This is a genomic window from Pontibacter saemangeumensis (assembly GCF_039541895.1).
Classification (GTDB): Bacteria; Bacteroidota; Bacteroidia; order Cytophagales; family Hymenobacteraceae; genus Pontibacter; species Pontibacter saemangeumensis.
Genome location: NZ_BAABHC010000004.1, coordinates 173015 through 230286 on the forward strand (window position 1 = coordinate 173015; position 57272 = coordinate 230286).

At 53.0% G+C, this 57272-nt stretch carries 53 protein-coding genes, 1 pseudogene and 1 riboswitch (2 of these 55 running past the window's edge); of the genes and pseudogenes, 19 read left to right on the top strand and 35 right to left on the bottom strand.

Annotation, left to right across the window (positions count from 1 at the left end):
• A protein-coding gene (locus tag ABD920_RS05355) for a RimK family protein (RefSeq protein WP_345157335.1) crosses the window boundary here: on the bottom strand, positions 1-535 show its beginning. The gene continues 938 nt to the left of window position 1, outside the view; only the first 535 of its 1473 coding nucleotides appear in the window; the start codon lies at positions 533-535; its stop codon lies off the left edge, out of view.
• Positions 536-538: 3 nt separating this feature from the next.
• On the bottom strand, positions 539-1264 hold the full coding sequence (locus tag ABD920_RS05360) for a C39 family peptidase (RefSeq protein WP_345157336.1): 726 nt from the start codon (positions 1262-1264) through the stop codon (positions 539-541).
• A 189-nt stretch (positions 1265-1453) separates the two neighbouring features.
• Here ABD920_RS05360 and ABD920_RS05365 point away from each other — a divergent pair, with 189 nt between their 5' ends.
• Positions 1454-2140, top strand: a complete 687-nt coding sequence (locus ABD920_RS05365) for an MCP four helix bundle domain-containing protein (protein ID WP_345157338.1) — start codon at positions 1454-1456, stop codon at positions 2138-2140.
• Here the strand turns inward: ABD920_RS05365 and argH are convergent.
• The 9 genes from argH to ABD920_RS05410 all read right to left on the bottom strand — a co-directional run bounded on the left by argH (position 2137) and on the right by ABD920_RS05410 (position 11580).
• A complete protein-coding gene (argH, locus tag ABD920_RS05370; protein ID WP_345157339.1) occupies positions 2137-3468 on the bottom strand; it encodes an argininosuccinate lyase in 1332 nt (443 codons plus the stop codon). The genes ABD920_RS05365 and argH overlap by 4 nt on opposite strands.
• A 161-nt stretch (positions 3469-3629) precedes the next feature.
• Positions 3630-4691, bottom strand: coding sequence for a M20 family metallo-hydrolase (locus ABD920_RS05375; protein ID WP_345157341.1), 1062 nt, complete (start codon positions 4689-4691; stop codon positions 3630-3632).
• Positions 4692-4700: 9 nt separating this feature from the next.
• Positions 4701-5522 (bottom strand): pyrroline-5-carboxylate reductase, encoded by an 822-nt coding sequence (gene proC / locus ABD920_RS05380; RefSeq protein ID WP_345157342.1) that lies wholly within the window; start codon positions 5520-5522, stop codon positions 4701-4703.
• 76 nt (positions 5523-5598) lie between these two features.
• Positions 5599-6393: an acetylglutamate kinase gene (gene argB, locus ABD920_RS05385; RefSeq protein ID WP_345157344.1), complete on the bottom strand. Its 795-nt coding sequence runs from the start codon at positions 6391-6393 to the stop codon at positions 5599-5601.
• 61 nt (positions 6394-6454) lie between these two features.
• Positions 6455-7408, bottom strand: coding sequence for a Rossmann-fold NAD(P)-binding domain-containing protein (locus ABD920_RS05390; protein WP_345157345.1), 954 nt, complete (start codon positions 7406-7408; stop codon positions 6455-6457).
• Complete coding sequence (locus tag ABD920_RS05395) at positions 7408-8562, bottom strand: aspartate aminotransferase family protein (RefSeq protein ID WP_345157346.1); 1155 nt, start codon at positions 8560-8562, stop codon at positions 7408-7410. The genes ABD920_RS05390 and ABD920_RS05395 overlap by 1 nt, the downstream gene beginning before the upstream one ends.
• 110 nt (positions 8563-8672) lie before the next feature.
• Positions 8673-9680 (bottom strand): N-acetyl-gamma-glutamyl-phosphate reductase, encoded by a 1008-nt coding sequence (gene argC / locus ABD920_RS05400; RefSeq protein ID WP_345157348.1) that lies wholly within the window; start codon positions 9678-9680, stop codon positions 8673-8675.
• Positions 9665-10870, bottom strand: a complete 1206-nt coding sequence (locus tag ABD920_RS05405) for an argininosuccinate synthase (protein ID WP_345157349.1) — start codon at positions 10868-10870, stop codon at positions 9665-9667. Before ABD920_RS05405 ends, argC begins: the two co-directional genes overlap by 16 nt.
• A 29-nt stretch (positions 10871-10899) precedes the next feature.
• A complete protein-coding gene (locus ABD920_RS05410; RefSeq protein ID WP_345157350.1) occupies positions 10900-11580 on the bottom strand; it encodes a GNAT family N-acetyltransferase in 681 nt (226 codons plus the stop codon).
• A 585-nt stretch (positions 11581-12165) separates the two neighbouring features.
• Between ABD920_RS05410 and ABD920_RS05415 the strand changes: the two genes are divergently transcribed.
• Complete coding sequence (locus ABD920_RS05415; protein WP_345157351.1) at positions 12166-12456, top strand: hypothetical protein; 291 nt, start codon at positions 12166-12168, stop codon at positions 12454-12456.
• A gap of 79 nt (positions 12457-12535) precedes the next feature.
• Here ABD920_RS05415 and ABD920_RS05420 read toward each other — a convergent pair whose 3' ends face one another.
• Complete coding sequence (locus ABD920_RS05420; RefSeq protein ID WP_345157353.1) at positions 12536-13792, bottom strand: aspartyl protease family protein; 1257 nt, start codon at positions 13790-13792, stop codon at positions 12536-12538.
• Between the two features lie 156 nt (positions 13793-13948).
• Positions 13949-15286 (bottom strand): voltage-gated chloride channel family protein, encoded by a 1338-nt coding sequence (locus ABD920_RS05425; protein ID WP_345157354.1) that lies wholly within the window; start codon positions 15284-15286, stop codon positions 13949-13951.
• A gap of 45 nt (positions 15287-15331) precedes the next feature.
• Positions 15332-15404: riboswitch (Fluoride riboswitch) on the bottom strand.
• A gap of 348 nt (positions 15405-15752) precedes the next feature.
• Between ABD920_RS05425 and ABD920_RS05430 the strand changes: the two genes are divergently transcribed.
• The 4 genes from ABD920_RS05430 (at position 15753) to nhaA (ending at position 20556) form a co-directional block, all read left to right on the top strand.
• A complete protein-coding gene (locus ABD920_RS05430) occupies positions 15753-17495 on the top strand; it encodes a sodium:solute symporter family protein (protein ID WP_345157355.1) in 1743 nt (580 codons plus the stop codon).
• Positions 17435-17887 (top strand): GNAT family N-acetyltransferase, encoded by a 453-nt coding sequence (locus tag ABD920_RS05435; protein ID WP_345157357.1) that lies wholly within the window; start codon positions 17435-17437, stop codon positions 17885-17887. The genes ABD920_RS05430 and ABD920_RS05435 overlap by 61 nt, the downstream gene beginning before the upstream one ends.
• Positions 17888-17890: 3 nt before the next feature.
• Entirely contained in the window at positions 17891-18964 is a 1074-nt protein-coding gene (locus ABD920_RS05440) for an alanine racemase (protein WP_345157358.1), read from the top strand.
• Positions 18965-19212: 248 nt separating this feature from the next.
• Entirely contained in the window at positions 19213-20556 is a 1344-nt protein-coding gene (gene nhaA, locus ABD920_RS05445; protein WP_345157360.1) for a Na+/H+ antiporter NhaA, read from the top strand.
• A gap of 88 nt (positions 20557-20644) precedes the next feature.
• Here the strand turns inward: nhaA and ABD920_RS05450 are convergent, their stop codons facing one another.
• Positions 20645-21568: a universal stress protein gene (locus ABD920_RS05450; protein WP_345157361.1), complete on the bottom strand. Its 924-nt coding sequence runs from the start codon at positions 21566-21568 to the stop codon at positions 20645-20647.
• Positions 21569-21704: 136 nt separating this feature from the next.
• Between ABD920_RS05450 and mbhE the strand changes: the two genes are divergently transcribed.
• Genes mbhE through mnhG form a run of 7 tightly spaced genes read left to right on the top strand, consistent with a single transcriptional unit; the run spans position 21705 to position 27741 of the window.
• A complete protein-coding gene (gene mbhE, locus ABD920_RS05455) occupies positions 21705-24023 on the top strand; it encodes a hydrogen gas-evolving membrane-bound hydrogenase subunit E (RefSeq protein WP_345157362.1) in 2319 nt (772 codons plus the stop codon).
• Positions 24020-24562: an MnhB domain-containing protein gene (locus tag ABD920_RS05460; RefSeq protein ID WP_345157363.1), complete on the top strand. Its 543-nt coding sequence runs from the start codon at positions 24020-24022 to the stop codon at positions 24560-24562. The genes mbhE and ABD920_RS05460 overlap by 4 nt, the downstream gene beginning before the upstream one ends.
• A 3-nt stretch (positions 24563-24565) precedes the next feature.
• Positions 24566-24916 (top strand): NADH-quinone oxidoreductase subunit K, encoded by a 351-nt coding sequence (locus ABD920_RS05465; protein ID WP_345157365.1) that lies wholly within the window; start codon positions 24566-24568, stop codon positions 24914-24916.
• A 59-nt stretch (positions 24917-24975) separates the two neighbouring features.
• Positions 24976-26493 (top strand): proton-conducting transporter transmembrane domain-containing protein, encoded by a 1518-nt coding sequence (locus ABD920_RS05470; RefSeq protein ID WP_345157366.1) that lies wholly within the window; start codon positions 24976-24978, stop codon positions 26491-26493.
• 38 nt (positions 26494-26531) lie between these two features.
• Positions 26532-27029 carry a Na+/H+ antiporter subunit E gene (locus tag ABD920_RS05475; RefSeq protein WP_345157367.1) on the top strand — a complete coding sequence of 166 codons (498 nt, stop codon included), beginning with the start codon at positions 26532-26534 and terminating at the stop codon, positions 27027-27029.
• The gene (locus ABD920_RS05480; protein ID WP_345157369.1) at positions 27026-27295 is read left to right on the top strand and encodes an MrpF/PhaF family protein; all 270 of its coding nucleotides are present in this window, start codon (positions 27026-27028) and stop codon (positions 27293-27295) included. The genes ABD920_RS05475 and ABD920_RS05480 overlap by 4 nt, the downstream gene beginning before the upstream one ends.
• Positions 27296-27309: 14 nt before the next feature.
• Positions 27310-27741 (top strand): monovalent cation/H(+) antiporter subunit G, encoded by a 432-nt coding sequence (gene mnhG, locus ABD920_RS05485; RefSeq protein WP_345157371.1) that lies wholly within the window; start codon positions 27310-27312, stop codon positions 27739-27741.
• Here the strand turns inward: mnhG and prpE are convergent.
• The gene (prpE, locus tag ABD920_RS05490) at positions 27701-28525 is read right to left on the bottom strand and encodes a bis(5'-nucleosyl)-tetraphosphatase PrpE (RefSeq protein ID WP_345157373.1); all 825 of its coding nucleotides are present in this window, start codon (positions 28523-28525) and stop codon (positions 27701-27703) included. The two genes, mnhG and prpE, sit on opposite strands and share 41 nt — an antisense overlap.
• Before the next feature lie 204 nt (positions 28526-28729).
• Here prpE and ABD920_RS05495 point away from each other — a divergent pair, with 204 nt between their 5' ends.
• Positions 28730-30508, top strand: a complete 1779-nt coding sequence (locus ABD920_RS05495; protein ID WP_345157374.1) for a chloride channel protein — start codon at positions 28730-28732, stop codon at positions 30506-30508.
• Positions 30509-30582: 74 nt separating this feature from the next.
• On the opposite strand, the gene ABD920_RS05500 is transcribed toward ABD920_RS05495, so the two are convergent.
• A complete protein-coding gene (locus ABD920_RS05500) occupies positions 30583-32187 on the bottom strand; it encodes a hypothetical protein (protein WP_345157376.1) in 1605 nt (534 codons plus the stop codon).
• Positions 32188-32407: 220 nt separating this feature from the next.
• On the opposite strand from ABD920_RS05500, the pseudogene ABD920_RS05505 reads away from it, so the two are divergent.
• From ABD920_RS05505 to ABD920_RS05520, 4 genes and pseudogenes are all read left to right on the top strand, one after another.
• A pseudogene (locus tag ABD920_RS05505) lies at positions 32408-32485 on the top strand (hypothetical protein); the annotation flags it as partial.
• Between the two features lie 41 nt (positions 32486-32526).
• The gene (locus ABD920_RS05510; RefSeq protein ID WP_345157615.1) at positions 32527-32682 is read left to right on the top strand and encodes a hypothetical protein; all 156 of its coding nucleotides are present in this window, start codon (positions 32527-32529) and stop codon (positions 32680-32682) included.
• A gap of 3 nt (positions 32683-32685) precedes the next feature.
• On the top strand, positions 32686-33069 hold the full coding sequence (locus ABD920_RS05515; RefSeq protein ID WP_345157377.1) for a hypothetical protein: 384 nt from the start codon (positions 32686-32688) through the stop codon (positions 33067-33069).
• Positions 32982-33860 carry an alpha/beta fold hydrolase gene (locus tag ABD920_RS05520; protein ID WP_345157379.1) on the top strand — a complete coding sequence of 293 codons (879 nt, stop codon included), beginning with the start codon at positions 32982-32984 and terminating at the stop codon, positions 33858-33860. Before ABD920_RS05515 ends, ABD920_RS05520 begins: the two co-directional genes overlap by 88 nt.
• 238 nt (positions 33861-34098) lie before the next feature.
• On the opposite strand, the gene hisIE is transcribed toward ABD920_RS05520, so the two are convergent.
• From hisIE to ABD920_RS05590, 14 genes are all read right to left on the bottom strand, one after another.
• Complete coding sequence (hisIE, locus tag ABD920_RS05525; protein WP_345157380.1) at positions 34099-34707, bottom strand: bifunctional phosphoribosyl-AMP cyclohydrolase/phosphoribosyl-ATP diphosphatase HisIE; 609 nt, start codon at positions 34705-34707, stop codon at positions 34099-34101.
• Positions 34708-34792: 85 nt separating this feature from the next.
• Entirely contained in the window at positions 34793-35551 is a 759-nt protein-coding gene (gene hisF / locus ABD920_RS05530; protein WP_345157381.1) for an imidazole glycerol phosphate synthase subunit HisF, read from the bottom strand.
• On the bottom strand, positions 35541-36269 hold the full coding sequence (hisA, locus tag ABD920_RS05535; protein ID WP_345157382.1) for a 1-(5-phosphoribosyl)-5-[(5-phosphoribosylamino)methylideneamino]imidazole-4-carboxamide isomerase: 729 nt from the start codon (positions 36267-36269) through the stop codon (positions 35541-35543). The genes hisF and hisA overlap by 11 nt, the downstream gene beginning before the upstream one ends.
• On the bottom strand, positions 36266-36847 hold the full coding sequence (gene hisH, locus ABD920_RS05540) for an imidazole glycerol phosphate synthase subunit HisH (RefSeq protein WP_345157385.1): 582 nt from the start codon (positions 36845-36847) through the stop codon (positions 36266-36268). Before hisH ends, hisA begins: the two co-directional genes overlap by 4 nt.
• A gap of 253 nt (positions 36848-37100) precedes the next feature.
• Positions 37101-38456, bottom strand: a complete 1356-nt coding sequence (mgtE, locus tag ABD920_RS05545; protein WP_345157387.1) for a magnesium transporter — start codon at positions 38454-38456, stop codon at positions 37101-37103.
• 175 nt (positions 38457-38631) lie between these two features.
• On the bottom strand, positions 38632-39642 hold the full coding sequence (aroF, locus tag ABD920_RS05550) for a 3-deoxy-7-phosphoheptulonate synthase (protein ID WP_345157389.1): 1011 nt from the start codon (positions 39640-39642) through the stop codon (positions 38632-38634).
• A gap of 1 nt (position 39643) precedes the next feature.
• Positions 39644-40420 (bottom strand): tryptophan synthase subunit alpha, encoded by a 777-nt coding sequence (gene trpA / locus ABD920_RS05555; RefSeq protein WP_345157392.1) that lies wholly within the window; start codon positions 40418-40420, stop codon positions 39644-39646.
• Positions 40413-41600 (bottom strand): tryptophan synthase subunit beta, encoded by a 1188-nt coding sequence (trpB, locus tag ABD920_RS05560; protein ID WP_345157393.1) that lies wholly within the window; start codon positions 41598-41600, stop codon positions 40413-40415. Before trpB ends, trpA begins: the two co-directional genes overlap by 8 nt.
• Before the next feature lie 279 nt (positions 41601-41879).
• Complete coding sequence (locus tag ABD920_RS05565; RefSeq protein ID WP_345157394.1) at positions 41880-42512, bottom strand: phosphoribosylanthranilate isomerase; 633 nt, start codon at positions 42510-42512, stop codon at positions 41880-41882.
• Positions 42509-43324, bottom strand: coding sequence for an indole-3-glycerol phosphate synthase TrpC (gene trpC / locus ABD920_RS05570; protein ID WP_345157397.1), 816 nt, complete (start codon positions 43322-43324; stop codon positions 42509-42511). Before trpC ends, ABD920_RS05565 begins: the two co-directional genes overlap by 4 nt.
• A 40-nt stretch (positions 43325-43364) precedes the next feature.
• Positions 43365-44375, bottom strand: coding sequence for an anthranilate phosphoribosyltransferase (gene trpD, locus ABD920_RS05575; RefSeq protein ID WP_345157398.1), 1011 nt, complete (start codon positions 44373-44375; stop codon positions 43365-43367).
• A gap of 89 nt (positions 44376-44464) precedes the next feature.
• Positions 44465-45028 (bottom strand): anthranilate synthase component II, encoded by a 564-nt coding sequence (locus tag ABD920_RS05580; protein WP_345157400.1) that lies wholly within the window; start codon positions 45026-45028, stop codon positions 44465-44467.
• A 1-nt stretch (position 45029) separates the two neighbouring features.
• Positions 45030-46442 (bottom strand): anthranilate synthase component I family protein, encoded by a 1413-nt coding sequence (locus tag ABD920_RS05585; protein ID WP_345157401.1) that lies wholly within the window; start codon positions 46440-46442, stop codon positions 45030-45032.
• Positions 46443-46716: 274 nt separating this feature from the next.
• The gene (locus ABD920_RS05590; protein WP_345157403.1) at positions 46717-48096 is read right to left on the bottom strand and encodes a M20/M25/M40 family metallo-hydrolase; all 1380 of its coding nucleotides are present in this window, start codon (positions 48094-48096) and stop codon (positions 46717-46719) included.
• A gap of 399 nt (positions 48097-48495) precedes the next feature.
• On the opposite strand from ABD920_RS05590, the gene ABD920_RS05595 reads away from it, so the two are divergent.
• On the top strand, positions 48496-48903 hold the full coding sequence (locus ABD920_RS05595; protein WP_345157404.1) for a hypothetical protein: 408 nt from the start codon (positions 48496-48498) through the stop codon (positions 48901-48903).
• A gap of 101 nt (positions 48904-49004) precedes the next feature.
• Here the strand turns inward: ABD920_RS05595 and hisB are convergent, their stop codons facing one another.
• The 5 genes from hisB to ABD920_RS05620 form a co-directional block, all read right to left on the bottom strand.
• The gene (hisB, locus tag ABD920_RS05600) at positions 49005-50105 is read right to left on the bottom strand and encodes a bifunctional histidinol-phosphatase/imidazoleglycerol-phosphate dehydratase HisB (RefSeq protein WP_345157405.1); all 1101 of its coding nucleotides are present in this window, start codon (positions 50103-50105) and stop codon (positions 49005-49007) included.
• 91 nt (positions 50106-50196) lie between these two features.
• The gene (gene hisC, locus ABD920_RS05605) at positions 50197-51240 is read right to left on the bottom strand and encodes a histidinol-phosphate transaminase (RefSeq protein ID WP_345157407.1); all 1044 of its coding nucleotides are present in this window, start codon (positions 51238-51240) and stop codon (positions 50197-50199) included.
• A complete protein-coding gene (gene hisD, locus ABD920_RS05610) occupies positions 51233-52522 on the bottom strand; it encodes a histidinol dehydrogenase (protein WP_345157408.1) in 1290 nt (429 codons plus the stop codon). Before hisD ends, hisC begins: the two co-directional genes overlap by 8 nt.
• Before the next feature lie 3 nt (positions 52523-52525).
• Positions 52526-53377: an ATP phosphoribosyltransferase gene (gene hisG, locus ABD920_RS05615; protein ID WP_345157409.1), complete on the bottom strand. Its 852-nt coding sequence runs from the start codon at positions 53375-53377 to the stop codon at positions 52526-52528.
• A 773-nt stretch (positions 53378-54150) separates the two neighbouring features.
• Positions 54151-57272 carry the 3' portion of an MBG domain-containing protein gene (locus ABD920_RS05620; protein ID WP_345157411.1) on the bottom strand. 2338 nt of this gene lie beyond the right edge of the window, so only the last 3122 of its 5460 coding nucleotides appear in the window; its start codon lies off the right edge, out of view; it ends in the stop codon at positions 54151-54153.

A 57272-nucleotide genomic window follows, 5' to 3' on the forward strand; every position in this document is an offset into this window, starting at 1 on the left:
GCGCAAAATAGGTCTTGGCAAAGCGCTTCAGGTCCGGCCGGTGGCTTTCCGGCACCTCATTAACCGGAATTGGCGAGATGCTCTGTAGCACCCACTCCTCCTTCAGCACAAATTGCGCACGCAGCAGAGGAGCCTGAAAAAGGTCGTGCAGCTGCTTGCACAGCTTTTCGTACTTCAGGGCCACATTGTGCCCGAAATAGATGCTGAGGGTGAAAGAGTTGGAGCGAAGCCCGGCCAGGCTTTTCTGGATCAGGTCATTGATCTCCACCGTTATCGCCCGCACGATGGTGGGGCTTTTAAGGTCCTGCATGGTCGTGACGCTCGGGATGGCTTTATGGCCACGCGCCTCCGCCAGCAGCGACACATAATAGCCGGCGCTCTGGTAACGGTACGACCGGCTGAGGTTAAACACCCTCGCGTTCTTTATATCGGTGTAAGCTGCGTCTGTGAGGTAGGATTGCGTGTCTACCACTTCCGTGCCTTCCGTTGCCTCATCCCAATCTTTGGGATGATCGACAACAACAATTTTTCGCATGTTCTATTTTTGCTCAGTTTCTTTTTGAATGGCAGGTTGTATGGCCAGCAGGTTAGCATCGAAGGTGGCCATGCCCAGCATGATGGAGTTGATCAAGTGGGAGGCTTTCACCTCGTAGTAATTGTCCCCGAAATAGGGATTCTCCCGGTAAGGGTCCGCGACCACAACGCTTCGCTGGTCTTCGGCGAAACCGCAGAGCACCACGAAGTGCCCCATCGGGAAACCGTGCACATCATCGTATATGGATTTGTCCAGTTCATCTACCATTTCGCGGGCACTCTGGTAGAGGTAGGTGGCGCTGAGTCCGGTAAGCAGCGGGATATCGCGGTCAAAATACTCGCGCAGCATCGTCTTGGTCAGGTCGCGGCAGCGAAGCTCGCCGCCGAGCTGCAGAAAATCGATGTACGCGTTGGAGGCCCGGTGAAGCTTGCTGCCTTTCTTGACATCCATCTGCTGCTCCAGTTTTTCGATGATTTCCTCGTTACTGAGGATGAACCAGGTCGGGTCAAAGATATGGAGATTGTAGGTGTAGATCCGGGCACGGTAGCCCCGTCGAAGCGCATGGCAGGCCAGCAGCACTTCCAGTGTCCCCCCTTCGTCCAGGTAAGGAACCTCCTTAATCACCTCGCTGAGTGAGATCGGATCTTTGAAATATCGGTATACGGCATGCAGGCTGGTGGGCCCGCAGGTGGAGTCGTCTGGCTGCGTGTGGATCTTGATTGGTATCACGTCTGTTAGCGCTCGTTATGCAAGGTGCTGCAATGTGCCCTTTATACGCGCACGATGCTAATTGTTATTTTGTTATTCCAAGATAAATGTTGCGCAGGTTCCGGGTGTATGTGGCATATCTCTTGCACATTCACTGGCTATTGAGAATTAAATTGATTAAATTCATTAAGAAAAAGCAGGAGCACTTATATGAAGAGGATCATAAAAGATAAGGAAAGGCAAAAAATAGCCCTTGCCCTGTGCGCCGTGTTTGTGATCATTATTGTGGCAAACTGGTGGGTAAGTTGCAGCATGACGCAGGTGAGCAGCCAGTTTGCATCGGTGTACCACGACAGGCTGGTGCCTGCCCTGGATATTGCCGCCATGCAGGAGCGCTACTATCAGAACAGGATGCTGCTGGAAGAGCACCTGCAGGAAGAGGATCCTGTGCAGGAGCAGCGTATCGAGGAAAGCCTGCAGCAGCATATCCGGGAGATAGACTCCTTATCCGCGAAATACGAGGCGACTTACCTGACAAACCAGGAAACAAAGGATTTGGAGCAATACAAGCATGCGGTGAAGCGGCTTACTGCGGCGCAGGCGCGGTTTATAGAACTCAGCAGCGGGGACAATAAATCAGCTGCCGCCGATTTATATGAAGCGGAGGTAGTGCCTGCTTTTAACCAACTGCTGATGCCCATGCACGCGCTCAGCAAACTGCAGCAGGATGTGGGGCACGAATTATATGCTTCCGCAGAAAGACAGCTTCATTCCCTGAAAATGCTTGCCTCCCTGGTGGTCGCTTGTGCGGTGATACTGGCTTTGCTGGTAGGGGTTCTGTTGCAGACTAACCGCCACAAAATCAGGATAAAGCCCCAGCAGTTTCATCTGAATTAAGCCAGGAGCTCCTGGTAGGCGCTTTTCACCCGCTCGAAGTTGAACTGCGCCAGCGCCTGCTGCATCAGCTCCGCGATTTTATCATTGCACAGGTTGCCGATGCTGCCCTCGTGCGTGTGCGCGACTTCCGCTGCCGGGGAGAAGGTCCCTTCCTCGATCTGAGCGCCCACAACCTTGTAAGCGTCCCGGAAAGGCATTCCCTGCAGCACTAGCGCATTCACCGCATCCACACTGAACAGGTACTGGTACTTTTCGTCATCCAGTATATTTTCACGCACCTGTACCTGCGCCAGCATATAGGTCATCATCTCCAGGCAACGCTGGATATCCTCCAGGGCCGGGAACAGGTTTTCCTTTAGCAGCTGTAGGTCGCGGTGGTAGCCGGAGGGCAGGTTGATGAGCAGCATGGAAATCTCGTTTGGCAGTGCCTGCAGCTTGTTGCACCGGCCGCGCAGCAACTCAAACACGTCCGGGTTTTTTTTGTGCGGCATGATGCTGGAGCCGGTGGTGAGGTTGTCAGGAAGCGTAATAAAGCCGAAGTTCTGGTTCATGTACAGGCACAGGTCCATGGCCATCCTGGCTACCGTGGCAGCCACCGAGGCAATGGCCGTCGCCACTACCCGCTCGGATTTGCCGCGGCCCATCTGTGCATAGACCACATTGTAGTTCATGGATTCAAAGCCCAGCAGGTCTGTCGTCATCTGCCGGTTGAGCGGGAAGGAGGAACCATATCCGGCTGCGGAGCCCAGCGGGTTTTTGTCGGCTATTTTATAGGCGGCGTGCAGCAGGTGCATGTCGTCCACGAGGCTTTCGGCGTAAGCGCCGAACCACAGGCCGAACGATGAGGGCATCGCTACCTGCAGGTGCGTGTAGCCTGGCAACAATACATCTTTATACCGTTCGCTTTGCTGTTGCAGCATATCGAACATGCCTTTCACGCCTTCCACTGTGGTTTGCAACTGGTGGCGGAAGAACAGTTTCAGGTCGAGCAGCACCTGGTCGTTGCGGGAGCGGCCACTGTGGATCTTCTTGCCCGCGTCCCCCACGCGACGCGTAAGTTCCAGCTCCACCTGCGAATGGATATCCTCCACACCCGCCTCGATGGCAAAAGCTCCTGCCTCGATGTCTTTATATATAAGTTTCAGATGCTGCTGCAACACCTCCAGTTCCTCTGGCGTCAGCAAGCCGATGCGCTCCAGCATGCGCGTGTGCGCCAGCGAGCCTAGTACATCGAAAGGGGCCAGCTGCAGATCCAGCTCCGCATCCTTGCCCACCGTAAACGTTTCTATTTCAGCGGCCGTGCCGGAAGTTTTCTGCCAGAGTTTCATATATAGATTTGAAGATGTGGAAATTTTAAGATTTGAAAATGTGATAATGTGAGGATGTGCGAAGGCTACTGATGCTTATATATGACTGCGATATATGGCTATGGCCAAAAAACAATTTGATAATACAGCAAAGTAACCATTAAGCAATCAGCAATTGAAAATCACATCACCTGCTCCAGTAATTTTATATATAAGTTGATGCCTTCCTCTATTTCATACAGGTATATATACTCATCTGCCATATGGGAGCGGCCTGAGAAACCCGGTCCCATCTTCAGGGACGGAACAGGCAGCAAAGCCTGGTCGGAGGTAGTGGGAGAGCCGTATGATTGGCGGCCCAGTCTCAAGCCTGACTGCACCAGCGGGTGTTCCATGGGGATAGACGATGGTTTCAGGCGCATGGAGCGTGGTTTGACCTCTGCTTTAACGTGCTGCCTTATTACCTCCAGTACCTGCTCCATGCTGTATTTGTCGGTGAGGCGCACATCCACGGTAAACCGGCAGTTATCCGGCACCACATTGTGCTGCGTGCCTGCCTGCACCATTGTCACGCTCATCTTAACTGGTCCCAGGTGCTCCGACTCCTCGGGAAAGCGGAAGTTCCTGAACCATTCTATATCAGGCAGCGCCTCATAGATGGCATTCAGGCCTTCTTCCCGTGCTGCGTGTCCTGCTTTTCCCTTCGCCACGCAATCCAGCACCAGTAGCCCCTTCTCCGCCACGGCCAGGTGCATTTCGGTCGGCTCGCCCACAATGGCGGCCTCCAGATGCCCCAGTTGCGGCAGTATATACTCAATGCCGTTTCTGCCTGAAATCTCCTCTTCCGCCGTCGCCGCCAGAAGAAGGTTATAGGCCAGATCCTCCCGCTCATAAAAATAAAGAAACGTAACAATTAATGAAACCAGGCATCCCCCGGCATCATTGCTGCCCAGGCCAAACAGCTTGCCGTCTTCCAGAGTGGCCGCAAACGGATCGCGCGTCCAGCCCGGGTTTGGCTTTACGGTGTCGTGGTGCGAGTTGAGCAGCAGGGTTGGCTTGGCTGCATTGTAATGTCTGTTAAAAGCCCACACATTATTCAGCGAGCGGTGCGCTTCCACGTTGTGCTTTGCAAGGAACTGCGCGATCAGATCGCCTGTCTTATCTTCTTCTTTGCTGAAGGAAGGGGTTTCAATCAATGATTTCAGCAGCTCTACGGCTTCCTCGTAAAGTTTCCGGTCCTTCATGCTCCTTAGTTATTTCTCTTTGTGGTAAAGCTGCTCCGCCTTAAGGGAAGATGTTTTGATGCCTTTGATCATGGCAGAGCTGAAGCCATGGTGCTCCATTTCATTCAGGCCGGCAATGGTGCACCCTTTCGGAGAAGTCACTTTGTCGATTTCGTTCTCCGGGTGGCTCTGAAAGTAAAGCAGCAGCGAGGCGGCGCCTTTGGCCGTTTGTGCCGCCATCCGCAACGCATCCGCCGCATGAAAACCTATTTCGGTGCCGCCCTGTGTGGCCGCCCGGATGGAACGCAGGAAAAAAGCTATCCCGCAGGCACAGAGTGCCGTGGCCGAAGTCATCAGCTCTTCCTCTATCTCTACCGTTTCGCCTACCGCCTCAAAAATCTCCTGCACCAACGCCCGGTTCTCCTCCGATGCCTTGCTGCCCGCAATGCAGGTCATCGACTCCCGGATGGCGATGGCGGTGTTGGGCATGGCCCGGATTACCTGCACCTCCTGTCCGACACGCTGCACAATGTCCTCTACCATCACCCCTGTCACGATGGAAACAAACAGGTGACGCGCGGGGTCAATGCTGGGCGCGATGGTGTCCAGCACATTGTCCAGCTGCTGCGGCAGGATACTCAGGATGATGATGTCTGCACCCGCAACCGCTTCGGCATTGTCGGTGGTTACCTGAAAACCTTCCTTTTCCATGCTTTCCAGGTACCGGAGATTTCGGCGGGTAAGGGTGATATCGGCAGGTATGTATTTCCCGGAAGCAACCATGCCCTTGGCCAGTGCCGTGCCCATGTTGCCGCCGCCAAGGATGGCTACTTTTTTCTTTTCTGAACTCATATTGGTTGGTGCGTTTAAAAATTTCCCGCCAGATGCAGGAGCAAAGGCTTAAACAATGTAACAAGCTATATATAAGCTATAAGGTAATCAGCGTTCCAGCCTTCCCTCCTGCTGCCATCCGGCTAACGGCGGCGGCATCTCCTATCTGTACCGCCCGCACGCCCTGCTCGAGCGCGGCAAAGGCATTATCCAGTTTCGGGATCATGCCCAGCGATACCACCCCTGTGTCCTTCAGCTCCTTATATAAGGTTTTGTTGATCTCCGGAATAACAGAATTGTCGTCTTCTGCATCCTGCAGAACGCCCATTTTCTCAAAGCAGTAGAACAGCTTTACCTCGTAATGCGGCGCCAGTGCAGTGGCCAGGACGGAGGCAATGGTGTCCGCATTCGTGTTCAGCATGCTGCCGTCTCCGTCGTGCGTTAAGGGTGCGAAAACAGGCGTAAGGTCAAGCGAAAGCAAACCCTGTATGGTGGCCGCATTGATATTCTTTGACCCTGCCACGTCTCCTGCATAGCCATAATCCACTTCCCGCACCGGCCGCTTCTGGGCATATATGGCATTGCCATCAGCACCTGTCATGCCAATGGCATTGCACCCCAGCGCCTGTAACTGCGCCACGACCTGCTTGTTGATAAGCCCGCCGTAAACCATTGTCACCAGCTCCAGCGTCTCAGCATCGGTGATACGACGCCCCTCCACCATTTTTGGTGTTATGCCCAGCCGCTGCCCGATGGAAGAGGCGATTTTACCGCCACCGTGCACCAGGATCTTGGCGCCACTCACCGAGGCGAAGTCGCTCAGAAAGCGGTGCAGTTGCGTGGGGTTGTCCAGTATATTGCCCCCTATCTTAATGATATTCAGCTCTTGCATAAGGAATTGCTTCGCTTGAAAAGACTTTTACAGGTGTCTAAGACGCTGTAAAGCTGTTAAATTATCTTAAATTTTCCAGCAGGCGCTTCAGCACTGCCTGTGCGGCGTACGTACGGTTGTTAGCCTGCTCCAGCACCAGCGAGTTCGGTCCGTCCAGCACCTCGTCGCTCAACTCCACATTGCGGCGCACCGGCAGGCAGTGCATCACCTTGCCGTTGTTAGTGGACTGCAGCTTCTCATTCGTCAGCATCCAGCCCTCGCCCTCTGTCAGCACCTTGCCGTAATCTGTGTAGCTCGACCAGTTTTTGACATATATAAAGTCGGCGTCGTGGAGCGCCTCCTGCTGGTTAGTGGTTATCCGGGCATTCCCCGTGAATTCGTCCGCCAGTTCATATCCCTCCGGATGCGTGATCACGAAATCCACCTCCGCTTTTCCCATCCACTCGGCAAAAGAGTTGGCCACGCACTGCGGCAGCGCTTTCACGTGCGGAGCCCATGTCAGCACCACCTTTGGCCGTTTTCCCGCAGGGGTGTTTTCTGTGATCGTCAGCAGGTCAGCGAAGCTCTGGAGCGGGTGCCGCGTCGCAGACTCCAGGCTTACCACCGGCACCTTGCAGTAGGCGATGAACTTACGGAGCAGGTCTTCGCTGTAATCCTCCTCGCGGTTCTGAAGTTTCGGGAAAGAGCGGATGCCGATGATGTCGCAGTAACGTCCCATCACGGCTGCCGCTTCTTTTATATGCTCTACCGTGCTGCCGTTCATCACGGCGCCGTCCTGCGTCTCGAGCGCCCAGCCTTCTTTATCCATGTTCATCACCATCACGTTCATACCCAGGTTCACGGCTGCTATCTGGGTGCTCATGCGCGTGCGCAGGCTTGGGTTGAGAAAAAGCAGGCCAAGGGTTTTGTTCTCTCCCAGGTGCTTGTATTCGTACGGATTCTGTTTCAGGTGCAGTGCCTCGTTTACCAGATCCTCTAGGTTGGCTACATCCTGCACAGCGGTAAATTTTTTCATTAGTTCGTTTGTATGGCGATGGTATGAAGGATAGACTCAAACGCAGACAGAAAGGTGTCTGCTTCGCGGGCGCCGATGCACAGGGGCGGTAATAGGCGCAGCGTGTTTTTATCGGAGGAGGAACCGGTGAAAATACCGTATTCCGTCAGCAGTTGCTTGCGTATGGGGCCGCATGGCTCCTCTAACTCCACCCCGATCATCAGGCCTGCGCCCCGTACGTCGCGCACGCCCGGCAGCTGCCGCAGCTCCTGCATCAGCCTGTTGCCGATATGCGCTGCGTTCTCCATCAGTTTTTCATCCTCCAGCACTTCCAGCACCGCGAGTGCAGCCACGCAAGCCAGGTAATTTCCACCAAAGGTCGTGCCCAGCAGCCCGTGCTTCGCCTCAATCGACGGGTTGATCAGCACGCCGCCTATCGGGAAGCCGTTGCCCATGCCCTTGGCCACCGTGATCAGGTCAGGCTGAATCCCCGCATGCTGATGCGCGAAAAACTTTCCTGTTCGGCCATAGCCCGTCTGCACTTCATCCAGGATCAGGAGGGCGCCAACCGTTTTGCAGCCAGCCGCAATTTCCTGTAGAAAAGCCTCCTCCGGCACGTGTACGCCGCCGACGCCCTGCATGCCCTCTATGATAACGGCAGCAAGCCCGGAACCATGTGCCTGCACAGCTTCTTTAAAAGCCTCAGTGTCATTTAGTGGAAGGAATATGACGTTATCCGTTTCGTTGATGGGCGCCTGTATGGCGGGGTTGTCGGTGACGGCGACGGCAGCGGAGGTGCGGCCATGGAAGGCGCCCTTGAAAGCGATCACTTTTTTGCGCCCCGTATGGAATGAGGCCAGCTTCAGGGCATTCTCGTTTGCCTCGGCACCCGAATTACACAGGAATAGCTCATATTTGTCGTAGCCACTCAACCTGCCCAGTTTGTCTGCCAGTTCCTGCTGCAGTGGCATCTGCACCGAGTTTGAGTAAAAGCCGATGTCGTACAACTGGCGCGCGATGCGCTTGAGGTAGTGCGGATGGCTGTGCCCGATGGAGATTACAGCGTGCCCGCCGTACAGGTCGAGGTAGCGCCGTCCGTTCTCGTCCCAGAGGTAGGCGCCCTGCGCCTTGACAGGCGCTATATCAAAAAGCGGATAAACGTCGAAGAGATTCATTTCGCTAAGTTTTAGATGTAAGAAGTTAAACAGTAGATGAAGTACTTCACGTACATGATCGGTTTCGTTAAAGAGTGTTGCTGATGGTATATATAAAAAGGCCTGTAGCCTTAAAAGGCCGATGCCTTCAGGTTAAGACCCGCTTTTTCATCGAGCCCAAAAAGCAGGTTCATGTTCTGCACCGCCTGCCCCGAGGCACCTTTCACCAGGTTGTCAATCATGCTGGTAATAATCAGATGCTCGCCCTGCTTCTCTATATATAAGAGGCATTTGTTGGTGTTCACCACCTGTTTGAGGTCCGGCGTACTGCTGCTGATCGACACAAACGGGTGCGTTGCGTAGTAGGCGCTATATAAATCTATCCCCTCGCTTTGGCTGAGCCCGCTACGCATATACGACGTGCACAGGATGCCACGGGTAAACGGCCCTCGGTAAGGTACGAAATTTATGGCGGGCACTTCCGTTCCCTGTAAGCTCTGCAGGGTACGCCCCAGCTCGCGCAGGTGCTGGTGGTTGAGCACTTTGTAATTGGAAATGTTGCCGCTACGCCAGCTGTAGTGCGAGGTGGGGCTCAGGCTCTGGCCCGCGCCGGTGCTGCCGGTAATGCCGCTCACGTGCACCTCCTCCGTCAGCAGGCCTTCAGCGGCCAGCGGGAGCAGCGCCAGTTGCATGGCCGTGGCAAAGCAACCCGGGTTAGCGATATTCTGCGCCTGTTGTATCGCCTCACGCTGCAGTTCCGGCAAGCCATATATAAACGTGCGGCCGGCATCCGTTACGGCTGCCTCCTTTGTGCCCTCGTTCCAGCGGAAATCCTGGCTCAGGTCAATAACTTTTATATGCGCGGGTATGGCATTGGCATCCACGAAGCGTTTGGCATCGCCGTGGCCCACACAGAGGAAAAGCACGTCCACATCCGGCAGCAATGCCTCTGTAAACTTCAGCTCCGTGTCTCCCAGCAGGTCTCTGTGCACTTCGTGCACCGGCTTCCCGGCTTGGCTGCTGCTCTGGACAAAAGCGATGTCGACGTTGGGGTGGTGCAGGAGCAGGCGCAGCATCTCACCGCCCGTATACCCTGCGCCGCCTACTATGCCCGCCTTCACCTTTACTTCGCTGCCCATGCCGAGTCGCTGTTTATGCTGTGGTACATTTTGGTCTGGTTGCCGAAGATCTTCGCAAACCCTTTCACGTCGTCCGAGGTCCAGGCACGGTTCATCTCCCCATAGGTGCCGAACTTGTTGCTCATCAGGTCGTGCACGCTTTCGATGCCCTCCACCTGGAAGCGGTAAGGCGCCAGGAGCACAAACACTTTACCCGTTACGTTCTGCTGCGTGCTTTGCAGGAAAGCCTCGATGTCGCGCATCGTCGGGTCGAGTAACTGGCCTTCGTGGAGCCAGTTGCCATACCACACCGACAACTGGTCTTTCCAGTACAGCTGCCATTTCGTGAGCACGTGCTTCTCCAGCGTATGGTGCGCTTTGATGATGACCATCGGCGCGGCCGCCTCAAAGCCCACGCGCCCTTTGATCCCGATAATGGTATCGCCCACGTGGATATCGCGGCCGATCGCAAAAGGTGCGGCAAGTTCCTGCAGGTACTGGATTGCCAGAACCGGATGCTCAAACACCTGCTCGTTCACACCCACCAGTTCTCCTTTCTCGAACTGCAGCGTGACACGCTCCGACTGCTGCTTGCTCAGCTGGGTCGGGTAGGCTGACTCCGGCAAAGGCAGGTTGGAGGTTAATGTTTCCTTTCCGCCGACCGATGTGCCCCATATGCCTTTGTTGATAGAGTACTGCGCTTTTTTGAAGTCCATTTCCACGCCGTGCTCCTGCAGGTAAAAAATTTCCTCCTCCCGCGACAGCTTTTTATCCCGGATGGGCGTGATGATCTCCACTTCCGGTATAATGGCCTGGAAAATCATATCAAACCGCACCTGGTCGTTTCCGGCACCGGTGCTGCCGTGGGCCACATAATCAGCCCCAATCGATTTGGCGTAGTTAGCGATGGCAAGGGCCTGCGTCACGCGCTCGGCACTCACGGAAAGCGGGTACACGTTGTTTTTCAGCACATTGCCATATACCAGGTAGCGGATGCAGCTGTTGTAGAAATTCTCAGTCTCGTTCAGGTGCGTGTGCTTTTTTGCTCCCATGGCGTAGGCCCGGCGCTCTACATCCTGCAGTTCCTCCTCCGAAAAACCACCCGTGTCTACAATTGCGGTGTATACTTCCAGCCCCAGTTCCTGGGCAAGGTAAATGGCGCAGTACGAGGTGTCTAATCCGCCGCTAAAGGCTAAAACTACTTTTTTCATGTTTATTTCTTTTACTGATATCAGGCCGCTCAGGCGGCTGACATGTTAGAGTTTTGATTTTCGGAAGTTTGGTTCTGACGCTGGCGGTGGCGCGTCCAACGCTCCTGCACGCTGTTCACTTTGGGCTGCGGCTGCTTCTCCACAACCGGCAACGGCACATAGCCCTCCTCCTTGGCAGGATCATAGAGCATGGCGGTACAGAGGCAGTTGCTTCTGTTTTTGCTCTGCAAGATCTCAAAATTCACGCAACTGCGACAGCCCTTCCAGAACTCCTCGTCGTCTGTCAGTTCTGAATAGGTAACTGGCTTGTAGCCGATGCTGGAGTTAATGCGCATCACGGCCAGGGCCGTCGTCAATCCAAATATTTTGGCGTCCGGGTATTTGGTGCGTGAGAGTTCGAATATCTTATTTTTGATCTGCCGGGCCAGCCCGCTCTTGCGCAGGTCCGGCGACACGATCAGGCCGGAGTTGGCCACGTACTTGCCGTGTCCCCACGTTTCGATGTAGCAGAAGCCTGCCCACCGGCCATCGGCGTGCAGGGCAATTACAGCTTTGCCCTCCAGCATCTTCTGCGCGATGTAGTCAGGGGATCTTTTGGCGATGCCAGTCCCTCTGGCCTTCGCCGACTCTTCCATCTCGGTGCAGATCTGCTGTGAGTGGATGATGTGTTGCTCGCTGGCAACGGTAACAATGAATTCGGATTGATTCATTTATTTAAAAATATATATCCCTGCTGTGCTCGCGCACAGTGCAATAAAACATTAAGTAAAAAAATGATGTAGCAAACACGCACAAAGCATCTTTGTGTGAGTGAGTTTAAGCTATACAGGAAGATTGGTTGAAGTATGACTACCGCATAGGCAGTCAAAGAGTACGCCGGCCTAGGGCCTGTAGCGGACTACAGATGAGTTGATCCTAAAAACTACCCCCACGGGAAGGATAGAAAAAGTCGCACGCTTCCGGAGGGAAGTGTGTTTTATCATGTTTGATGATAAACGCGCCTTTTTTTGCATTGCTTTAGTAAGTTGTTAATAAAAAGGTATGGTTGTTATACCTATATGAACAGTACAAATGTTTCACATTATTTTTTTTATTTACAAGAGATGTCGCTAAAAATGTGCAAAAATTTTAAGTGTTCACATCCTCTTTTAAATAAATATCGCTGAGCCTGATACCGTTACAACTTTATATGGCACCCTAATGATTCCTTCTCATTCTGATTCTGCGGCAAAAGCCCTACCTTGCGGGTCTCAACACAGGCATAACACCAGCAGCAGAAGCATCGTTTCGGATATATGAAAATATTTTCATGGAGGGTAATGGCGGGTTTGCTTTTCTCAGCGATTGGGATGGTCTCTTTGCTGCTCATGCGCCAGCCGCTCACCGCGGCGGTTTGGCTGAGCTTTGGCAATGGCCTCATTTTGTCTGATCTGAAGTTTACTGGAACGGACGAAAAGGGAAACACTTACCTCAAGCCTGTCCCCCCGGTGAGGTACTACGTGGCCATATCGCTGATTGTGCTGGCAGTGCTCCTGCTTGCGCTGCAGGTGTACCTCGACTTTCAGAAAACCAGCTCATCCACTTAAAGTAAAACAAACGCTAACTTCATATTGCGGCGCAGCGCTTTATAATGCTAACATTCCCGCCGGTCATGCCGGACAGAGATCATATCCTGCTTTGCAACACCAGGTCCACATCTACTATCTCTGCTTCCCGGCGCAGGCGAATGCGCAGTTTGCGTCCGGGTTTGCTTTCCAGGAGTCGCAGCAGCTCAGGCAGCATAATATCGCTGCAGTTCCGGCCATTCACATGCAGTAACTGGTCGCCGGGCTCCAGCCCCACAAGTTTCGCCGGCGAATCCTCTATTACATTCGAAACAATGTAAAAATTTGTGCCGGGCAAAGGCGTGGTCACTTCAAAACCTGCCATGTTGTAGCTAAAAGGCTCTTTGAAGCGTTTGTTGGGTATCATGATGAGGCGGTTGTGCGGGTAATCAAATATCACCGTGAAGCGCGAAAGAATATCAGAACCGAGGTTGCCGTTGCGGTCGCCCACGTTCAGCGCCAGTTTAATGGACGACTCGTCCGGGTAAGAGGCCGTCAGGTCCTGCAACTCGTACTTGCCAAGTGAGAATGCCTCCAAGCGCCCGATCTGACCGTTAATGTCGCCGCTGAGTCCTCTGCCCAGATATGCCTTCATCACTTTCTGGGGTAATAAAAGACGCTCATCGGAGGGCAGGTAAAGGGAGATGCTGTTGCTGGCACCGGTGTCTACTACAAGCTTTACCCTCACCGTGTCGCCGTTGTGCTGCCGTATCTTACCATATACATAGGGCTTTGTGCCCTCTATATACAAAGGATACTCCTCTGCCCTGCGGCGCTTTTTAATTTTTTGATCAGGCCTGTAGAGGGTGATGACACTGTTGCTGTAGTTGATCTTGACAATAAAATTTTTGAAGATGTTGTAACCAATAATCCCATGCACCGGCATTCCCATGCGCGTGGAAAGGTTAAAGACATCCTCCATCAGCACGAACACCTCGTTATTCACCCCGCTGATGCCGGGCAAATGCAGGTCGTTGCCCTTCGATTGATACGCTTCGATGGAATGGCCTTCTCCCAAGCCCCGGATGCTGATCTTGTTCACATCCCTCAGGTCCAGTGAGTCGGCAAAATACAGGCGGGTGATCAGCGTGCTTTTTACCCCGGAATCTAAAATGAAGTTGAGTGGCTGCGAACTGTTGATCCTGACAGGGATGACGATGAGGTTGTGAACGAGCTTGAAAGGGATTTTTACGCTTTTGCGGTTGGTGGTAAAAAAGACCGTGTCTCTGTCGTACGCAGGCAATTCCTGGGCCTGTGCCACAGGCTGCAGCATAAACAGGGACAGTAAAATCAGTATCAGGAATCCGGCTCGTTTCATACCCTGAAAGTAAAAGGGTGATAGATAGTCAGCTCATTTTATAAACATACGCAATAGCAGACATAAACAACTATATAACAAGCTGTTATTATTTATGATTCCGATAATAAGATGGATTTTTTCAGAGAGAGTGAGTACCCGCTCATATAGAGGGTGTTATCTTCTCTTTTTTCGGGCTGCCGCTACATCTGTGAGGTTTTTGCCTTTTTCCCGACCGAAGAAAAGAAACTTTGGGCTACCTATAACCTGAGAGCCGTATATGCCGGAATGCCCGGAGAAGAGGTATGCCGTTACGCAGACCAGGGCCATATATACACTGCTCTCTGCCCCGAAAAGCTCAATGGCCATGATGGTGCACGTGAGGGGGGTATTCGTAGCCCCGGAAAAAACTGCCACAAAGCCCATACCGGCCAGCAGGGCAATAGGCAGCGGTACCACCAGCGACAGCGCGCTGCCCAGCGTGGCCCCAGTGAAAAAAAGCGGCGTCACCTCCCCTCCTTTAAAACCTGCCCCCAGCGTGAAGGCCGTCAGCAGCAATTTCACGAAGGCAGCATACCACGGCTGCACCTGCTCAAACGACTCCTGAATAGTCGGTATGCCCAGGCCGATGTATTTTGTTGTGCCCATGCCCCATACCACTACCGCTACCACTGCCCCGCCGAGCAGGGGGCGGAAAGGAGCATAAGCGATGCGTTGCTTGAACTGAGCCGAGAAAAAATGCGTGGACTTGGCGAATATCATGCCCGTTAGCCCAAAAACCGCCCCCAGCAGTAAGGTATACCCAATACCGGAAATGGTGACCTCCGGAACAAAAGGAATGGCGTAATGGGTATGGCCAACGCCCCAGGCCAGGCAGGTATAGTCAGCAATAACGGCAGCCAGGAAACTTGGCAGGAGCGCCTCGTAGCGTAGCCTGCCCAGGATAAAAACCTCCAAACCGAAAACAGCGCCGGCCAGCGGCGTGCCGAAAAGGGAGGCAAACCCGGCGCTTATCCCGGCGATGATCAGCACCTTACGGTCGCGGGGACGGAGCCGGAAAAGGTACGTGAACTGATCGGCGAGGGTGCCGCCCATTTGCACGGCCGTGCCCTCCCGCCCGGCTGAGCCGCCGAACAAATGCGTGGCCAGCGTGCCCAGCAGCACCAGCGGCGCCATGCGGAAAGGAAGCACCTGCCGCGGTTGCTGGATCTCCTCCAGCAGCAGGTTGTTGCCTTTCGCGGCGCTCTTGCCATAATAATGGTATAACATGCCAATGGCCAGGCCACCAAGCGGCAGCAGCCATATGATTACTTTATGCGCCTCACGGTAACCCGTCACCCAATCAAGGGCAACCAGGAAGAACGCCGAGGCGCTGCCAGCCGACACCCCCACCAAGACACAGATCACCAGCCACTTCAGCAGGTAGAGGAAGGCCGTTGCCTGCTCACCGGCAGAGAGTGCCTTGCTTAAGAGTTTTTTATATATGCTTTTTTGGGGGGTATACTGCTTTTTCATATGCTGCTGCCGGCAAATATACAACAAAGGCATAGCAATGCTTGCCCATTTGCAGGAGTCATCAGCCGTTGCGGCGGGCGCCGGCGGTTCGGGGTGTTACCCCATCACCCAGTGTATAAATATAGAAAATGTCAAACATATACCAAAAGATGTGCTTGTTGCATCAGTTGGTTTTAAGAATGCTCCCTCCACAAATGCGCATATACCCAGGGGCAGCAGCGGGTTTAAGAAGAGCATTTCTTCAATTGGATTGTGCGAATAAAAATCGAGCGGCACAAAATGCCTGCGCCCCAACATCCTCAAACAATATAAAGTAGTATTTGCACTAAAACTATGGCGTGTAATTCAGTAAATAGGTGCTTTCAGTGGGCATAGGTTGCAAAAAGCCAAATTTAAAAGCATAATTAAGTATCTTTGAGTTGAGCGAAAGCAGCTCTGCCACAGCTAAATTATACTATTCTCATCAATGCATTATATTGACCTTCTCATTTTCGTACTGTACATGTTGGCAATGCTGGGTATCGGGTTTTACTTCCTGAGAAAGAACGAAGGGGCAGATGACTATTATGTGGGCGGACGCAGGATGGGGAGCGGGCATATCGGGCTGTCGGTGGTGGCGACCGATGTTGGCGGCGGCTTCTCCATTGGCTTAGGGGGGCTGGGCTTTACGATGGGCCTTTCCGGCTCCTGGATGCTCTTCACCGGCCTGCTGGGTGCCTGGCTCGCAGCCGTGTTCCTGATCCCAAAAGTGAAGAATAATCCTGCCTTTGCTAAATTCCTGACTTTCCCGCAGATCTTCGGGTACTATTTTAATGCCCGGGTGGCGCTGCTGGCGGGCATTATCTCCGCCATCGGTTATACCGGGTTCACCAGCTCGCAGATCCTGGCGGGCGCCAAACTCGCCAGTGGCACCTTCGTCAGTCTCGACCTGAACACGGCGTTGCTGATCATGGGGGTGATTGCCGTGGTATATACCGTCATGGGCGGCATGAAAGCCGTCATCTACACCGATACCGTGCAATGGGCTATCCTGATGATTGGGCTCGTTTTTATTGGCGTGCCGGTTTCATTCCTGGCCGTGGGGGGCGGTATAGAGCAGCTCAGCTTCGCCAACCTCCTTGACATCTCCTGGCTTTCGGAGCAGAGCGGCAGGAGTATGTCCGCTATCCGCACGACCCTGCCTCCCGGTTTCCTGAGTCTGACGAACGTGACCTGGCGGCAGCTGGTGAACTGGGCGATCACCATCATCCCCATCTGGTTTGTGGGCATGACGCTGTATCAGCGCATTTACGCCTGCCGCGATGAGAAGACTGCAAAGAAGGCCTGGTATATCGCCGGGCTGTTTGAGTGGCCCGTTATGGCTTTTATGGGCGTGAGCCTGGGCATTCTGGCGCGCGTGGCGGCGGAGCAGGGAATGTTTGACGCATTGGGTGCCGGCGCGGTGGTGGACCCGGAGACCGGGCTTCCGATGCTGCTGCGCACGGTGCTGCCGGTAGGGCTGATGGGGCTGATGCTCTCCTCCTACTTCTCCGCCATTCTCTCTACCGCTGATAGCTGCCTGATGGCTTCCTCGGGCAACATTGTGTCTGACGTGATCAGCCACTTCCGACGCGTGGACCCGGAGGCGCCGTCAACGCTGCGGCTCTCGCAGCTGGTGACCCTGGCGGTGGGTGCCTTTGCGCTCTGGCTCGCCACCACCATGACCAATGTGCTGGACATGATGCTCTACTCTTATGCCTTTATGGTGTCTGGTTTGTTTGTGCCGATCATAGGGGCTCTTTTCTGGAAGCGGCGCAGCAGCGTGGCGGCTTTCTGGGCTATGCTGGCGGGAGGCGCGGTTACAGTGGTGCTGCAGGTATATAGCGTCTCCGCCCCGGTAGCCGGTGCCGACCTGCAGGAACTTTCCGGCTTCCTGCAGCCTTACTTTCCGGCGGATATGAGCGGCAACTGGACAAACCTAGGGATGGCTGAGCTACAGGAGGTGGTGGAGCAAACCCTTTCTGCACACAGCATTATTCATATCCCGTGGCTGCAGCTCACCTTCCGTCTGCCGCTCCCCCTGGATCCGAACCTATATGGCCTCACCGCCTCGCTCCTCCTTTACATCACGTTAACGTATATATACCCGGATAAGAAAGAAGAAAAACCATGGAAGAAAGCAACAATGTCTCCTACAGCATCTACACACCCGCTAACCCACAAGGTTTAGACAGAGACGAAGTGATTGATTTCCTCTTCCACCACCTCGACGAGTACGGAGACGAGCGGGAGGATATTGCCAGCTGCATGGACTATGCGCTCTCAGAGGCGGAGGGCAAGGGAGGCGCCGTGCTGGTGGCCCGGGAAGGCGGCAAGGTGGTGGGTGCCCTCATCCTGAACAATACCGGCATGAGCGGTTTTATACCAGAGCATATACTGGTATATGTGGCGGTGCACAGCAGCCAGCGCGGCAAGGGCGTCGGAAAGAGGCTGGTGCAGCTGGCCGCTGACAACACCACTGGGAGCATTGCCCTGCACGTAGAGCCTCAGAACCCCGCCAGGCGCCTGTATGAGAAAATGGGATTCACAAATAAATACCTGGAGTACCGCTTACTAAGATAAAAAATGGCTGTTCTAAAGCTATACCGCGAAAAATTAAATCATAACTATCATCACCTTAACAAGGTCTTTCAGCAGCATCAGATAGACTGGGGGGTAGTAACGAAGCTCCTTTGTGGAAACGAGCTGCTGCTACGGGAGGTGCTCGCGCTTGGTGTAAGGGAGATACACGACTCCCGCGTCACCAACCTGAAGGCGATCAAGAAAATAGCGCCCGACGTGCAGACTGTCTATATCAAACCCTCTCCGAAGAAGAGCATACCCGACATCGTGCAATACGCGGACGTCAGCTTCGAGACAGAATTGGACACGATACGGATGCTGTCGGAGGAGGCGGTGCGGCAGGGCAAGACGCATAAAATCATCATCATGATTGAGATGGGTGACCTGCGCGAGGGTGTGATGGGCGATGACCTGGTTTCTTTCTATGAACACATCTTTGAATTGCCCGGAATAGCCGTGATCGGTTTAGGAGCCAACTTTAACTGCCTGCACGGCGTCATGCCCACGAAAGACAAACTGGTGCAGCTAAGCCTTTACAAGCAGTTGATCGAGGCGACCTTCAGCAAGAAGATCCCCTGGGTTTCAGGCGGGACTTCCGTTACCATCCCCTTGCTATTCAGCCACCAGTTGCCCCGGGGCATCAACCACTTTCGTATTGGGGAGGCCTTGTTCTTTGGCCTTAACCTCTTCACAGGCGAGACATTCGAAGGCATGCACGACGATGTGTTTGAGCTGGAGACCGAGATTATCGAGCTCACCGAAAAACCGATGGTGCCGCATGGCATGCTGGCCGAGAACCCAAGCGGCGACAGCTACGAAATTGATGCGAACCTTTATGGCAAGACCTCGCACCGCGCCATATTGGATGTCGGCTTGCTGGATATCAATCCGAAGTTTCTCATCCCGAAAGAGGGACAACTGAGCGTGATCGGGGCAAGCTCAGACATGCTGGTAGTAGAGCTCGGCGAAAACAATGAAAACTACAGGTTAGGTGATACGCTGTGCTTCAAGCTCCGGTATATGGGGGCACTCAGCCTGCTCAATTCGCGCTATATAAACAAAGAGGTAGTGGTATAAGCGCTGCACTTAAAGGCTTTATCTAATTAATACCAGAACACTTGTCCTTTCATCGCGCTTCCGTTTACTGCTGAGCCAATCTTTACATTTCGCTTGAATCTGTGACTGGAGGCTGCGCAGGAATTGATTTCGCACGCAACCACTAATCAGCTGACTTTGAACATATAAATAACATTTAAGCAAAAGTCACGTCTCTTAATGGAATATTAGTAGAACCGATTTCCTAATCTATTATTCCAAGCCTGTACATGCCGAAGCTTCAGTTGGTAAAACGCATTCTCTATCCTCTGCAGGAGTTTATCAAAGCAGAAGCATTCAGCGGCATTCTTTTAATGCTGGTCACCCTGGCGGCTATTGCCTGGGCCAACTCCCCCTGGTCCGAGACGTACGACGCCGTCTGGAACACCCCACTTACCATTGCCTTCGGCGAGTACGGCCTTACCAAAGCCACCATCCTCTGGATAAACGACGGCCTGATGGCCATATTCTTTTTTGTGGTGGGCCTGGAGATAAAACGTGAGATGCTGATGGGGGAGCTCGCCTCGTTCAGGACAGCTGCATTCCCCGTGGTGGCGGCATTGGGCGGTATGTTAGTGCCGGCCGGTATATATGCTGCTTTCAACTACAACACAGCGGGTCTGAGTGGCTGGGGCATACCCATGGCGACTGATATCGCCTTTGCCCTGGGTATTCTGACGCTGCTGGGGAACAGGGTGCCTCTGTCGCTCAAGCTCTTTCTGGTGGCTTTCGCCATCGTGGATGATATAGGTGCGGTGTTGGTTATCGCCTTATTTTATACCGCGCAAGTGGATTACCTCATGCTTTGGGTCGCCATGCTGGTGTTCGGGATACTATTAGTTCTTAGCGCGGTTCGTGTAAACAACATTTGGATCTATGTATTTCTCGGAGTGATCATGTGGTTCGCGTTCCTGAAATCCGGTGTGCACGCTACCGTGGCCGGCATCCTGCTGGCCACCACCATTCCGATCCGATCCAAAATAACGGATGAAGATTTTATATCCACCACCGACACTATTTTGGGGGAACTCCAGGCCTTTCATTATACCCGGACAGGCGAGGATGATGAGCAACCGGAGGAGGAGAATTTTCAGGCTGCGGTGCACACGCTGGAGAATAACTGCGAGGAGGCTTTGTCTCCGCTGCACCGGCTGGAGCACTCACTTCACCCCTGGGTCGCTTATTTCATTATGCCCGTGTTTGCGCTGGCCAACGCTGGCATCTACATCGATGCAAACCTGACCACGGGGTTCTTTAACGCAATGTCGTGGGGAATCATACTGGGCCTGATCATCGGAAAGCCGGTGGGCATTCTGCTTTTTACCTCGTTTGCCGCCTTCACCGGGCTGGTGTCAAAGCCTGACTCCTTTAACTGGCCCCAGTTGATCGGGGCAGGGCTTCTAGGTGGCATAGGGTTTACAATGTCAATTTTTATAGGGAATTTGGCCTTCGCGGCATCCCCCTTCCTGGCGCAGGCAAAACTGGCCATCCTGTTAACCTCTGTTACGGCCGGGGCAGCAGCTTACCTGCTGCTCCGGTTTGCCTCCTCCCGCCAAGTTGAAGATTCTGAATGATTTTTACTGAGTTTCAGAACAAATTGAAGTGGCTATTGCCCCTTCCTTGTTTTATATCGCGCAAGACGGATAAACGGCAGCAAGCCCCTTATGCCAGTATAGCGTCTAAAAAGCCCAGTTTCTCTTCGTTCTTGTCCTTGAATACCAAAAGCGGAATATCCATATCCTTTCGCAGCACTTTCTCCGTCACGCTGCCGAGCACGAACAAAGCCGCGGCTGTGAGGCCCTTCGCCCCTATTACCAGCAGATCGGCATGAAGGCGTTTCGCTTCTAATACAACCAGGGCCCCTACATCATCCTGCTCCTCCTGCCGCACCAATATAAACTCAGCCCTGTCCTGCAGTTCCGGGAAGCGCTCCAGAAGATTGTCGTACTTCTTATACGCAAAGCCCTGCATGCGCCTGTCGAACTCCTCATAGCTCATCCCGAGCGTGATATACCCTGTCGGGACCTGGTATACATGCAGGCAAGCCACCTGCACATCAGGCTTTGCCAGGGCAGAGTGCAGAACGCGGTCGAGGGCCATCTCGCTGTATTTAGAGAAGTCTACGCTTACCACCACCTGTCGCAGCCTGGGTTCAAACGCCTCCGGAACAAACAAGACACTGTTCCGGCCGGTGCGCAGTAGCTTCTGCGCCAGCACGCCGCTGCCATGCAGGCGAAGTTTACGACCAACCAGAATAAGGTCCACCTGTTTTTCTTTCGCCCAATGCAGTAGTTGCTTCAGAGGGCTTCCCGCCTCTATCATTACCTCGGTTTCTACCTGCGGCAATGCGGCAAATGCCGTTTTTATTTTAGCGGAAAGCATTTCCCTAATATTCGCTTCGGAGGAAACATTCTCCTTCTGCAGGTTGTGCAGGAGCTCAGAAGGCACATCGAGGCTTTTCTCGATATGGATGAAACTCACCTGCGCCACCTGTAGCTCGGCGCAAATGTAGGCTGTGTATGCAATCAGGGTGTCATCTACCGGGCTAAGGTCAAGGCCTACCAGTAGTCGGTTTAGCGTTTTCATTGTTCGATTTTTTTAAGGTTCATGAAGGATTAAGGCTATGCTTTGCGATATTGTTTTGCAACTAAATGAGCGTAGGCGGGTAAGTAATGCTATCTTACGGTAATATCCTAAAAGATATACGTTAATTCAATGTCAGATGGCCTACCTGCTGCTCTCAGGGTTTGTATTCGCCTTTTCCGCGCCGTTGCTTTATCGCTGGATGGGGGAGCGCGTGTTTCTGCTGATGTTGTTGTTTCCTCTCCTGTTCCTGGTCTACTTCAGCGTGCAGGCTCCTGTTATACTGGCTGGTAACAGCATTTCAGACACGATAAACTGGGTTCCTGCGCTTGGCTTAAACCTACAGTTCCGGCTAGACGGGCTCAGCCTTTTGTTTTCGCTGCTGATCTCTTTTTTCGGTTTGCTGATAATTCTCTACTCCCGCGGCTACCTTGGCCAGCACCCACTGCTGGGGCGGTTTTATATGTACCTCATCCTGTTCATGGTCGCCATGCTGGGGGTGGTAACGTCAGATAATATCTTTTGCCTCTTCCTGTTCTGGGAACTCACCAGCATCAGTTCTTATCTGCTGATAGGGTTTAACCATGAGGAGGAAAAAGCCCGAAGTGCAGCGTGGCAAGCCTTGCTGGTGACCGGTGCGGGCGGTCTGGCGCTTTTAGGGGGGCTGCTGCTGTTGGGCCAGGTTAGCGGGGAAAGCACTTTCAGCGGCATGCTGGAGAGCGGCGCATCGGTGAAGGCAAGCCCTTTGTACCTGCCCTCGCTCCTGCTGATCCTGCTGGGCTGTTTTACCAAATCCGCCCAGTTTCCGTTTCACTTCTGGCTGCCTAATGCCATGGCGGCCCCCACGCCCGTGAGCGCCTATCTTCATTCGGCCACCATGGTAAAAGCAGGCATATACCTGCTGGCGCGTTTAACTCCTGCTTTAGGCGGCACGGATGTGTGGCAGTATACCTTAGTTTCTGTAGGTGGCGCTACGGCTTTGTTGGGCGCAATCCTGGCCCTGCAACATACCGACTTAAAGGCAATATTGGCCTATACCACCATCAGCTCACTGGGGCTTCTCGTAACGATGACAGGCATCGGAACAGAGTTGGCGATGAAGGCGATGCTGGTATTTTTAGTGGCCCACGCCCTATATAAAGGCGCTTTGTTTTTGGTTGCTGGCGCCGTCGACCATAGCACCGGCACCCGGGAACTACACGCGCTGCAGGGGCTGGGCAGCAGCATGCGGTGGACGGGCGCCGCCGCTACCCTGGGTTCTCTCTCCATGGCGGGCGTTATTCCCTTTGTGGGGTTTATGGGGAAAGAATTGCTTTATGAGGCATCGCTGGGACTCAGCATCATGAACATTTTTGTGCTCACAACTACGGTCGTGGCTGGAGTGGCATTCGTGGCCGTGGCATTCATGCTCAGCCTCAGGGTTTTCTGGAGAAAAGTGAATATCCCGACCCCAGTGCAGCATGCCACCTCCCCCTTCCTCTATATGCCGCCGCTGGTACTGGGGCTTTGTGGGCTTGTTTTAGGTTTATTTGCCAACTTGCTGCTGGCCCCAGTATTAGAGCAGGCGGCACATAGTGTACTGCCCCGCCACCGGCCAGAGTTGGTGCTTGCGCTGTGGCACGGCCTCACGCCTGTACTTTTGCTGAGCCTGCTTACACTGCTGATGGGCGGTTTAGTATACTATTTTCTACCCGGCCGACGCTTTCATTCCACCTCCCTCAACTGGATCTATAACTATGGTCCGGATAGTATTTACCATCTGGTATTCAATGGCTTCCTGAAAGGTTCTAAATATTTTATACGAAACCTGCAAAATGGGTATCTGCGTAACTACATCATCTATATCATCCTGTTTTTTTGCGGTCTTCTGATCTATGTGCTACGGCGCGATGAATTAGTCGTCCATCTCAGCGAAAGGCGTGGACTGATCCAGGAAATCAGGCTATATGAAGTCGTGCTGTCAGTGTTGGTAGCAGGCGCGCTTTTATATTTATTGGGTACGCGATCCCGCCTTACCTCCATCGTGGTGATGGGTTTAATAGGCTATTCGGCGGCTTTGTTTTATATACTGTTCGGCGCACCGGACGTGGCGGCGACGCAGCTGCTGATCGAGACCCTTACGGTGGTGATGTTTGTGTTGCTGCTGCACAAAATGCCCGCGTTCAGTTACCTCTCCCACCAGTTTCTCCGGTACTATTTTATCGCGATCTCCGTAATTTTCGGGGCTGTGATGACCTACGTGCTGCTGCTGGTGCAGGAGCATGCGGTGGAATCGGAGTTGAAGCGTTTTTACGGAGAAAGCAGCTACCTGCAGGGCCACGGCAAGAACATCGTGAATGTTATCCTCGTCGATTTCCGGGGACTGGACACCATGGGCGAAATCACGGTGCTGGCCGTGGCGGCAATCGGTATTTTTGCGCTCCTGCGCCTCTATCCGAAGAAAGGGGGCAAGACATGAGAACGATCATTTTTTCCACGGCCATTCGCCTCCTCACGCCTGTTTTCCTGCTCTTCTCGGTCTATATCCTGATCAGGGGCCACAACCATCCGGGCGGGGGCTTTATTGGCGGGCTGATCGGGGCGATTGCCTTTGTGTTTCATGTGCTGGCCCACGGGGCGAATGCCACCTCACGCGTTTTCTTCAGTCTCACATTCTATTTTTACCCCCGCCAGGCTGGGCACAGCCGGACCCGCTATGCCATGCAGATTTTGAATGCGAATATCCGGAACCGCAAAAACTCAAACCAGCCACACCAGTGGAACTTTGTCTTTCTGCACGTGCGGCCGGTGTATCTGATGGGCCTCGGGCTGCTCCTGGCTGTGACCAGTGGTACATTTTCGCTCGTGTTGCAAAAGCCTTTTATGACCGGTATATGGATCGAGCATGAAATACCTATCATCGGGGCATTGGGCACTCCCTTACTGTTTGATATAGGCGTGTACCTGCTGGTGATGGGGATGGTGCTTAAGCTTGTTTTCTCTATGTCAAAAGAATAGCCTATGGAGCTGCTGCTGCCAATTTTGATCGGGATTCTGTTTTCGGTAAGCCTGTACTTTATCCTGCACCGCCACCTGTTTAAACTAATCCTGGGGCTGATTTTGTTTGGCCTGGCCACTAACCTTTTCCTGTTTGTGGTGGGTGGGCTATCTGACGGGGGTGTCGCCATCATCGCGAAAGGCCAGGCCACCGCAGACAAGGTGTACCCTGACCCGGTGCCGCAGGCGCTCCTGCTGACTGCCATCGTAATTGGTTTTGGGATTCAGGCTTTCGCCATCGTGCTAATCCGGAGGGTCTATCAAATATTTAAGTCGAATAACCTGGATGATCTGAACAAGACAGATATAACATGAGTCGCTTTTGCTGATCCGCCCTTTCCTGTCTATCCCCCCACCTGTTACCCGAACCATATATGACACGTCCTGACCTACTGCTTATGCTGCCGCTGCTCCTGCCGCTTTACGGGGCAGTGCTTTGCCTGCTGGCATGGCAGCGCGTGAAGGCGCAGGCGGTAGTAGCGGGGTTGGTGCAGGCCGGCTGGCTGGCGTCGGCTGGCGTGTTGTTCTACCAGGTGTATCAGCGGGGTATCCTTTCAACAGACATCGGAAACTGGCCTGCACCCTTGGGCATCACCCTCGTGGCGGACCAGTTCGCCGCACTTATCCTGCTGAGTGCCACAGTGGTTGGCATGGCGGTCTATATGTTCTCGCTGTTGGGCCTGGATTACTCACGCAAAAGGTTTGGGTATTACCCCTTGCTGTTACTCTTGCAGATGGGTGTTTCAGGTGTTTGCCTCACGGGCGATATGTTCAACCTATATGTGTGGTTTGAAGTTTTGCTGATCTGCTGCTTTGCCCTGCTGGCATTGGGCGGAACAAGGGCACAATTGGAGGGCACTTTAAAATACGTCACAATCAATTTTGTCGCCTCCGGTTTGTTACTGACAGGTATCGGCGTTATGTACAGCCTGTATGGCTCGCTTAACCTCGCCGCCCTGGCGCAGCTGGTGCGGCATCCGGATAATCAGAACCTGCCGCTGCTTTCCATGACCAGCATTTTCTTTTTGACAGGGTTTGGGATAAAATCAGCTATTTTCCCATTGTTTTTCTGGCTGCCCGCTTCCTACCACACGCCTCCTATCGCCATTTCGGCTTTTGTTGCCGGCCTTATCTCCAAGATCGGCATCTATACCCTAATCCGGCTCTTCACCCTCATTTTCATCTCTGACCTGGGCTTTATGCTACCGTTGCTGCTGGTGCTTTCCGGATTAACCATGGTGGTGGGTGTGATAGGTGCCGCCGCACAGAAAGACTTTCGGAAAATACTTTCGTTCCACATCATCAGCCAGATCGGGTATATGCTGATGGGGCTGGCGATTTATACGCCACTGGCCCTGGCAGGCAGTATTTATTTTATCATCCACAACATCCTTGTAAAAACAAACCTGTTTCTCGTGAGCGGTGTCGTCGCGCAGCGGCACCACACCTTCTCTCTGAAGAAACTGGGAGGCTTGTATTTAAAACAGCCCCTGCTGTCACTCCTCTTCCTGCTGTCGGCGCTTGCTTTGGCTGGGGTTCCGCCCTTGTCTGGGTTCTGGGGGAAATTCATGCTGGCCAAGGGGGGCTTTGAAGCAGGCAACTACACCATCGTAGCTGTGTCGCTCTGTGTGAGCCTCGTCACGCTGTTTTCCATGACAAAAATATGGAATGAAGTGTTTTGGAAGAAAAAAGACAAACCGGCGCCATCTCCCCCGGATGTAATTCGCGCGGGGAACGTATCCGATAAGCTGTTGTATGTGCCGGTAGTGTTCCTTCTCCTGTTTATTCTCCTGATCAGCCTATATGCCCAGCCTGTGATCGTGGTGGCGCAGCAAGCTGCCGATCAGTTGCTCAACACCTCATTTTACATAAACACCGTACTCCATAAATAGGAAGAACCGGTTCACTTAAAAAGATAAAAAAGAAACGTATGCGACTTTTCTATATACACAGCGCCATCGCTTTTTTGGGTGTATTCCTGACGCTGCGGGAGGAGCGACTGCCGCTCCCTTATAATGCCGTAAGCGCCTCTGTGTTTTTCCTGCTGCTCTTTTTCGTGCTTTGGCTCAGTTCGTGGTTTTACAGGCGCACTTACTTCCATAAACTTCCAAAGGGGATCATGTTCGGGCTCTTCTTCCTGAAGGAAATGCTGGTGGCCAACGTGAAGGTGGCTTTCGATATCCTCACACCCCATTACTATATGCGGCCTACTGTCATTGCCGTGCCACTGCGGGCCAAAACGAACCTGGAGATTATGCTTCTGGCAAACATGATCACCCTGACGCCCGGTACCCTGAGCATCGACGTCAGCAAAAACAGGAAAATACTGTATGTGCACGCCCTCTACGTTAAAAACAATGATGTTGAGAAAGTGAAGCAACATATTAAGAATGGGTTTGAGCGAAGACTTTTAGAACTGACGGGATGAGCTTGTTCCAGTCAACCCTGCTGCTGTCGATGGTGATGCTGAGCTTGTGTCTGCTGCTGACCGTTGTGCGCTTTGCCATAGGCCCTTCCCTGCCCGACCGCGTCACCGCCTTCGACCTGATTGTGGCGAACGTGATCGGTATGATTGCCATATACACAGAATTATCAAACAACCAGGACCTGATCGACGTGGCCATGATCCTGTCTCTTTTCGGTTTCCTAGGCTCGGTATCTTTTGCTTACTATATGATGAGAACCACAAAATGAAGATGCCCGATTCTATGGATTTTATGATGATAAAGGAGATTATCAGCTGCGCATTTATTCTTGCGGGCGTTTTCTTTATGCTGGTGGCCACCATCGGCCTGCTGCGGCTGCCGGACTTTTATATCCGGATGTCAGCCATCACGAAAGGATCCACGCTGGGGGTGGGACTGATCCTGCTGGGGCTGGGCATATACTTTAACCAACCGAGTATGCTGCTGAAAGTGCTGGCCATCATTGTCTTTACTTTTATCACCGCGCCGGTGGCTGCCCATGTTATCGGGCGCACGGCGGTTCAGAACAAAATACCCTTCTGGGAGAAAACGAATCTAAAGGAATTTAAAAAATACCTGCACCGGGAGCATCTGGAAGAAGTGGTGAGCCAGGATAAGTACAAGGAGCAGAAGCTCAGGAAGAAGAATGCTGCGCGTGACGGGGGTGCAAAATAAATGGCCGCATGGGTTCTGCATACTTAGTTAAAGCCTCCACCGAGGTAAGTTTATACTCAGGGTAAGACATGGCAGTAAGGCTACCGCCAAAAACACAGCCGGTGTCGATGTTGATCGTGTTATTCCGCCAATGCGGCTCCTGCACAGGCGTGTGGCCATATACCACGACAGACTTTCCGCAATATTCAGCAGCCCAGTCCAGCCTGATCGGCAAGCCTTTTTCGTCCTTTCCGCCTGAGACAGGCCCGTAAAGGCACAACGCGCGCACGCTTTTGGAGTTGCTGCCATGCAGGCGCTCTTCCAGCCCGGCATGCGCAACGATCAGGCGCCCCTCATCGAAAATAAGGTGATGCGGCAAGGTCCCCAGAAAATCTTTTACACGAGTTCGGAAAGCGTCATCGTAAGATGCTAGCTGGGCTACCGTTAGCTCCAGGCCGTGCCGTACCTGCACGTTGTGGCCCAGCAGCATGCGGTGAAGTTTGTCATCATGGTTGCCGCTCACGCAGTAGGCCAGCCCCTGTTCCATCAGGTCCATTACCAGACGCAGCACCTCCGGAGAGTTTGGACCGCGATCTACCAGGTCCCCCACAAAAATCAACTTGCTCCTTACTTGCGACTGGGATATATACCGTTGCTGCTCGTGTAGTTCTACAGCGTATCCCAGTTGCTGTAGCAGCGCCAGCAGTTCCTCAAAGCAGCCGTGGACATCCCCGATTATGTGGAAAGGTCCCCGCTGGTCCGGATGTGCCGCGTAGTTTTGCTGCTGCTGATCCTGTGCAATCATAAACAATAGGTGCTGTAATTGAATAATTAAAAACGCAGAGCCGAAAAAGCCTTCTATATAAACAGAGGAAACGGCATGTAAGTTAGTTGAAAGTCATCTTTTTTGTAGAAATCCCTCGAACTCCTATCTTTTGCGGTTGAGGTTGGCCATGTTTCTTTCTAATTTTAGCATTCTTATATAATTGCTCCGATACGAGCATCCGCAATGCCTCATTATAAAAAACACAAGATCCCGCTTCTCTGGCTCCGGCGCCATACCTCTGGTCGTGAATTCATGCTTGTCTCCAGCGTACTTGTGGGGTTCACAGCCGGACTGGCAGCGGTTGTGCTTAAATCGCTGGTGCATTATGTTCAGCTCCTGCTGGCCTACGGAAACCGGCTGTTAGACCAGCCATACTGGCTCGTGGTTTTCCCGGTTGTGGGCATCCTGTTAACCGTGCTGGTGGTGCAGGTTTTTTTCAACGGCAGCATCGGGCGCGGCACAGCCAACGTTCTCTATACAATCTCGCAAAAGTCAAGCCTGGTGGAGCGCCACAAGATGTACTCGCATGTGCTTACGAGTGCGATCACGGCAGGCTTTGGGGGCTCGGCCGGTCTGGAGTCCCCCATTGTCGTGACTGGTTCCGCCATTGGGTCCAATTACGGCAGTGATTATCACTTGAACTACCGTGACCGCACGTTGCTGCTGGCCTGTGGTGCAGCGGCTGGCATTGCCGCCGTGTTCAATGCGCCCATTGCGGGCGTGCTCTTCGCGATCGAGGTTTTGCTCACCGACATCAGCATAGCTGCCTTCACCCCGCTGATTATATCTGCGGTGGTGGGAACGTTGTGTTCCAGGTTTATCCTGGAGGAAGAGATCCTGTTTAATATCGGGCAGCGCGATTTCTTTGCGGCAGGCCATGTCCCGTATTATGTGCTGCTGGGCATTCTGGCCGGGATCGTATCGGTTTATTACACGCGCATGGCGCTGCGGGTGGAGGAGGTTTTCGAATCGTATCAGACCAAGGTCTATACCAGGGCGCTGGTGGGCGGGGCGCTGCTCGGCCTGCTGATCATGCTTTTCCCGCCGCTGTTTGGCGAAGGGTATGACAGCATCATGGTACTGGAGCGTAACAATGCGGATAAGCTCCTGCAGGACAGCTGGCTTGCCTTTTTCGGAACGAACGAATGGCTTGTGCTGGGCTTTGTGGGGGCACTCGCGCTGATGAAAGTCTTTGCCACCACGCTAACGATTGCCTCCGGCGGAAACGGGGGGAACTTTGCACCGTCCATGTTTGTGGGCGCGTGCGCCGGATACTTCTTTTCCCGCATTATAAACCTGCTCCAGATCAGCAACTTACCTGTCAGTAGCTTTGCGATGGTGGGGATGGCCGGAATACTGAGCGGTGTGATGCATGCCCCGCTTACGGCCGTATTCCTGATTGCGGAGATCACGGGGGGATATACCCTGATGATACCGCTCATGATCGTCTCTGCCTCTTCGTTTGCCATGGTGAAGTTTTTTGAGCCGTACTCGCTGGACACCAAAAAGCTGGCACAAAAGGGGCAGCTCCTGAAGGGCAACAAGGACCGCACCATTCTACATATCATGAAAATCAGCCACCTGATAGAGAGTGATTTCCAGCCTGTGGCGCCGGAAGCCACCCTGGGTGAACTGGTACAGGTAATTGCCCATTCCCGCCGGAACATCTTCCCGGTCGTGAATGCGGCAAGAGGACTTGAAGGAATTATCTACCTGGAGAATGTGCGGGAGATTATGTTCAAGACTGAGAAATACGATACGGTGCGGGTACGGGAGCTGATGGTGAAACCGCCTGCCGCAGTGCAGTTTAATGACAGCATGGCGGAGGTGATGAAGAAGTTTGATGAGTCCGGTGCCTGGAACCTGCCCGTGCTTCGGCAGGAAGAGTACCTCGGATTTGTATCAAAGTCCAGCATCTTCACTAAATACAGAAAGCTCCTGATCAAGACAACGAACGCCTGATGGGGTGATATCATCAGAAATGAAGCATTTAGAATGGCAGGGCTGTAAGTTGGAGCTATGCGCGGCCCCTCCTCTTAAAGCTTTTCTGCCTGTGCATCTAACCCGGCGACAGACAAGAAACCATCCATCAGGCAGTCTTTCCAGTAGCTGAAGACGGAGTTTTCCCTGTTACGTGACACATTGATCTTGCCTACCCGTGGGCGCTCCCCCTGTTCGGCCGGGTTGCTGTCTTTCAGGGCAAGCCAACTGGCAAGCTCAGAAAGGATCTCTTTTCCGACAGATTGCTCTCCACCTGTGCCTTTGGACAATAATTCAATTTCCAGGTTACGGTAGAGCAGATGGAAGGTGCCGGTGGCCCTGTCGTTGTTAAGTTCCACCTTAAACCTGCCACGGCTCACGTGGCCGCTCTCAAACCGGACAAAGGCAGTAGGGCCTAATATAGGGTTCAGGATCTCCGGGTTTCCGGACCCTATTTCTCCCTTGATCCTGTGGTAGCCGTTCTCATTCAGCAGCGGCATATAGACCTCCAGGTGCATCGGCAGTTTTCCCATCACCAGACCACTTGCCTGAATGACCGCAGGGTTTTTCTCCGATATATGTGCGGGCATGTTGCTCACGTTCCGCATTTTAATGTTCAGTTGCTGCAGGCTTATATTTCCGGGTTTTGCCGCCTTTGGCACCAGCTCTGAATAGTGTATATAACAACTATTTACCTCCACCGAATCTAGCAGGAACTTCGTTTGTATCTGTTGGGCGAGCTCGTGCGGAAGCGGTTTACTGCCTTTGTTCTCAAAGTTCTGTTTGTCTTTGAAGGCCTTCAATTCTGGTCCGGTAATTAGCAGGTGCCGGGCGATGAAATTGTTGTGCCGTGAGTGAGCCGGGTAATTCAAGCCACTGAATCTTACTTCCGGCACCACCAGTTCCGTGTAGCTGACCGCCCTATCCTTTGCACGGGATAAACCGGCAGGATCCGTTGTGGGCTTAAGCTTTACCTGCTTTGCCATAAGCGCCCGACTTTCTGTATTGATATAGATAGAGTCGGTGCTGCCCCTGTAGGTGCCGTCCGGGAAAAGGAGGCTGGCCTTACCTGCTTCCACCAAGATCTTATTCGCATAATATGCCCTGTCCGGTGCCTGGAATGACTGGCTGTCGAGTTTAAAGTCATCTACAGTGAGATCAAAAAAATCAATTGACAGGATGTTTTCCGCTGCGTCGGGGCCTTTCCGATATTGCAGACGAGCGGAGTTTACATCAATCTGGCCGATCTGGAGCCCCTTCAGGATGCCTTGTGCCGTTTGATACAGCGGCTTTTGTTGCTGCGTTGTATCCTCCCGCATCACCGTCACGAGCAGATCGGGCTGCTGCACCTCAAGCAAGCTGAGCGTCAAAGGGCGCCCGAACAGCACATTAATCAAGCTGAGGCCCTGTAGTTCTATATGGCTTGATTTCAGACAGAGCAGCGTTTGCGCCACTTGCTGTTGCTGCAATTGCTGCCAGCGCCCATAATCCGGCACAAGCGACAGGCTGTCCGCAGAAAGCAATCCAGTAAAGGGGGAGGCTTGCAGGCCGTACAGTTGAAGCTTGTAAACGCCATTGGATCGCTTTTGGACCGTTCGCTCTAATTTAGCCTGCAGCCAGATGGTAAAAAAGAAGAACCCAACAAACAGCAGCAGAGACACACTAAAAATCCATGCCCCAACCTTCAACCAATGTTTCGCTTTTGAGGCTCCCTTATTATTCTTATATCTCACTATTTACTTTTTCTAATGTAATTTCTAGTACGGGAATCGCGCACTTGTTGCTTCATCTGGAAGAAAATTGCCAGGACGGCTATTCGTTTTATTAAAAATATTCTATAATTTCTATGAACAACCGTTCATTTGTATATATATAGGGCGGATGAAAGAGAAGTGGGATGAAAAGAAAAAACCGCTGATCGAAACAGCCCACCGGTTGTTCTCTCAGCATGGCTACGATGCCACCTCCATCAGGGCCATTGCAAAAGAGGCTGGTTTTATATGGGGTTGTTGTACAGCTACTTTGAAAGCAAGGAGGAGTTGCTCCGTGAGATATTCAACAGGGGAAACAGAGACATCGAAGCATCCTTGTCCGTGCCGTGGCATGACACGGCCGAAACGACTAACCATGGAACGCTGGAGCAGCATATCCTGTAAACCGTGCAGATCCTAAAACAAAAATATGCCTTCTGGCGTTTGCTGCACAGCCTGCGCCTGCAAAACAAGGTGGTGGGGCACGTAGTGGTACAAATAAAGGCACATGTGGCCTTTGTGGAGGAAAAGATAAAAGAGAACATGGAAGGAGCAGTCGTTCCGGCCCCGGCCTTAGAGGCGAAACTGCTTTTTGCCGCCATCGATGGGATGGCCAATCATTTCCTGCTGCTGAACGATTACCCGATTGATGAAGTGGCCTCGCTGCTGATTCAGAAATACAAACCCCTTCAAAATAAAAAACTATGGAATCTCCGAAGTGGCTCGATCGCATCCTCTACCCTTTCCGGCACCACACCCTGGCGTTGCAGTCGGGGCAGCTTCATTATATAGATGAAGGGGCAGGCGACCCCATTGTGTTTGTTCACGGAACGCCCACCTGGTCGTTTGTGTGGCGGCAACAGGTAAAATCGCTGAGCCGCAGCTACCGCTGCATTGCACCAGACCACCTGGGCTTCGGGCTTTCAGAAAAGCCGGCGCAATTCGCCTATACACCTGAGGCACACGCTGAAAATTTAGAGGAACTTATACATCACCTGCAGCTCAAACACATCACGCTGGTCGTACATGATTTTGGAGGCCCTATTGGCTTGCACTATGCGCTTCGCCACCCGGAGAACGTGAAAAACCTGGTTATCCTGAACACCTGGATGTGGAACCTGCAGGATGAAAAGCCGCTGCAGAAGATCAGCAGGTTTATGAGCGGCGGTATCGGCAGGTTTTTATACATGCAAGGCAATTTCTCTGCTCGTATACTGCTCCCGAAAGGATACCATGAGCGCAAGCACCTGACAAAGGACATCCACCGCCATTACCTCAAACCCCTTTCCTCCTCCGCTGACAGGCTGGGAACCTGGCGATTTGCGGTGGCATTGAACGAAGCTAACCCATTCTTCACCCGACTCTGGGAGCAGCGGGAAAAGCTGAATCCTATCCCGAAGCTTATCATCTGGGGGGAGAAAGACAATTTGCTGCCGCTGCGCTGGCTCGCCAAGTGGAAACTGACGTACCCGGATGCCCAGGTGGTGCCGCTCAAAGCCGGTCATTTTCTACAGGACGAAAAAGGAGGCGAGGTATCGGAAGCCATACGCTCTTTCCTGGCTCAGCCTTCCCAACCTATATAAGCGTGATCAAGAAACGGCTTTATTATATATAACTATATACCTAGAGCTAGGCTCTGCTGGCTGAAAAGGCTAAACAGCGGCAATGCATTTATTACTTTGCTTGGGTATAATACCCCTATCAGTTGGTTCATGCGCATTGCAAATTGCCTGTCTGCAGATTCACCTCCCTGGAGGGGCAGGGGTGGGTTCTATAAAACATCCTCGTTCGCAGTATTCAGTTGACAATGTTATAAAACCCTTATTTCTTGTGCCGTTCCTCCAGCACTTTCACCACGTCTTTGAGTTCCATGCCTGTGGCTGCCAGGAGCACCAGCAGGTGGTAAAGCAGGTCGGCGGCTTCGCCTTTCATGGTGTCCAGCTTGCCGGCGACAGCGTCGATCACCGTTTCCACAGCCTCCTCGCCCACTTTCTGCGCGATTTTGTTCACGCCTTTCTCAAATAGGAAATTCGTGTAGGACCCTTCCACTGGGTTTGTTTTGCGTTCCTGAATCACCTCCTCCAGGCTGGCGATAAACCGGATGGCCGAAGCGCGGTTTGAATCTTCTTCCTCCCCGAAGCAGCTAGTAGTGCCGGTGTGGCAGGTAGGGCCGTTTGGCTTCACCTTTATCAGCAGGGTATCGTTATCACAATCGCGGGTAATGCTGACGACGTTTAGCGTATTGCCCGACGTTTCGCCTTTTGTCCAGAGGCGGTTTTTAGAACGGGAGAAAAAGGTCACAACCCCTTCCTCACGCGTTTTGTCCAGCGCCTCCCGATTCATATAGCCCAGCATCAGCACCTGTGCTGTCAGTTCGTCCTGTATCACGGCTGGCACCAAGCCGTTCGTTTTATCAAAGTCAAGTTCCACCTTTATAAGTTAAGAGTTAAGAGTTAAAAGTTAAGGGTTTAGAGTTGCGAGAGGTATTCTCAGTACTCAAACATGCAATAGCATTTTATAGCCGTACATCCACGCCCTGTTCCTTCAGGAAACGCTTCAGGTCGTGTACCTCCAGTTCGCGGAAGTGAAAAAGGCTGGCCGCCAGGGCAGCATCGGCATGGGCTTGGAGAAACACGTCCGCAAAGTGCTGCATCGTACCCGCCCCTCCCGAGGCTACCACCGGAACGCTAACGGCTCTGGCCACGTCACCGGTTATATCCAGGGCAAAGCCGCCCTTGGTGCCGTCGTTGTTCATGCTGGTGAGCAGTATTTCGCCGGCTCCCAGGTCTGTCACCTGCTTTGCCCAATCTACGGTGGCGTGCTCTGTTTCTACGGTACCGGCGCGGGCATATACCTTCCAGCCGGTAGCGTCGGTATGTTTCGTGTCTACGGCTACGGTGATGCACTGGCTTCCAAAGCGCTTGGCCAGTTCCTCCACCAAAGCGGGGTTCCGGATGGCGGCTGAGTTCACCGACACTTTGTCGGCACCGGCTTGCAGCAGTACCTCCACATCGGCCACGGCGCCAATCCCACCCCCAACAGTGAAGGGTATGTCTATATGGCGGGCTATATCGCGCACCAGCTCCGCAAAGGTTTTGCGCTCCTCGTTGGTGGCGGTGATATCCAGAAACACGAGCTCGTCTGCCCCCTGCTCCGCGTACCATTTGGCAAGTTCCACCGGGTCACCGGCGTCGCGGATGTTCTCAAAGCGCACGCCTTTCACCGTGCGCCCGTTCTTGATGTCGAGGCAAGGAATGATGCGTTTAGTCAGCATATATAAATCGTTCTAAATCTTTCAACTGAATGGTGCCTTCATAGATGGCTTTGCCGATAATGGCGCCTGTGACACCGATTTCCTGCAGCTCCTCTACATCCCGGATCGTGGTGACGCCGCCGCTGGCAATGACACCTGCTTTAGGCAGAGTGGTTTTGAGGTGACGGTACGTGTCGAGGGAGGGACCCTGCAATTTGCCGTCTTTGCTCACGTCGGTGCATATAAACAGCTTCGCCCCTGTCTGCACATAATCGGATATAAAATCATCCAAAGTAAACGCGCTTTCCTCTGTCCAGGCGCTGATGGCGATGTTAGTGCCTTTAAAATCAGCACCAATGATGATTTTCTCCGGGCCGTATTGCTGCAGCCATTGCTTCACGGTTTCCGGCTCGCGCACGGCGATACTGCCAGCCGTGATCTGCGCAGCGCCCGCTTCAAATGCCTGCCGCACCGCCTCCTCCGACTGCAGCCCCCCGCCAAAGTCAATGGAAAGGCTGGTGTTGGCCGCTATTTTCTCCAGCACCGCCAGGTTTACCGGCTTTTTCGCCCTGGCCCCGTCCAGGTCCACCAGGTGCAGGCGCCTGATGCCGTGGCCCTCGAAGCGCTTGGCGACCTCCAAGGGGTTGCTGTCGTAGGTGGTTTGCTGGGCAAAGTCGCCCTCGGTGAGGCGCACGCACTGGCCGCCGATCAGGTCAATGGCTGGGATGATTTCCATCATATAGCTAAAAAGTTTTGTAGGATACGGGCGCCGGCAGGTCCGCTTTTCTCCGGGTGAAACTGCGCGGCATAAAAGTTCTTGTATTGCAGGGCCGCCGAGAAGGGTTCCGGGTAAGAGGACCGGGCGATGGTATATTCGCTCAAAGGAACATAGTAGCTATGCACATAATAGACATATTCCTGCTCCTGAATTCCCTCGAACAAAGGCGACTGCAGCTGCTCGAGCTGGTTCCAGCCCATGTGCGGCACTTTCAGCGTCGTCTGGAACCGCTTTACCTGCAAGGGAATGATGCCCAGCAAATCGGTATCGCCTTCCTCTGAGTGCTGGCACAGCAGCTGCATGCCCAGGCAAACGCCAAAAAAAGGCTGCTGCAGCGTCGGGAGCAGCTTGTCGAGGTTACGCGCTTTCAGCTGCGCCATAGCCGAGGAGGCTTCTCCAACCCCCGGGAAGATCACTTTGTCAGCCGCTTGAATCGTCTCGAAGTCGGAGCTAAGGGTGGCCTGCACCCCGAGTCGCTCCAGCGCAAACAGCACCGACTGCACATTACCCGCTTTATAATCAACTATTACTAAATTCATCCCTTTGAATTAAAAATTCATAATTAGAAATTAGAAATGAAAAGTCTTACAGACCCAATCTGGAAATAAAAAAGCCTGACCCATTTCGGAGTCAGGCTTTTGGATATACAGTTTACAGGCTTAGCATATCCATAGGCAGACGGCTCCGAAGCGAGTGCTGCGTGCGTCATGGTGATGCATATGGAATGTTTTGAACGCCATTGTTACAAATATAAAACATGCAGGCTACTTTCGATAAGGAAATAGCAAATATTTACAGCAGCGTGCCCGTCAGCAGGGCAGCGGCAATGGAAAAATAAATCACCAGACCGGTTACATCCACCAGTGTGGCGACGAAGGGCGCTGAGGACGTGGCCGGATCAAGGCGCAGGAGGCGCAGCAGGAACGGGATCATCGAACCTGACAAAGTGCCCCAAAGCACAATCCCGATCAGGGAGAAACCCACCGTCAAAGCAATTAAGAAGGCAAATTCCCCATAGTCATAGAAGCCCGCCTGCTGCCACAGGATGATGCGCAGGAAACCGACCACGCCCAGGATCAGGCCCAGCAGCACCCCAGACAGCACCTCTTTCCGCATCACATACCACCAGTCGCGGATGCCCAGTTCTTTGATGGCCATGGCACGGACGATGAGGGTGGCTGCCTGAGAGCCGGAGTTACCGCCGCTGGATATGATGAGCGGGATAAACAGGGCCAGCACAACCGCCTGCTCAATCTCGGCTTCAAAATATCCCATGGCAGACGCCGTCAGCATCTCTCCAAAGAAGAGAATCATGAGTACGCTGGCCCGCTTCCGCACCAGCGTCAGCAGCGGCGTTTCGGTATAGGACAGCTCCAGCGCCTCCAGACCGCCAAACTTCTGAATGTCCTCGGTGTCGCGGCGTTCTATCTCATCAAATATATCATCGAAGGTTACGATGCCCACCAGCACGCCACTTTCAGAAACCACCGGCATTACCGCCCGATCGTACTTATCGAACTGCTCAATGGCTTCTTCCTTGCTCATAGTGGTGGTGAGGCTGACAAACTGGTAATCCATTAATGATTCGATGGTCTGCTCCTCGTCTGCCATCAGCAGCTTTCCTATCCGGATGTCATCCACTAATTTGTTTTCTTTGTCAACCACATAGATATGATTGAGGGTCTCGGCCTTTTTTCCGTAGCGTTTTATGTTGTTCAGCGCTTGCTGCACGGTCCAGCCTTTTTTTGCCTGTATATAATAAGGTGTCATGAGGCGGGCAATGCTCTTCTCCGGGTAACCCAGCAGGTTTAGTGCGATACTTTTCTCCTCATCCGACAGCAGGTTGATGGATTCTTTAATGAGCAGGTCCGGGAAGTTCTCGAAAATCTCGGTTCTATCGTCCGGCGCCATGTTCTCCAGCATTTCCGCCGTGTCACGCGAGCCGATCTCCTTCAGGATTTTTTCCTGTATGTTGTAGTTGAAGTAAGTGAAGACTTCTGCTTTCTGAGAGCCAGGCAGCAGCAGAAACGCCAGTGTCCGTTCCTTAGGAGCCAATTCGCTGATCACTTCCGCTATATCGTTCGGGTGCCGGTTTCGAAGGTCCTCGAAGTTAATATCGGTACGAAAAGTATCCAGTGCTTTTACCATGATAAGAAATAACGATGATTGCTATGAAACTTTACTCGATCAGCTTAAAACAGTTGCTCATACCTTAAAAACAAACAGCTTGGCTCCGAAATGGGCCAAGCTGTTTGTGCATACCACCTATATAAAAACTAAAGAATATATGTCCTGAACAGGCTGCTATATATAATTGATCAATCTAAAAGCTCTCCCGCAATGCGTAGGTCTGCCGCATGCGGCGGATCAAGCGCGCGGACTCGTCGAAGTTCAGGGTTTGCTGCCCGTCTGAGAAAGCCTCTTCCGGCTTTTGGTGCGTTTCATAGATGATTCCATCCGCCCCGGCCATCACGGCTGCCAGCGCCATCTCCGACACGTAGTCTCGAAGGCCGATGCCGTGCGACGGGTCCACGATCACCGGCAGGTGCGTTTTGGCCTTCAGCACCGGCACGGCGTTCAGGTCGAGGATGTTGCGGTACGCGTTCTCGTAGCCGCGGATGCCGCGCTCGCAGAGCATGATGTTCTCGTTGCCGTTCGAAAAGATATACTCCGCCGCCTGCAGCAGCTCCTCGATGGTGCCGGAGATGCCGCGCTTCAGCAGCACCGGCTTCTGTGCCTCCCCCAGCGCATCCAGCAGGTTAAAGTTCTGGCTGTTGCGCGCCCCTACCTGGAACACGTCCACGTAATCGATCATCTCTTCGATCTGCGAGACCTGCATCACCTCTGTAATAATCTTGATGCCATGCTCGCGGCAGATACGGTGGAACATCTGCAGACCCTCGATGCCCATTCCGCGGAACGCGTAAGGCGAGCTGCGCGGTTTGAACACGCCGCCGCGCATGATCTTCACGTTGTTCTCTTTCAGGTGCGCCACCACCAGCTCAATCTGCTGCTCGCTTTCTATGGAGCATGGCCCGGCCATGATGCTGAAGCTGCCTTCGCCCACCGTCACGCCATCCCCTAAATCAATGCGGGTAGGCTCCACGCGCCACTTGCGGGAAATCAGCTTGTATTCCTCGGACACCCGATGAATGTCTGCCACCCCCGGCAGCTGGCCGATGGTGCGGATGTCAAAATCCTTTTTCCCGATGGCCACCAGGTAATCGCCCCGCTGCGTTTTCACCTCGCTGGCCTTATAGCCTATTTGCTTTACCTGCTGCAGAATATTTTCTTTCAGTTCGGCAGGTATGCCTTGCTGCAGTTGTATGATCATATCAGTTTTTGATGCCTTGGATGAAAGTTTCGATGTTTTCTTCCAGCGTCCCCTCCTTCGCCAGCGCTTTAATGAAGGCGCTGCCGATGATGGCCCCTTTCGCGTGGTGGCAGGCCTGTGAGAACGTGTCGCGGTCGTGGATGCCGAAACCGATCATGCCGGGGTTTCGCAGCCCCATCTGCCCCACTCGCTGAAAGTAGTCGGTATTAACCACAGCCTGGCCGGTGGTGCTGCCGGTGGTAGAGGCGGACGACACCATATAGACGAAGCCATTGGTATGGCTGTCGATTTCGCGGATGCGCTGCTCCGGCGTCTGCGGCGTGATCAGGAAGATCTTGCTGAGGTTGTTCCGCTCAAAGATTGCCTTGTATTCCCGCACGTAGTCCGATAAAGGCAGGTCGGGCAGGATGATGCCGTCGATGCCTACTTCGTTCGCCTTTTGGCAGAAGCGCTCCACGCCATACTGCATCACGGGGTTCAGGTAGCCCATCAGCACCAATGGGATATGGGTATGTTTGCGGATATCCTGCAGCTGCTCGAACAGCTTCTGTATCGTCATGCCGTTTTTCAAAGCTACATCGCTGCTCTGCTGGATGGTGGGGCCGTCGGCCAAGGGGTCGGAAAAGGGCATGCCCACCTCGATCAGGTCCACGCCGTTCTTCTCCAGCTCCAGGATGATCGGCACCGTATCGTCCAGGTTGGGGTAGCCCGCGGTGAAGTAAACCGACAGCAATCCTTGCGGCTTCCGCTCAAAAAGAGTTTTAATTCTATTATCCATTCAATTCAAATCGGTCTAAGTAGGTTGACAAATCTTTATCGCCCCGGCCTGACAGGTTCACCACCACCACATCGTCCGGCTTCGCGCCTATGCGGTCGAGTGCGGCCAGGGCATGCGCGCTTTCCAGGGCCGGGATAATGCCTTCGAGCCTTGTCAGTTCCAGCACTGCCTGCAGCGCCTCCTCATCGGTGATGCTCGCAAAGATGGCGCGCTTCGAATCGTGCAGGTGCGCGTGCAGCGGGCCCACGCCCGGGTAATCGAGTCCGGCGGAAATGGAATATGGTTCCGTCACCTGCCCGTCCTCCGTCTGCATCAGCAGGGTGCGGCTGCCGTGGATGATGCCTTCCTTGCCCAGCACCGACGTAGCCGCCGATTCACCCGAATCTATGCCCATGCCGGCTGCCTCCACGGCCACCAGTTTTACTTCGGACACATCCAGGTAATGGTAAAAAGCCCCCGCTGCGTTGCTGCCGCCGCCTACACAGGCCACTATATAATCCGGATTCTCGCTGCCGGTTTTCTCTTTCAGCTGCCACTTCATCTCCTCCGATATAATCGCCTGGAAACGGGCCACCATATCCGGGTAAGGGTGCGGCCCCACCACCGAGCCGATGATATAATAAGTGTCTTCCGGGTTGTTGATCCAGTCACGGATCGCCTCGTTGGTGGCGTCCTTCAGGGTGCGGCTGCCGCTGGTGGCGGGTACTACGGTGGCGCCCAGCATCTTCATGCGCGCCACGTTCGGGGCCTGCCGCATGATATCCACCTCGCCCATATATACGATGCACTCCAGCCCCATCAGGGCGCATACGGTAGCCGTGGCCACACCATGCTGCCCGGCGCCAGTTTCGGCGATGATGCGGTGCTTGCCCAGGCGCTTCGCCATCAGCACCTGCCCCACCGTGTTGTTGATCTTGTGCGCTCCAGTATGATTCAGGTCTTCCCGCTTGAGGTAGATCTGCATGTTGTGCTTTTCAGAGAGGCGCTTGGCGAAGTAAAGTGGCGTCGGGCGGCCCACGTAATCTTTGAGCAGCAGCTGCATCTCCTCCTGGAAATCAGGCTCCTGCATGATTCGAAGATAATTCTGCCGAAGCTCCTCCACGTTCGGATAAAGCATCTCGGGTATATAGGCCCCACCGAATTTCCCGTAGAAGCCATTCTCATCAACTGCGTATTTCATCTTTTTAGATGTTAGGTTTTAGACAGGAGACAAAAGCATTTTCAGGTCCTATGTCTCATCATATATGTTGTTCAGCCACTGAAGACTGTATACAGCACCATTGTGTGCTTATGCTATATTCCGCTGTTGTGTCCTTTGACCAACGGCAATGTATTGTATGCTATTCAGAAAGAATCTTTTTGACAAAGCCTAAATGCCGAACCTCCCTACCAACAAGATCTTTCCAGGATGTCAGAGAAAAGCTTGGTAAAAGGATTCGCCTGCTTCTTGCCTGTAGTTTCACCCTCTTACTTTCATCTCTCCCAGCAGTTGTTTCAACTCCGCTACTTTTTTCAGGCCCGGCTCCTGCTCAAAGCCACTGTTCACATCCACGGCAAACGGTTTTGGTTTGAGCTTCGCAAACTCTTTGCTCTGCAGGTTCTCCAGGTTCAGGCCGCCGCTCAGGAAGTAGGGCTTGTCTGAGATGTTGTCTTTGAGCAACTCCCAGTCGAACACCACGCCGTTTCCGCCGTGCTGCTTGCCCCTGGTATCAAAGAGGAAGTAGGTGCAGTAGCGCTCGTACGGCAGCGTGGACAGGAACGAAAAACCGTCCCCCACCGAAAAAGCTTTGATCACGCTGATGCCTGCCTCCTGCAGTTCCTGGCACTGGCGGGGCGTTTCCGCGCCGTGCAACTGTACCAGGTCCAGGTGATATAGCGCCACCTTTTCCCGGATAACCGCTGTCTCCTCATTCACAAAAACCCCAATCTTTTTAATGCCTGCCGGAAGCGAAGCTAGTAGATCAGGCGTGATTAGCTCTCCGACAAAACGCTTTGAGCCTTGGTAAAAGATAAAGCCCATGAAGTCAGGTAGCAGCGCCGCCACCTGCCGGATATTTTCCGGCTCGCGCATGCCGCACACTTTCACCTTCATGCCATAGTCTCCTTTTTGCCCTGCAGCGCCCGCAGTTCTTTTATGAAGGCCGCCGCCGCGCGTTCCGGACGGCTGCTTGCCATAAAGCTCTCCCCGATCAGGAAGCCGTTATAGCCAGCCTCCTGCAACTCCACCAGCGTCTGCGGCTGGCTCAGGCCGCTTTCTGAAATCTTCGTAATGCCGGCGGGTATATGATTGGCCAACTCGAAAGACAAACCCACGTCCGTTTTAAAAGTTTTGAGGTTGCGGTTATTAACCCCCACCACCGTCACGTGCTCGTGCAGGGTATTCTGAAGCTCCTCCAGGTCGTGTACCTCCAGCAGCACTTCTAACCCCAGCGTGCGGGCAAAGGCAGCCAGTTCTTTTAACCGCTTCGGCTCCAGGGCCGCGGCGATCAGCAGGATGGCATCGGCCCCGATGGACTTGGCTTCCACGATCTGGTACTCATCCACCACGAAATCTTTGCGTAGGATGGGGCAGTAATTGTACTTGCGGGCCGTCACCAGGTCTTCGTTTTTGCCGCCGAAGTAGTTTGTGTCAGTCAGGATAGACAAAGCAGAGGCGCCCGCCTGCATGTAACCGATGGAGGTCCGCTCCACCGACACGTAGGGGTTTATATCGCCTTTGGACGGAGACTTCCGCTTGATCTCGGCAATGATGCCGCTCTTGTCCGGGCGCAGCAGGTAGCGCTCCAGCGAAAGGCAGGTGGTCTCGAAATAAAGGCTTTTCTCCAGCAGCTTTACCGGGAACAGGTCCTTCCGCTCTGCTACTTCCCTGTATTTTTGGGCGATGATTTCGTCGAGAATATTCATATATGTTGAGTTGATCAAAGATGATGCAGGGACTGGCTGTTTAAGCCACAGCGAGTTCCTTGTCCTGTAATAACCTGTTAAACAAATCGTACGCCTTCCCGGAATCAAGCGTCTCCTGCGCAATTGCCACAGCCTCCTGCGGAGCGAGTTCCGGGCGGGCTGTAACCAGGGCCATGCCAGCGTTGGCGGAAACGACGGCCCGCTGTGCCGCAGTACCGGCGCCCTGCAGCACCTGCAGGAATATTCGCGCGGAGGAGTCTATATCCCCTCCGCCCTGTATCTGCTCGCGCTGCAGGGTTGGCAAACCCAGCGTATCGGCATCATATAGGGCTTCCCGGTTATCGGAAATTACCTTAAACGGGCTTGTCAGCGAAATTTCGTCATAGCCATCCAGGGTGTGGATGATGCTATAGCGAACGTCGGGCTGCTGCTGAAACAGATAGCCGTACATGCGGGCCAGCTCCAGGCTGAACACACCTACCATCTGGCGCTTCGGGAAAGCCGGGTTCACCATCGGGCCCAGCATGTTGAAGAACGTCTTCACACCCAAATCCCTGCGGATGGGGCCCACACTCTTCATGGCCGGGTGAAACAGCGGTGCGTGCAGGAAACAGATGTTGTACTTGTCGATGCTGCGCTCTAGTTTGCCGGTATCGGTGGTGAACCGGATGCCGAGCGCCTCCAGCACGTTAGACGAACCACAGGACGAAGACACGCCGTAGTTGCCATGCTTGGCCACATGCACGCCGGCGGCTGCCACCACAAAAGAAGACAAAGTGCTGATGTTGAACGTGTCTTTGCCGTCGCCACCTGTGCCGCAAAGGTCAATCGGGTCATAGGCATCCAGGTCCACGCGGTGGCAGAGCTCGAGCAGCGCGTGGCGGAAGCCCTCCAACTCCTCCACCGTAATGGAGCGCATCATATAGACCGTCAGGAAACTGGAAATCTGGGTCTGGTTGTACTTGCCGGCCGTCACGTTGGACAGTACCTCCCGCGCCTGCTCCCGGGAAAGCGTCTTGTGTTCGAATAAGTGATTCAGTATCTCTTTCATTACTTTAAGATTTGACACACAGGATGTAAGACGCAAGACTGATTATTATAATTTGTCTTATGTCCTGTATCTATTGTCTTGCTTCTATTTCAGCTTTCCAGCCAGTTTTTAATGATCTGCTTGCCGTGCTCGGTCAGCACCGACTCCGGGTGGAACTGCACGCCGCGCACGTCGTGCGTTCTGTGGCGCAGGGCCATGATCTGGCCGGTCTCATCCACGGCGGTGGGCACAAGGCACTCCGGCAGGTCCTGCTCTACTAACCACGAGTGGTAGCGGCCTGTTCCGAACTGCTGCGGAATGCCCTGGAAAAGCGGTTCGTCCTCGCTTACCACGCGCACCGGCGTAGCCACGCCGTGCCACACCTCGCTGCTGTTGAACAGCTTGCCGCCATATACCTCTCCGATGGCCTGGTGGCCAAGGCAGACGCCGAACAGGCTCCTGTTCGAACCGTAGGTCCGGATCACGTCTTTGAGGATTCCCGCCTCGTCCGGTATGCCGGGGCCCGGCGAGAGCATGATTTTCTGGAAAGCACCTACTTCCTCCAGTGTGATCTTATCGTTTCGCCGCACGGTGACGGTGGCGCCCAGTTCCTGCAGCAGGTGCACCAGGTTGTAGGTAAACGAATCGTAGTTATCTATGACAAGAACATCCATATCAGTTAATTTCTTGGGCTATTTGAAGGGCGCGGCGCAGCGCCATCAGTTTATTGTCCACCTCCTGCAGCTCGCTCTCCGGGTTAGAGGCGGCCACGATGCCTGCACCGGCCTGGTAATATAGTTTGTAGTCTTTGCTCAGAAACGAGCGGATCATGATGGCGCTGTTAAAATTGCCGTTGAAGTCGAGGAAGCCGATGCAGCCGCCGTAAAAAGCGCGGTTGGTGGTTTCATAGCGGTCTATGAGCTGCATGGCCATATGCTTCGGGGCGCCGGACAAAGTACCGGCCGGGAACGTGCTCGCCACCATCTGCAGTGAATCCTCCTGCTGATGCAACTGCCCGGACACCTTCGACACCAGGTGAATCACGTGCGAGTAAAACTGGATCTCGCGGAAAGTCTCCACTTTCACGCTGTGCCCGTTCCGGCTCAGGTCGTTGCGCGCCAGGTCCACCAGCATCACGTGCTCGGCATTCTCCTTCGGGTCGGCCAGCAGCTTCTCGGCAAGGGCGGCGTCGGCGGCATCGTCGCCGGTTCTCCGGAACGTGCCGGCAATCGGGAAAATGCTGGCCTTTTTGTCTTTGATCACCAGCTGCGCCTCCGGCGAGGAGCCGAAGATTTTGAAACTGCCGTAGTCGAAGTAGAACAGGTAAGGCGACGGGTTCACAGAACGGAGCGCGCGGTACACGTTGAACTCATCGCCCTGGAAGGCCTGGGCGAAGCGCCGGGAGAGCACCAACTGGAACACATCGCCCCGGAAGCAGTGCTGTTTCGCCTTCTCTATGTTCTTCAGAAACTCGTTGCCGCTGATGTTGTGCTCCTCCTCGCCAACGGGCTTAAAGGTATAGCTCGGGATGTTGCGGCTGTTCAGCAGGGCCTCGAGCTGCGAAATGCCGTCGTCGCTGCCCTCGTGGTAGGTATGCGCGAAGATAAAGGCCTCGTTGGTAAAGTGGTTGATGGCGATGATGTGATGGTACACCGCATAGTACAGGTCCGGGATCTGCTGCCGGTCCGGGCGGAGGTTCAGCTTTATATCCTCGAAATACCGCACCGCATCGTAGTTCATATATCCGAACAGGCCATTGTGGATGAAGTTGAAGTTGTTATGCTCCTCAATCTCAAACCCGCCGGCGAAGGCCGCCAGTTGCGCCGGCACGTTAGTCGCGGGCGTAATGTCGGTGTGGCGCACGGTTCCGTCCGGGAAGGTTTCCGTCAGCACCTCGTTTTCCGCCCTGATGCTGGCCATCGGGCTGCAACATATATAAGAGAAGCTGTTTTCGGCGCCGTGGTAGTCGGAACTCTCCAGCAGGATGCTGTTCGGGAAGCGGTCGCGCAGCTTCAGGTACACGCTTACCGGCGTCAGCGTGTCGGCCAGCAGTCGTTTGTAGGTGGTACTGATTTTGTACTTCTTCATCGTTTTATATCAGGGTACTAAACAAAAAGCCCGCTATTCCTGTGAACAGCGGGCTTTAAATTTTTTATCGTGTGCTATAGGATGTCGTCTGATCTATATAGCAGTGCTGTCCACGTTCTGAGTTGAAACGTGCCACCACCAGGCCATATGAATGTTAACTATCACTTTCTATATCGTATTAATTTCGCAGCGGGAAGACAATATTATTTCCTCTTTTGCAAATCTATCCGCTTAACTGTGAATTCCCAAATTTATTTTGATTTTTATTTAGCGTCTATTCTTCCCGCTGCAAAGCCTTCTCCTGCCGGATGGCCACTTCGTTCGCAACCGAACCACAAGTACTCCGGATCAGGTGGTTGTAGAACACGATACATTTACCGAACACTTCCACCGACAACCGCTCATTTACATTGTGTACCAGCTTTGCGCTTTGTCGGGTCACCACCTGCGGCGCAAAGCGGTATATGTTGTCTGTGAGTCCGCTGTAGTGCTTGGAGTCGGTGCTTCCGGGGAAAAGGGCCGGCACTACAGCTGTCACTTCCGGGAAGGTCTCCCCGATAGCGTGCGCTAACGCTTTGTAGGTCCAGGTATCCGTGGAGGTTACCGGTGAGGGTGGGGTATATAAACCGCTTACCTCCACCTGTACCCGCTCATCATCAATGGTCTTCAGCACATGCGCCAGCACGGTCTGCTGCGTCTCACCGGTGAGGATGCGGACATTGAGAACGGCCGTCGCCAACCGGGGCATGACGTTCTCTTTCTGCCCTGCCTCCAGTATGGTTGGGGCCATCTGCGTACGGACAAGCGCATCGGTGGCCTGGTCCCTTGTCAGCTTCTTCAGCACGCGTCCTTTGAAAAGGCCGTAATGCCGCATGACAAACCTGTATTTCCCTCCAATTTTGTCAGCCAGCAGTTCTACGGTTTCCCGGGTGGCAGGCGTCATGTGCGGCTCGAACGGGTGATTATGCAGCCGGTTGATCGCTGCACTTAATGTAAAAATGGGCGAGTCTTTTGGTGGGACGGAAGAGTGACCGCCTTCGCCTTTCACTGTGAGCAGCAGGTTCAGATTCCCTTTGGCTGCAGTGCCTATAAAAGCAATGGGCTCTGCTATGCCCGGAACGATTTTATCTGCCACGGCGAGCCCTTCGTCAAAAACGGCCTCCAGCTGCACCCCCTGGGCCTGTAGATAAGCAGCGATCTCCCCCGCTCCCGATTTCCCCCCTGTTTCTTCATCATGCCCGAAAGCGAGGTACAGCGTACGCTCCGGCTGGTATCCCTCCAGCACCAGTTGTTCCACCGCCTCCATCATGGCGACCACCCGGTACTTGTCGTCCATGGCCCCGCGGCCCCATATATACCCATCCTGCACGATGCCCTTAAATGGCTGGTGTTGCCACTCGTCTTTCGTTGCTTCCTCCACAGGCACCACGTCCAGGTGCGCACTCAGCAGCACAGGTTTTAGCGTATGATCTTTGCCTGGCCAGGTATAGAGCAAGCTGTACTTGTTCACGACCTTTTTCTGTAGCTGGTTGTGCAAGGCAGGAAAAGCATCCTCTAAATACTGATGAAGGCCTAAAAAAGCGCGCGCATCAGCATTTCCGGGCGCCACCGCTGAAACTGTTTGATAGGTAATGGCCCCTGCGAGTTTATGCATGGCGTTGGGTGCCACCGCCGTTACCGTGGTATCCGGAACCGCGAAGGCTTGCCCATAGAGGCATAGCTGTATTAAAACCAAACATGAAATGAATATTATATATGGCTTCATTACTTTCGGGTTCAGCAGTGGGAAAAAGAGGAGCCAGTTTGATGGAGACAGGAAAAGATCCTGCCGGAAATGCATGAGCCTACTAACTGGCGGTCGAATCACTATTAATTGTACGGGCGATTAGACTTGCAGTTCAGCTTGTTCAGCCTCAAAAACTTACATTTCTCCCACGCTGGATTTCGGCTGCCACTGCTTATAATTTAAATATAGAGAATTATCATATTTGCTGGCTTTCTGAGCTTTTGCTTCTTAAATTTGTAGCCCTTCGTTCTAACGAGATGATTTAAGATGAAATTAGCGCGAAACGAGTTACTTTACAGAGAGTCTTATATAGTCATTGAATATAATTACGTGGATGACCTGCTTTACGTAAATTGGCGGGGATATGTGAATTATGACACCGTGACGGCAGGCTGCGAGAAAATTCTCCATTATATGGTGGAGCGCGCATGCTACAAAATCCTCAACGACAATACCAATGTGGAGGGAATCTGGTCAGGCGCGTCAAAGTGGGTGGGCAAAGACTGGATGCCCAGAATGCGAGAGTCTGGTTTGCAGTGCTTCGCCTGGGTAAAGTCACCGAGCGCCTTAAGCCAGATGTCAACCGACAAGGCCCTTAAGTATATAGAGGATTCGGATCTGGTTAAGTTGTTTGACGACAGGGAGCAGGCCATGCTGTGGCTTCAGACCTGTTAATATTCATACCTGCTTCCCCCCTCCTTGTGGATCAGGCATAACAGAAAAGGGATAGCGTTGGCTATCCCTTTTCTGTTATGCGCAGTTTTACTTGTTCCGCTTTACAAGGTGCCTTTTGTGCTGGGGATGGAGTTATCCAGCGGGTCCCGCTTCACGGCCATGCGGATGGCTCGCGCGAAAGCCTTGAAGATGGCCTCTATTTTATGATGCTCGTTCTGCCCGGTCACTTTCACGTTCAGGTTTGATTTGGATGTGTCGCTGAAGGACTTGAAGAAGTGAAAGAACATCTCCGTAGGCATATCCCCCACTTTCTCCCGCCTGAACTCCCCTTCCCAAACCGTCCAGGGCCTGCCGCTGAAATCGATGGCCACCTGTGCCAGGACGTCGTCCATGGGCAGCAGGAAGAAGCCGTAGCGGCTGATTCCGCGTTTGTCCCCGAGCGCCTGCAGAAAGGCCTCGCCTAAAGCCAGTCCCGTGTCTTCGATGGTATGGTGCTCGTCAATGTGCAGGTCTCCTTTCACCTGTATAGTCAGGTCGATTTTCGCATGTTTGGCCACCTGCTCCAGCATATGGTCGAAAAAGCCAAGGCCAGTCTTAATGTCCATGTTACCGGTACCATCCAAATCCACTTTTATCGTGATGTCCGTCTCTGAGGTACGGCGCTTTACTGTGGCCTTGCGGGAAGCAGACTGTGTGAGGAAGGTATATATATCGCCCCAGTTATTTGTGGTCAGGGCTGCTCCTTCTGCAGGGGTTTCGCCTATATAGATAGCTTTGGCCCCTAGATTCTGCGCCAGCTTCACGTCCGTCACCCGGTCGCCGATCACATAGCTGTTGGCCATGTCATACTCTCCCGCCAGGTAATGTTGCATCATCCCAATGCCCGGTTTGCGCGTTTCCAGCCCCTCGTGCTCAAAGCTGCGGTCAATTAATATCTCATTGAACCGGATGCCCTCGCTCTCCAAGATTTCCAGCATCTTGTTCTGGTAAGGCCAGAAAGTGTCTTCCGGGTACGAATCAGTGCCCAGCCCGTCCTGGTTCGTGACCATCACAAACTCATAATCCAGCTCCCGGAAAATGCGGGCCATGTTGCTGATGGATTGCGGAACGAAGGCAAACTTCTCGAAAGAATCTACCTGGAAATCCGTTTTCGGCTCAATCAGTATGGTGCCGTCACGGTCTATAAACAAAGCTTTTTTCATGTTTGATTTCAACATTCGTTTGGCGTAGCAAGCTTACGGGACTATTGCGAATTGCCGTACCGCTCTGCTTGTTACGGGACTATATAATAAGTTAAAACGCTGCAATGGCCTGTAACAGCTTTTGGTTCTCCTCCAGGGTTCCGACCGTTACTCGGAGGCATCCCGCACAACCCGGAAGGCTGGATCTGTTGCGGACCACAATGCCTTTCTCCAACAGATAGTGATATAGCCGGTTGGCATCCTTCACCTGCACCAGGATGAAATTAGCGTCAGAAGGGAATACTTTCTCCACAGCTGGCAAGGCCGGCAGCGCCTGCATCAAAAGTTGGCGCTCCTGCACAATCTTCTCCACCATATCCTTCAGGGCTTCGGTTTGAAAAAGAGCCTTCAGGGCAAGTTCCTGCGTGGCTTCATTTATATTGTAAGGCGGCTTGATCTTATCCAGCACCGCGATTAGCTCGGCGGAGGCAAACGCCAGGCCGAGGCGCAGGCCCGCCATCCCCCAGGCTTTCGAAAATGTCTGCAGCACCACCAGGTTCGGGAACTCAGCCAGCCGCGTGGTCCAGCTGGGGCTGTCGCTGAAATCTATATAGGCTTCGTCCAGCACCACCAGGCCGTTGAAGTTACGTAGCACCTGTTCTATGCTTTCAGACTCTATGGCGTTGCCTGTTGGGTTGTTGGGGGTGCAGATGAAGATGATCTTGGTGGTGGGTTTTACCTGTGCCAGCAGCTCCTGCACCGGTATCTGGAAGTTAGGGGTAAGCTGCACCGCCTCCAGCGCCACATCGTTCAGGTTGGCCGACACTTCGTACATGCCGTAGGTGGGCGGCAGGTGCAGCATGGCGTCCTGCCCCGGCGTGCACACCATCCGGAACAGCAGGTCAATCGCTTCGTCGCTTCCGTTTCCCAGGAAAATCTGCTCCGGCTGCACGCCCTTAATCCCGGCGATGCGCGCCTTCAGCTTTTTCTGGTGCGGGTCCGGGTAACGGTTGTAATTTTCACCGGCCAGGCTGCCGAGGTTGTTTTCGTTGGCATCCAGGAAAATGCTGGCGTCGCCTTTGAACTCATCGCGTGCCGAAGAATAGGCTTTCATCTTCAGCACGTTCGGTCTGATTATATCATTCAGGTTAAACACGGTTCACCTCTTTTAGTCGTATCGATACTGCATTTTTGTGTGCCTCCAACCCTTCGGCCGCGGCCATTGTTTCAATCGTGCCGCCTATGTTCTGCAAGCCTTCCGGGGTGATGTGTTGGAACGTGATCTTCTTCACGAAACTGTCAAGCGACACACCGCTGTAGGCCCTGGCATACCCGTTGGTAGGCAAAGTATGATTTGTGCCCGAGGCATAGTCACCGGCTGATTCCGGGCTGTAATTGCCTAAAAACACGGAACCGGCGTTCACAATGCTATCCAGCGCCTCTTCAAAATTAAGGATGGACAGGATCAGGTGCTCCGGCGCATAGAGGTTTGAAAAGTCCAGCATTTCGGCGATGCTGTCAAACACAAGGCCCAGGCTATTACCCAGTGCTTTAGAGGCAAAATCCTCACGCGGCAGCACTGCCAGCTGGGCCTCCAGTTCCGCTTCAACGCGATCTAAAAACACCTCAGAGTTCGTCAGCAACACCACCTGCGAGTCCGGCCCGTGCTCGGCCTGCGAGAGCAGGTCAGCGGCCACGAAAGCCGGGTTAGCCGACTCGTCCGCGATCACCAGCACCTCGGAGGGGCCTGCGGGCAAATCGATGGCTACGCCTGCCTTGCTTACCAGCTGCTTTGCCACGGTGACATACTGGTTTCCTGGGCCGAATATTTTATATACCGCCGGCACGCTCTGCGTGCCATATGCCATGGCCGCAATGGCCTGTGCCCCGCCGGCTTTCACCACCCGCGTCACGCCCAGCAAGGAGGCGGTATATAGAATAGCCGGATGCACGGTACCATCTTTGGAAGGCGGCGTGCAGAGCACAAGCTCGCGGCAACCGGCAATTCGGGCTGGCACCCCCAACATCAGCAGCGTGGAGAACAGGGGCGCTGTGCCTCCGGGTATATATAAGCCCACTTTCTCAATGGCCACGCTTTTGCGCCAGCAGGTAACGCCCGGCATGGTTTCAATCTGGTGCATCGGCTCCGCCTGATGCGTATGGAACACCTGGATATTGCTGTAAGCCTGCAGAATCGCCTCTTTCAACTCCACCGTAAGACTGGCTTCCGCAGCTGTTATCTCCTCCTGCGTAACCAGCAGTTGCTCCAGCTGCACACCGTCATATTTTTTTGCCAGTTCCAGCAACGCCGCATCGCCACGCTCCCGCACCTGCTTGAAAGTTTCCAGTATGCCCGCCTCCAGTTCCTCCAGGTTTTTAGCTGGTCGCTTTACAAGCTCCGCCCACTGTTCCTGCGAAGGGTTTATAATTTTGCGCATGGCTTAAACAATCATTTTTTCGATTGGAATCACCAGGATGCCCTGTGCCCCGGCATCTTTGATTTTTTCAATGATTTCCCAGAAATCATCCTCATTAACAACAGAGTGGAGCGAGCTCCAGCCATGCTCCGCGAGGGGAAGAATCGTGGGGGACTTGATGCTTGGCAGCAGATCACTGATTTCCTGAAGCTTATCGTTCGGCGCGTTCAGCAGGATATACTTTTTCTTTTGGGCACGCTGCACAGCCTGAATCCTGAAAAGCAACTTGTCCAGAATCCGTCGCTTTTCCTCGCTCAGAGTGTCGTTGGCGATCAGCACCGCTTCTGATTTGAATACGCGCTCCACCTCTTTCAAACCGTTGCTGATCAGGGTGCTACCAGAGCTCACAATGTCGCAAATGGCTTCAGCCAGCCCGATACTTGGGGCGATCTCCACCGAGCCACTGATGGTATGGATATGCGCCTCTACGCCCTGCTCATTCAGGTAAGCCTGCAGCAGGTTGGGGTACGAGGTGGCAATGTTTTTCCCGTTCAGGTCCTGCACCGACTCATACTGATCACTTTTAGGAACGGCAAGCGAAAGGCGGCACTTGGAGAAGCCCAGTTTCTCAACCGTCAGGGCCTGCTTTCCTTCCTCTACCAACACATTCTGCCCCACAATGCCGATATCTGCCACGCCGTCGGCCACGTAGCCGGGGATGTCATCGTCCCGGAGGTACAGGATCTCGAGGGGGAAGTTAGTGGATTCCGTCTTTAGTTTGAGGGAGCTGGTGATGAAAGAGATTCCACATTCACGGATCAGCTTAAGCGAGTCTTCGCTCAGCCTGCCGGACTTCTGGATTGCTAATCGTAGCATATGGGGCTGTTTTATATGGTCAGGTTAAAAAAATGGGTAATTGCCTTTGCTGCTTGCAAAGTACATAAATTGGGTCAGTACCCGATGGGGCCGTATGTTTTTGTTATTCCTCTTACGAGGAATGATGGATGGAATGGAAATGTACATGCGCAGCCGGGGCAACAGAAATTGCCAGAAAGGATCGGGTGCTATATATAGAGTATGTTGCCATGTACGATGACGCAAAGTAAAGCTGATTTTTGTATATATAAAAATAAACCTCAAAAAAAAAGCAGCGGTACGTTTGTGCCGCTGCTTTTTTCGCTCTTAATTATACCGAAAGAAGTTCAAAGAGCCTCTTGAAAATAAATCTACAAACAATCATCTGTGTCAAAATTTATGGGCAATGTTTATTTTAGATAACACAAAGCCTCTATCCCCCTCAAAAATTAATACCCCTTATACCCACAGCGACAAAAAAAGTTGTATCATTTTTTGGGGTAGGTTTTAAAAAGCTTGAACATGGCTCCTGCAGCAGTTATCGTATAGCAATAAAGTACAGGCTGCTAGCTGAAGGCCATCACGCCTCGGCAGAAAGAGTGTTCACTATGCAGCATACAAATTTATATCTGCGCCAAAACAGCTTCATGCTTCTATTAGACTTGCAAAAGCAGCACTCGACGTAGGCACCTCCCAGGGCTGCATCTTCCATGATCGGCCTTTATTGAACAGCAAAAGCCGGCACCCTAACAGGCACCGGCTCTTGCTGTTCAATAAAGGCCGAATTTCCGCTATTACTTCTTCAGTACCATTTTAATCGTTTGTACGCCAGAAGTAGTGATCAGGCGGGCGAAATAAACACCCTCCGGCAGGTTACGGCTTTCGAAGTCATACTCGTAGACTTTACCAGCCTCTGTCACGCCCCGATCCACTTTCTTCACCAACGCACCTTTCACGTCATACACTTCCAAAGCGAAGCTCTCCTCTTTCTCTGAAGAGAAGGTGATCGCTGTTCTGTCAGTGTAGGGATTGGGGTAGTTGAAGAATTTGGTGCCTGCTAACTCAGGGGCTTCTGTGGCTGCAGCTACTGCTTTGCTTGTAGTTGAGCCGCCCTTCACCGGTTGGTGAATAACGATTGAACCGCCACCTATGACATCAGAGGCTTCAGCATAATCTTCTGCACCAGATGTGCCGATAAGGTTATCATAAACAAGCGCATCTGCAGCATCCCAAATTCTGATACGGAATCTGTCGTTATTCGCTCTACCTTTAGCATCACCGTCAGTGGCTATAACTGTAAATTTAAATCCAGCCAAACCATTCAGGGTACCTAAGCCTCTGTAAGTTGCTTTATCAGGAGCTACAACTAAGCTCATGGATTCATGAGACGTGCTCTTGAAATTAAGCTTACCAGCAGTAAACTGGAACTCTGTGTTACCATCTACTTCTGTTGTATTGCTCTTACCTGTTTTATATTTCGCTACAAATCCGAAGTTAGCTTTACCAACTGCCTCATTGCCTGCTAAGCCATAAGCTGTAGTTCTAACTGCACCTGCTTTTGAATCTATCCAGCCGCCACCAGTTACAAAACCACCATTTGGATCATAAATTGGAAGGTAAGCACTTGAAGTTGAAGCAGCACAGCCATTTCCGGTAACAACCTCTACCAAATGAACTCCAACTGGAAGTCTGCCTAAATTAAAGCTAACTATTCCATTCAGTGAATTATCAGATTTTACTACAGTGCCATTTAGCTTGATGCTAACGTTTACTGCGGAAAGGTTAGTTGTAACATCCTTAACAAGTACAGCTATATTGACATCTTCACTTATACTTCTTGGAGTACTAGCATTCGACACATCTAATGTAACAGTATTGATGGTTAATGTTCCATCTATATACTTCACAGTGTAGTTGCTCAATTTAGCATCTGTACTTAAAGCAGTAACTACAGTACCAGCAATTGAATATGAAGTAGTTATTACTTCTCTGTTAACTGCTCCAGATACACTAGCAGTATAACCTGTAGCAGGATCAACTTGACCACAATATTTGCTCATGCTTGGAGCAGTGATGGTCAGGAGCGCTGGTGTGATGTTGGCAGTCGTGGAGGCAGTGGCAGCGGTCAGGCTGTAGTTAGCGTCAGAGATGGCTACACCGGCAGTTACCGATTTGGCAGTTCCTACATTTGCATCTGCGAATTTAGCGTTCGACACAGTCACGGCTACTGCCGTACCGTTCACGCCTGTTGCACTACCAGTGGCAGTGGCTACATCAGTACCATCGTACACCTTGTTATCGGCAGCGATAGCAGCTGTGATAGACTTGGCTGTGATCGTGGCATTGGCTGGAGTTACTGTGCCCAGGCTGTAGTTGCCGGCGGCAGCACCTGAAAGAACCACGGTAGCAGTCACCGTTCTTGGACCAGCATCGGCAGAGGAGAAAGCAGCAGCGCTAACATCTGCAGTTACATCGTCACCTTCGATCACTCCGCTCAAAGTAGCAGTAGTACCTGGCGCAGCCGCTGTGCCGTCATATACTTTACCAGCATTGGCTAAAGAAGCAGTAATGCCCTTCGTAGTGATAGTGGCAGTGGCAGTGGCAACTGAGGTAAGGTTGTAATTGTCTTTGTCATCGCCTGCAAGAGAAGCACCAGCTAAAGTTACTGTCTTACCAGTGCCAGCTGAAGCTGTAGCGAAGGTGGCTGTACCCCCAGAGAGAGTTACGGCATCTTCACCAACCACACCGTTCAAAGAGCGAGTCAGAACAGCGGCTGAAGTGTTGCCATCGTAAACCTTGTTGTCAGCAGCGAAAGTACCAGTGATTTCCTTGGCTGTAATATCAGCTGTAGTAGTACCAACTGAGGTCAGGCTGTAGTTACCAGCGTCAGCACCAGCAAGAGAAGCACCAGCTAAAGTTACTGTCTTACCAGTGCCAGCTGAAGCTGTAGCAAAAGTAGCAGTACCACCTATAAGGCTTACTTCGTCACCTTCTACTGCGCCAGCTACAGCACGTGCCAGGACTGCGGCAGAAGTGTTACCGTCATATACTTTTCTTTCAGCGGTGAAAGAACCTGCCAGCGCCTTCGGTGCGATCACCAGAATACCTGTGCCGTTTGCAGCAGTGTAGTTGCCGTTGTTCAGGGCAGCTACCACGGCATACCTTCCGGCAGCAGTTGGAACATCGTCAGCACCAGCATAAGTTACGTTCACTTCTAACCCAGCAGGTGAGGTAGTAACTGTAGCACCCTGTGCAGAGCCGTTATAAGTCTTATCTAACCCAGCCACAGTAATTGTAGCAGGAGCTTGAGTAATAGTCAACACAGCTGGAGTATTGCTCACTATGTAGTTCGCCAACTTGCTGTTCGGGTCAGCTAAAGTAGCAGTGATAGGATAACCACCAGCAACAACATCGCTAGTCTTAGTAGCAGTAGTCGCGTAAGAAACTGTGATACCATCACTCTCAACTGCACCAGAGAAAGTACCAGTCAGCTCTGGATTGTCAGTGCCGTAAACTTTCGACTTGTTTGCAACAACCACCGCTAAGGGCTTCTGAGCGATCAACAGGTTGTCTTTCACTGGAGCGGCTGTATAGTTAGGATTATCAAGTGTAGCTACTACCTCATAAGTGCCCGCGTTAGTCTTGCCGTTGTTGCTAATGTTCACGCCAGTCAGTCCAGCAGGAGAAGTAACAGCCGTAGCTGACTTTACTGTGCCGTCATACTCGAAAGACAGGTTATCTAGAGCAAGCGTAGCTGTCGCCTTGTTAATCGTGAAGCTCTTGCTGTCTGAAGAACCGAGGTAGTTAGCGCTTTCACTAAATGTTGCAGTAGCAGTATAAGTGCCTGCGTTGGTTGGGGCTGTAGTTGATGAATAAACAGTTGGTGCCACTCCTGAATAAGTTACCGCAACTACCT

Excerpts from the sequence above, each read along its gene's own strand:
- ABD920_RS05365 (WP_345157338.1), top strand. The coding sequence starts at position 1,454 with ATGAAGAGGATCATAAAAGATAAGGAAAGGCAAAAAATAGCCCTTGCC.
- argH (WP_345157339.1), bottom strand. The coding sequence starts at position 3,468 with ATGAAACTCTGGCAGAAAACTTCCGGCACGGCCGCTGAAATAGAAACG.
- ABD920_RS05375 (WP_345157341.1), bottom strand. The coding sequence starts at position 4,691 with ATGAAGGACCGGAAACTTTACGAGGAAGCCGTAGAGCTGCTGAAATCA.
- proC (WP_345157342.1), bottom strand. The coding sequence starts at position 5,522 with ATGAGTTCAGAAAAGAAAAAAGTAGCCATCCTTGGCGGCGGCAACATG.
- argB (WP_345157344.1), bottom strand. The coding sequence starts at position 6,393 with ATGCAAGAGCTGAATATCATTAAGATAGGGGGCAATATACTGGACAAC.
- ABD920_RS05390 (WP_345157345.1), bottom strand. The coding sequence starts at position 7,408 with ATGAAAAAATTTACCGCTGTGCAGGATGTAGCCAACCTAGAGGATCTG.
- ABD920_RS05395 (WP_345157346.1), bottom strand. The coding sequence starts at position 8,562 with ATGAATCTCTTCGACGTTTATCCGCTTTTTGATATAGCGCCTGTCAAG.
- argC (WP_345157348.1), bottom strand. The coding sequence starts at position 9,680 with ATGGGCAGCGAAGTAAAGGTGAAGGCGGGCATAGTAGGCGGCGCAGGG.
- ABD920_RS05405 (WP_345157349.1), bottom strand. The coding sequence starts at position 10,870 with ATGAAAAAAGTAGTTTTAGCCTTTAGCGGCGGATTAGACACCTCGTAC.
- ABD920_RS05410 (WP_345157350.1), bottom strand. The coding sequence starts at position 11,580 with ATGAATCAATCCGAATTCATTGTTACCGTTGCCAGCGAGCAACACATC.
- ABD920_RS05415 (WP_345157351.1), top strand. The coding sequence starts at position 12,166 with ATGAAAATATTTTCATGGAGGGTAATGGCGGGTTTGCTTTTCTCAGCG.
- ABD920_RS05420 (WP_345157353.1), bottom strand. The coding sequence starts at position 13,792 with ATGAAACGAGCCGGATTCCTGATACTGATTTTACTGTCCCTGTTTATG.
- ABD920_RS05425 (WP_345157354.1), bottom strand. The coding sequence starts at position 15,286 with ATGAAAAAGCAGTATACCCCCCAAAAAAGCATATATAAAAAACTCTTA.
- ABD920_RS05430 (WP_345157355.1), top strand. The coding sequence starts at position 15,753 with ATGCATTATATTGACCTTCTCATTTTCGTACTGTACATGTTGGCAATG.
- ABD920_RS05435 (WP_345157357.1), top strand. The coding sequence starts at position 17,435 with ATGGAAGAAAGCAACAATGTCTCCTACAGCATCTACACACCCGCTAAC.
- ABD920_RS05440 (WP_345157358.1), top strand. The coding sequence starts at position 17,891 with ATGGCTGTTCTAAAGCTATACCGCGAAAAATTAAATCATAACTATCAT.
- nhaA (WP_345157360.1), top strand. The coding sequence starts at position 19,213 with ATGCCGAAGCTTCAGTTGGTAAAACGCATTCTCTATCCTCTGCAGGAG.
- ABD920_RS05450 (WP_345157361.1), bottom strand. The coding sequence starts at position 21,568 with ATGAAAACGCTAAACCGACTACTGGTAGGCCTTGACCTTAGCCCGGTA.
- mbhE (WP_345157362.1), top strand. The coding sequence starts at position 21,705 with ATGGCCTACCTGCTGCTCTCAGGGTTTGTATTCGCCTTTTCCGCGCCG.
- ABD920_RS05460 (WP_345157363.1), top strand. The coding sequence starts at position 24,020 with ATGAGAACGATCATTTTTTCCACGGCCATTCGCCTCCTCACGCCTGTT.
- ABD920_RS05465 (WP_345157365.1), top strand. The coding sequence starts at position 24,566 with ATGGAGCTGCTGCTGCCAATTTTGATCGGGATTCTGTTTTCGGTAAGC.
- ABD920_RS05470 (WP_345157366.1), top strand. The coding sequence starts at position 24,976 with ATGACACGTCCTGACCTACTGCTTATGCTGCCGCTGCTCCTGCCGCTT.
- ABD920_RS05475 (WP_345157367.1), top strand. The coding sequence starts at position 26,532 with ATGCGACTTTTCTATATACACAGCGCCATCGCTTTTTTGGGTGTATTC.
- ABD920_RS05480 (WP_345157369.1), top strand. The coding sequence starts at position 27,026 with ATGAGCTTGTTCCAGTCAACCCTGCTGCTGTCGATGGTGATGCTGAGC.
- mnhG (WP_345157371.1), top strand. The coding sequence starts at position 27,310 with ATGGATTTTATGATGATAAAGGAGATTATCAGCTGCGCATTTATTCTT.
- prpE (WP_345157373.1), bottom strand. The coding sequence starts at position 28,525 with ATGATTGCACAGGATCAGCAGCAGCAAAACTACGCGGCACATCCGGAC.
- ABD920_RS05495 (WP_345157374.1), top strand. The coding sequence starts at position 28,730 with ATGCCTCATTATAAAAAACACAAGATCCCGCTTCTCTGGCTCCGGCGC.
- ABD920_RS05510 (WP_345157615.1), top strand. The coding sequence starts at position 32,527 with ATGGGGTTGTTGTACAGCTACTTTGAAAGCAAGGAGGAGTTGCTCCGT.
- ABD920_RS05520 (WP_345157379.1), top strand. The coding sequence starts at position 32,982 with ATGGAATCTCCGAAGTGGCTCGATCGCATCCTCTACCCTTTCCGGCAC.
- hisF (WP_345157381.1), bottom strand. The coding sequence starts at position 35,551 with ATGCTGACTAAACGCATCATTCCTTGCCTCGACATCAAGAACGGGCGC.
- hisA (WP_345157382.1), bottom strand. The coding sequence starts at position 36,269 with ATGATGGAAATCATCCCAGCCATTGACCTGATCGGCGGCCAGTGCGTG.
- hisH (WP_345157385.1), bottom strand. The coding sequence starts at position 36,847 with ATGAATTTAGTAATAGTTGATTATAAAGCGGGTAATGTGCAGTCGGTG.
- mgtE (WP_345157387.1), bottom strand. The coding sequence starts at position 38,456 with ATGGTAAAAGCACTGGATACTTTTCGTACCGATATTAACTTCGAGGAC.
- aroF (WP_345157389.1), bottom strand. The coding sequence starts at position 39,642 with ATGATCATACAACTGCAGCAAGGCATACCTGCCGAACTGAAAGAAAAT.
- trpA (WP_345157392.1), bottom strand. The coding sequence starts at position 40,420 with ATGGATAATAGAATTAAAACTCTTTTTGAGCGGAAGCCGCAAGGATTG.
- trpB (WP_345157393.1), bottom strand. The coding sequence starts at position 41,600 with ATGAAATACGCAGTTGATGAGAATGGCTTCTACGGGAAATTCGGTGGG.
- ABD920_RS05565 (WP_345157394.1), bottom strand. The coding sequence starts at position 42,512 with ATGAAGGTGAAAGTGTGCGGCATGCGCGAGCCGGAAAATATCCGGCAG.
- trpC (WP_345157397.1), bottom strand. The coding sequence starts at position 43,324 with ATGAATATTCTCGACGAAATCATCGCCCAAAAATACAGGGAAGTAGCA.
- trpD (WP_345157398.1), bottom strand. The coding sequence starts at position 44,375 with ATGAAAGAGATACTGAATCACTTATTCGAACACAAGACGCTTTCCCGG.
- ABD920_RS05580 (WP_345157400.1), bottom strand. The coding sequence starts at position 45,028 with ATGGATGTTCTTGTCATAGATAACTACGATTCGTTTACCTACAACCTG.
- ABD920_RS05585 (WP_345157401.1), bottom strand. The coding sequence starts at position 46,442 with ATGAAGAAGTACAAAATCAGTACCACCTACAAACGACTGCTGGCCGAC.
- ABD920_RS05590 (WP_345157403.1), bottom strand. The coding sequence starts at position 48,096 with ATGCATAAACTCGCAGGGGCCATTACCTATCAAACAGTTTCAGCGGTG.
- ABD920_RS05595 (WP_345157404.1), top strand. The coding sequence starts at position 48,496 with ATGAAATTAGCGCGAAACGAGTTACTTTACAGAGAGTCTTATATAGTC.
- hisB (WP_345157405.1), bottom strand. The coding sequence starts at position 50,105 with ATGAAAAAAGCTTTGTTTATAGACCGTGACGGCACCATACTGATTGAG.
- hisD (WP_345157408.1), bottom strand. The coding sequence starts at position 52,522 with ATGCGCAAAATTATAAACCCTTCGCAGGAACAGTGGGCGGAGCTTGTA.
- hisG (WP_345157409.1), bottom strand. The coding sequence starts at position 53,377 with ATGCTACGATTAGCAATCCAGAAGTCCGGCAGGCTGAGCGAAGACTCG.